Annotated in this window: 42 protein-coding genes and 1 tRNA gene (2 of these 43 only partly in view); 17 read left to right on the top strand and 26 right to left on the bottom strand. The window is 40.8% G+C overall.

What is annotated here, in order from left to right; genetic code table 11:
* Window positions 1-737, top strand: partial view of a copper homeostasis protein CutC gene (locus G6053_RS25845; protein ID WP_165309044.1) — the 3' portion only. Its footprint begins 10 nt before the window's first position; 737 of the gene's 747 nt are visible here — the last part of the coding sequence; the start codon falls outside the window, past its left edge; the stop codon is at window positions 735-737.
* Between the two features lie 34 nt (window positions 738-771).
* Here G6053_RS25845 and G6053_RS25840 read toward each other — a convergent pair whose 3' ends face one another.
* Window positions 772-951 (bottom strand): spore protein, encoded by a 180-nt coding sequence (locus tag G6053_RS25840; RefSeq protein WP_165309043.1) that lies wholly within the window; start codon window positions 949-951, stop codon window positions 772-774.
* 33 nt (window positions 952-984) lie between these two features.
* Window positions 985-1,055: transfer RNA gene (locus tag G6053_RS25835), tRNA-Cys, on the bottom strand.
* 379 nt (window positions 1,056-1,434) lie between these two features.
* Here G6053_RS25835 and G6053_RS25830 point away from each other — a divergent pair.
* Window positions 1,435-2,043 (top strand): porin family protein, encoded by a 609-nt coding sequence (locus G6053_RS25830; RefSeq protein WP_165309042.1) that lies wholly within the window; start codon window positions 1,435-1,437, stop codon window positions 2,041-2,043.
* Between the two features lie 116 nt (window positions 2,044-2,159).
* Window positions 2,160-3,293: an AI-2E family transporter gene (locus G6053_RS25825; RefSeq protein ID WP_165309041.1), complete on the top strand. Its 1,134-nt coding sequence runs from the start codon at window positions 2,160-2,162 to the stop codon at window positions 3,291-3,293.
* A 124-nt stretch (window positions 3,294-3,417) separates the two neighbouring features.
* Here the strand turns inward: G6053_RS25825 and G6053_RS25820 are convergent, their stop codons facing one another.
* Complete coding sequence (locus G6053_RS25820) at window positions 3,418-3,942, bottom strand: hypothetical protein (protein ID WP_165309040.1); 525 nt, start codon at window positions 3,940-3,942, stop codon at window positions 3,418-3,420.
* An 841-nt stretch (window positions 3,943-4,783) separates the two neighbouring features.
* On the opposite strand from G6053_RS25820, the gene G6053_RS25815 reads away from it, so the two are divergent.
* From G6053_RS25815 to G6053_RS25805, 3 genes are read left to right on the top strand one after another with little or no spacing between them, the layout of a single operon-like run.
* Window positions 4,784-7,027, top strand: a complete 2,244-nt coding sequence (locus tag G6053_RS25815) for a TlpA disulfide reductase family protein (protein ID WP_165309039.1) — start codon at window positions 4,784-4,786, stop codon at window positions 7,025-7,027.
* Between the two features lie 2 nt (window positions 7,028-7,029).
* Complete coding sequence (locus G6053_RS25810; protein WP_165309038.1) at window positions 7,030-10,251, top strand: SusC/RagA family TonB-linked outer membrane protein; 3,222 nt, start codon at window positions 7,030-7,032, stop codon at window positions 10,249-10,251.
* A gap of 11 nt (window positions 10,252-10,262) precedes the next feature.
* A complete protein-coding gene (locus G6053_RS25805) occupies window positions 10,263-11,624 on the top strand; it encodes a RagB/SusD family nutrient uptake outer membrane protein (RefSeq protein ID WP_165309037.1) in 1,362 nt (453 codons plus the stop codon).
* Between the two features lie 78 nt (window positions 11,625-11,702).
* Here the strand turns inward: G6053_RS25805 and G6053_RS25800 are convergent, their stop codons facing one another.
* The 4 genes from G6053_RS25800 to G6053_RS25785 form a co-directional block, all read right to left on the bottom strand.
* Window positions 11,703-12,068 carry a hypothetical protein gene (locus G6053_RS25800; RefSeq protein ID WP_165309036.1) on the bottom strand — a complete coding sequence of 122 codons (366 nt, stop codon included), beginning with the start codon at window positions 12,066-12,068 and terminating at the stop codon, window positions 11,703-11,705.
* Window positions 12,069-12,105: 37 nt separating this feature from the next.
* Complete coding sequence (locus G6053_RS25795) at window positions 12,106-12,837, bottom strand: MauE/DoxX family redox-associated membrane protein (protein WP_165309035.1); 732 nt, start codon at window positions 12,835-12,837, stop codon at window positions 12,106-12,108.
* Between the two features lie 576 nt (window positions 12,838-13,413).
* On the bottom strand, window positions 13,414-14,502 hold the full coding sequence (locus tag G6053_RS25790) for a hypothetical protein (RefSeq protein ID WP_165309034.1): 1,089 nt from the start codon (window positions 14,500-14,502) through the stop codon (window positions 13,414-13,416).
* Window positions 14,499-15,191, bottom strand: coding sequence for a hypothetical protein (locus G6053_RS25785; protein ID WP_165309033.1), 693 nt, complete (start codon window positions 15,189-15,191; stop codon window positions 14,499-14,501). Before G6053_RS25785 ends, G6053_RS25790 begins: the two co-directional genes overlap by 4 nt.
* 460 nt (window positions 15,192-15,651) lie before the next feature.
* Between G6053_RS25785 and G6053_RS25780 the strand changes: the two genes are divergently transcribed.
* The 3 genes from G6053_RS25780 (at window position 15,652) to G6053_RS25770 (ending at window position 17,838) form a co-directional block, all read left to right on the top strand.
* A complete protein-coding gene (locus G6053_RS25780; RefSeq protein ID WP_165309032.1) occupies window positions 15,652-16,677 on the top strand; it encodes an MFS transporter in 1,026 nt (341 codons plus the stop codon).
* Between the two features lie 32 nt (window positions 16,678-16,709).
* Window positions 16,710-17,018: a hypothetical protein gene (locus G6053_RS25775; protein ID WP_108636794.1), complete on the top strand. Its 309-nt coding sequence runs from the start codon at window positions 16,710-16,712 to the stop codon at window positions 17,016-17,018.
* A 202-nt stretch (window positions 17,019-17,220) separates the two neighbouring features.
* Window positions 17,221-17,838, top strand: a complete 618-nt coding sequence (locus tag G6053_RS25770) for a porin family protein (protein ID WP_165309031.1) — start codon at window positions 17,221-17,223, stop codon at window positions 17,836-17,838.
* Between the two features lie 72 nt (window positions 17,839-17,910).
* Here the strand turns inward: G6053_RS25770 and rpsJ are convergent, their stop codons facing one another.
* From rpsJ to rpsL, 4 genes are all read right to left on the bottom strand, one after another.
* Window positions 17,911-18,216, bottom strand: a complete 306-nt coding sequence (gene rpsJ, locus G6053_RS25765) for a 30S ribosomal protein S10 (protein WP_028070501.1) — start codon at window positions 18,214-18,216, stop codon at window positions 17,911-17,913.
* A 128-nt stretch (window positions 18,217-18,344) separates the two neighbouring features.
* Complete coding sequence (fusA, locus tag G6053_RS25760) at window positions 18,345-20,468, bottom strand: elongation factor G (RefSeq protein ID WP_108636808.1); 2,124 nt, start codon at window positions 20,466-20,468, stop codon at window positions 18,345-18,347.
* Window positions 20,469-20,601: 133 nt separating this feature from the next.
* Window positions 20,602-21,069, bottom strand: coding sequence for a 30S ribosomal protein S7 (gene rpsG / locus G6053_RS25755; RefSeq protein ID WP_077437603.1), 468 nt, complete (start codon window positions 21,067-21,069; stop codon window positions 20,602-20,604).
* 19 nt (window positions 21,070-21,088) lie between these two features.
* A complete protein-coding gene (rpsL, locus tag G6053_RS25750) occupies window positions 21,089-21,502 on the bottom strand; it encodes a 30S ribosomal protein S12 (protein WP_108636809.1) in 414 nt (137 codons plus the stop codon).
* 822 nt (window positions 21,503-22,324) lie between these two features.
* Here rpsL and G6053_RS25745 point away from each other — a divergent pair.
* Window positions 22,325-22,804, top strand: a complete 480-nt coding sequence (locus G6053_RS25745) for a hypothetical protein (protein WP_165309030.1) — start codon at window positions 22,325-22,327, stop codon at window positions 22,802-22,804.
* 73 nt (window positions 22,805-22,877) lie between these two features.
* Here the strand turns inward: G6053_RS25745 and rnr are convergent, their stop codons facing one another.
* The 3 genes from rnr to fsa form a co-directional block, all read right to left on the bottom strand.
* The gene (gene rnr / locus G6053_RS25740) at window positions 22,878-25,010 is read right to left on the bottom strand and encodes a ribonuclease R (protein ID WP_165309029.1); all 2,133 of its coding nucleotides are present in this window, start codon (window positions 25,008-25,010) and stop codon (window positions 22,878-22,880) included.
* Between the two features lie 181 nt (window positions 25,011-25,191).
* Window positions 25,192-25,620: a transcriptional repressor gene (locus tag G6053_RS25735; protein WP_108636812.1), complete on the bottom strand. Its 429-nt coding sequence runs from the start codon at window positions 25,618-25,620 to the stop codon at window positions 25,192-25,194.
* 130 nt (window positions 25,621-25,750) lie between these two features.
* A complete protein-coding gene (gene fsa / locus G6053_RS25730) occupies window positions 25,751-26,410 on the bottom strand; it encodes a fructose-6-phosphate aldolase (protein ID WP_121126753.1) in 660 nt (219 codons plus the stop codon).
* Window positions 26,411-26,588: 178 nt separating this feature from the next.
* Here fsa and G6053_RS25725 point away from each other — a divergent pair, with 178 nt between their 5' ends.
* Window positions 26,589-27,809: an MFS transporter gene (locus tag G6053_RS25725; RefSeq protein ID WP_108636814.1), complete on the top strand. Its 1,221-nt coding sequence runs from the start codon at window positions 26,589-26,591 to the stop codon at window positions 27,807-27,809.
* A 45-nt stretch (window positions 27,810-27,854) separates the two neighbouring features.
* Here G6053_RS25725 and G6053_RS25720 read toward each other — a convergent pair whose 3' ends face one another.
* The 7 genes from G6053_RS25720 to G6053_RS25690 all read right to left on the bottom strand — a co-directional run bounded on the left by G6053_RS25720 (window position 27,855) and on the right by G6053_RS25690 (window position 41,155).
* Window positions 27,855-28,310, bottom strand: a complete 456-nt coding sequence (locus G6053_RS25720; RefSeq protein WP_241254839.1) for a retropepsin-like aspartic protease — start codon at window positions 28,308-28,310, stop codon at window positions 27,855-27,857.
* Window positions 28,311-28,521: 211 nt separating this feature from the next.
* On the bottom strand, window positions 28,522-29,460 hold the full coding sequence (locus G6053_RS25715) for a malate dehydrogenase (protein ID WP_165309028.1): 939 nt from the start codon (window positions 29,458-29,460) through the stop codon (window positions 28,522-28,524).
* Between the two features lie 179 nt (window positions 29,461-29,639).
* Entirely contained in the window at window positions 29,640-31,970 is a 2,331-nt protein-coding gene (locus G6053_RS25710) for a BamA/TamA family outer membrane protein (protein WP_165309027.1), read from the bottom strand.
* Entirely contained in the window at window positions 31,936-37,227 is a 5,292-nt protein-coding gene (locus G6053_RS25705) for a translocation/assembly module TamB (RefSeq protein WP_165309026.1), read from the bottom strand. Before G6053_RS25705 ends, G6053_RS25710 begins: the two co-directional genes overlap by 35 nt.
* Before the next feature lie 393 nt (window positions 37,228-37,620).
* The gene (locus G6053_RS25700; RefSeq protein WP_165309025.1) at window positions 37,621-37,995 is read right to left on the bottom strand and encodes a MauE/DoxX family redox-associated membrane protein; all 375 of its coding nucleotides are present in this window, start codon (window positions 37,993-37,995) and stop codon (window positions 37,621-37,623) included.
* 23 nt (window positions 37,996-38,018) lie between these two features.
* Complete coding sequence (locus G6053_RS25695) at window positions 38,019-38,360, bottom strand: DUF4342 domain-containing protein (protein WP_241254838.1); 342 nt, start codon at window positions 38,358-38,360, stop codon at window positions 38,019-38,021.
* Window positions 38,361-38,518: 158 nt separating this feature from the next.
* A complete protein-coding gene (locus G6053_RS25690) occupies window positions 38,519-41,155 on the bottom strand; it encodes a valine--tRNA ligase (RefSeq protein WP_165309024.1) in 2,637 nt (878 codons plus the stop codon).
* A 226-nt stretch (window positions 41,156-41,381) separates the two neighbouring features.
* On the opposite strand from G6053_RS25690, the gene G6053_RS25685 reads away from it, so the two are divergent.
* Window positions 41,382-43,265, top strand: coding sequence for an alkaline phosphatase family protein (locus tag G6053_RS25685; protein WP_165309023.1), 1,884 nt, complete (start codon window positions 41,382-41,384; stop codon window positions 43,263-43,265).
* Between the two features lie 4 nt (window positions 43,266-43,269).
* Window positions 43,270-45,195, top strand: coding sequence for an alkaline phosphatase family protein (locus G6053_RS25680; protein ID WP_165309022.1), 1,926 nt, complete (start codon window positions 43,270-43,272; stop codon window positions 45,193-45,195).
* 6 nt (window positions 45,196-45,201) lie between these two features.
* Here G6053_RS25680 and G6053_RS25675 read toward each other — a convergent pair whose 3' ends face one another.
* Window positions 45,202-46,278, bottom strand: a complete 1,077-nt coding sequence (locus G6053_RS25675) for a hypothetical protein (RefSeq protein ID WP_165309021.1) — start codon at window positions 46,276-46,278, stop codon at window positions 45,202-45,204.
* Window positions 46,279-46,612: 334 nt separating this feature from the next.
* Between G6053_RS25675 and G6053_RS25670 the strand changes: the two genes are divergently transcribed.
* Window positions 46,613-48,148, top strand: a complete 1,536-nt coding sequence (locus G6053_RS25670) for an IS1182 family transposase (RefSeq protein ID WP_108634802.1) — start codon at window positions 46,613-46,615, stop codon at window positions 48,146-48,148.
* A gap of 155 nt (window positions 48,149-48,303) precedes the next feature.
* Here the strand turns inward: G6053_RS25670 and odhB are convergent, their stop codons facing one another.
* From odhB to G6053_RS25655, 3 genes are all read right to left on the bottom strand, one after another.
* Entirely contained in the window at window positions 48,304-49,545 is a 1,242-nt protein-coding gene (gene odhB, locus G6053_RS25665) for a 2-oxoglutarate dehydrogenase complex dihydrolipoyllysine-residue succinyltransferase (protein WP_165309020.1), read from the bottom strand.
* Window positions 49,546-49,608: 63 nt separating this feature from the next.
* On the bottom strand, window positions 49,609-52,350 hold the full coding sequence (locus G6053_RS25660; RefSeq protein WP_108636824.1) for a 2-oxoglutarate dehydrogenase E1 component: 2,742 nt from the start codon (window positions 52,348-52,350) through the stop codon (window positions 49,609-49,611).
* A 181-nt stretch (window positions 52,351-52,531) separates the two neighbouring features.
* The gene (locus G6053_RS25655; RefSeq protein WP_241254837.1) at window positions 52,532-53,788 is read right to left on the bottom strand and encodes a deoxyribodipyrimidine photo-lyase; all 1,257 of its coding nucleotides are present in this window, start codon (window positions 53,786-53,788) and stop codon (window positions 52,532-52,534) included.
* 464 nt (window positions 53,789-54,252) lie between these two features.
* On the opposite strand from G6053_RS25655, the gene G6053_RS25650 reads away from it, so the two are divergent.
* The 3 genes from G6053_RS25650 (at window position 54,253) to G6053_RS25640 (ending at window position 57,502) form a co-directional block, all read left to right on the top strand.
* Window positions 54,253-55,122: an NAD(P)-dependent oxidoreductase gene (locus G6053_RS25650; RefSeq protein WP_108636826.1), complete on the top strand. Its 870-nt coding sequence runs from the start codon at window positions 54,253-54,255 to the stop codon at window positions 55,120-55,122.
* A gap of 167 nt (window positions 55,123-55,289) precedes the next feature.
* Complete coding sequence (locus G6053_RS25645; protein WP_165309018.1) at window positions 55,290-57,128, top strand: UbiD family decarboxylase; 1,839 nt, start codon at window positions 55,290-55,292, stop codon at window positions 57,126-57,128.
* Window positions 57,129-57,166: 38 nt separating this feature from the next.
* A complete protein-coding gene (locus G6053_RS25640; RefSeq protein WP_165309017.1) occupies window positions 57,167-57,502 on the top strand; it encodes a HopJ type III effector protein in 336 nt (111 codons plus the stop codon).
* Between the two features lie 135 nt (window positions 57,503-57,637).
* Here the strand turns inward: G6053_RS25640 and G6053_RS25635 are convergent, their stop codons facing one another.
* Window positions 57,638-57,671, bottom strand: partial view of a VOC family protein gene (locus tag G6053_RS25635; protein ID WP_108636829.1) — the end only. Its footprint extends 428 nt past the window's final position; only the last 34 of its 462 coding nucleotides appear in the window; the start codon falls outside the window, past its right edge; the stop codon is at window positions 57,638-57,640.

Below are 57,671 nucleotides of genomic sequence, written 5' to 3'. Positions count from 1 at the left end.
AAACAATCGGAAGTTATCAATTGGAAATATGTTCCAATTCAGTGGCATCAGCAATCGAGGCGGAGAAAGGTGGTGCGACACGTGTTGAATTTTGTCAGAATCTGGAGAATGGTGGAACCACACCGTCTTTTGGTCAATTGAAACTGGTGCGTAAACTCGTTCATATCGGAATTCATGTCCTGATCAGACCACGGGGTGGAGACTTTCTGTATACGGAAGAAGAAATGCTGGAGATGATCGCCGATATTGAGCTCTGTAAGGAATTGGGTATGGATGGTGTTGTCCTCGGGGTATTGAATGCCGATGGTAGCGTGGACAAGGTCAATACGAAACGTTTGGTTGATGCTGCACGGCCTATGCATGTAACATTTCACCGCGCTTTTGATCGTGTTCAAGACCCATTTGGCGCATTGGAAGATGTCATTGCATTAGGTATTGACCGCATCTTGACTTCAGGTTTGCGGAATTCAGCTTTGTCGGGCGCACCGTTGCTGAAACAGTTGATTGAACAGGCTGCCGGACGTATTGTGATTATGCCGGGTGCCGGAGTGGATGCCTCCAATATGAAGACGATCTTGGCGGATACTGGAGCCCTTGCCATCCATAGTTCAGCAAAGGAGAGCCAGCCATCAAAGATGAAATTTTCGCAGGATCAGGTGAAGGGGATGGATGAGGCGCAGTGGATGAGCTCAAAAGAAAAAGTCCACCAAATGGTAGACTTATTAAAAAGCCTTTAAAGTATAACTTTAAAGGCTGCTAATTTCTTTGTGCTTATTTAGCTTCTGCAGCTAATTGATTTAAGATAGCATCGTTTTTAACGATTTGGTTGCTTGCTTTCATTTTTGATCTAGTTCCTAACTCAACGTTAGTTCCTAATTTCAAGAACTGAACTTCAACACGTGAAACAGTTTTATTTCTTCTATCTTTTCTTTTTAAACGTGTAACTCCCATTTTGATAATATTTTTATTGTTTAAAATAAAACGAGGTCGGAAGCGGATTCGAACCGCTGTAGGAGGTTTTGCAGACCTCAGCCTAGCCACTCGGCCATCCGACCCTATTTTTTTCCTTTTGAAGGTCTGCAAAAATAAAACTTATAATTGGAATTAAAAAATCTTTGTGATAAAACTTTTGTGTTTTTGAGCATTATCTTGAAAACCAAGGGGGTAGTTTTTGAGTATGTTGCTAATCTCGGCTTTAGGGGCGGAAATACTTATGTGTACGGTCGATTGAAAAAGTTGGAATTTCCGCAAGCACTGTATCTTTTAGAGGACATTCAAAAAAAATATGGCACGAGTTTTTTCTTTTGTTTTGGAGTGAAAATGAATAGTTTATGCATTTTGGAATAGATATTGCAAAAGTCACTGTAATAAATCTCATACAAGAAATATATGAGAGTAAATGATAGAAGAACAAAGTAAATTAAATTAGGAAACATGAAAAAATTATTATTATCTGCGGCAATTTTATTTGGTTCATTAGGAGCTTTTGCACAAGGTGGATTGGGATACGGACTACGTGCGGGGGTAAATATTCCTAAATATTCAACAAGCTTTGGGGATACCAAATCCAATACAGGGTTCTTTGTAACGGGATATTTGGATGCTCCGGTATCGCCATATTTTTCCGTGCAACCTGGTTTGTCGCTACAGAATAAAGGTGCTAAGTGGCTGGAAACTTCCAATGGAGATGTTAAAGAAAGTGTAATGTCTTTGGATATTCCCGTAAATTTAGTGGCTAAATTGCCAACAGGGGGATCTGGTAACTTTTTTATCGGTGCGGGTCCTTATGTAGGATTTGGATTAAGTGGTAAGCAGAAAGCAACCGGTGGTGACGTTAAATTTGAGGAAGATATTGAATTTGGAAGTGGAGAAGGAAAACATTTGAAACGCACGGACTTTGGTGTAAACTTTTTAGCGGGTTATCAATTAACGAATGGTTTTCAGATCAATGCAGGTTATGGCCTAGGTTTAACCAATTTAGCGCCTAATAGTGGCTCAATCAAAAACCGTGTTTGGTCCGTGGGAATCGGTTTTGGACTATAAGAAATATAAGTACTTAAACTTATTATGAGGAAAGAGTCCCTGCATTAGTAGGGACTTTTTTATTTCCCTAAACTTAAGTCAACCGAAATTGTTATTTTTATTCAAAAGAATATTCAATGAAAAGATTTCTCTCTTTACCATTCTATGTGAAGTTAGCCTGTGTATTAATTAGTATCCTGCTTTTAGGTTATCTGGCCAAAATAGGTGATACGATATTGATCCCAATGATTTTAGGCTTACTGTTCTCCCTACTTTTGATTCCGCTGAGCAATTTTATGGAACGGAAACTACGCTTCCCAAGAACATTGGCCGGAATACTCAGTGTGATTCTCTTTTTTGGCGCGTTAGGTTACGGCTTATTTCTTCTGGCTTCACAGCTTACTTTGCTCAAAGAAGATTTTCCAGCATTTAAAGAGCAGATTATGGACGGCGCAGGGAAATTGCAAAGCTGGGTCAGTCAACAGTTTGGAATACAGCACAAGGAGCAGATGGAATTTATCAATAAAACAGCTTCAAAGTCGGTTGATTCAGGTACGCTATTTTTAGGAACGGCGTTGGTTTCACTTTCCTCCCTGTTTATTTTATTTATTTTTACATTTCTTTACACCTTCTTCCTACTGATTTATAGAGGTCATATTGTGAAGTTTCTTTTGTTTGTTAACCGTGTTGAAGATCGACCTATTGTTGTGGATGTTGTTAGGCAAATTCAATATGTCGTCAAAAAGTATCTGATCGGTTTGTTGATTCAAATGAGTTTGGTTTCGCTTTTGGTTTTTATTTGCCTCTCCTTAATTGGTGTGAAGTACAGTCTACTCTTGGCTTTAATCACAGGCGTATTTAATGTACTGCCATATGTGGGTATTTTCTCATCGATGCTGATTATTTCCATTCTTACCTTTGCTACCTCATCGTTGACACATGTGGTATTAGTGATCTTAGCATTGATTATTGTACACATGATTGACAGTAATTTTATTGTCCCCAAGATTGTCGGATCAAAGGTAAAGGTCAACTCCCTTTTTGCCATGCTGTCCATTATTATCGGTGAGATGGTCTGGGGTATTTCTGGAATGTTTTTAGCAATCCCTATTTTGGCGATAGTCAAGATTGTGATGGATCGCATTAAAGAGCTTAAACCTTGGGGATTTTTATTAGGGGAGGAGGATAGCAAGGATGAGGTCTACAAAGACTTATTTGAGACTTTAAATCCGATTGAGAAGAAAATTATTGAGAATGAAGCGAAGGAGTAGGTTTGCATTTGGTTTTGGGCTTGTGAGCAGTTTTATCTTCTAATCCGCGATCTTTTAATTGTTGAATTTGGTCATCTATCGTGAAAGCTTTCTTTTCATACATAGAATGATTGTCGTAGTTTGCTTACTTCTTAGCTTGATAAATATTTGTTTTCTTTTTCTTATGTGGGTGTAGTCTGTGTTTAATGAAACCGGATTTTTGTAGATCACTTGATAGATTGGTAAGTTTCAGCCCAGGATAATATTTCCATATGATTTGTTTGACAAATTTCAATTCTAACCCATTACTACTAATGAACTCATCATCCTTTGCCAAAATTTCATCTATAATAAAAGGAACAGATGGGGCGTCTGATAGTATTTTATTGTATTCACTGTTTCTAGAATGTTTCTTTTTTAAAAATTCACGAAAATCTTCTGGAACAGTTTGTGGCTCGGTGGTAAATTTTCTAAAATCGGCAATAAAAAAATCACATGCTTTTTGAATTGTATAAGGAGCAAGTTCATAATTCTTTTCTCCAGCTAAAATGTATTCAAGCCATCTTTTTGAAACTTCTAATATGTTTGCAAATACCTCGATAGTTAATCCACTTTTTTCAAAATGATTCTTAATGTTTTCAGTCGTTATTTTAGCATTGTAAGCTTTCATAACTACAAACAAATGATCTAAATCAATTAATAATCCGCAATTAATTTCTTTTTAATAATTAATTTGTGTAGATTTGAATATTGATAATCAAATAAATGTTTGATTATAGGTATTGAATACAAGAGTCTCTCGTGCAAATTCCGAGTTTTGTTCAGGACGAGGCAATAGGTTTTCAATGTCCGTAATGATATTTTGTGTATTTTTGATGCACACTATAGCATTATGGGCCCTATTGTTTATCGGTCCTATGGCCCTCGGAAGCCTGCACGACGATAGCATAGGGCCTTGCTATAGTTCCTTTCTTCAATGAGACTCGTAACTATAACGAGTTATGAAAAAACAAATTATCAAAAACAAAATCAAGCCAGCAGAGTAGCTCTGTCTGTAAAGTCATATAATGACTTTCCCATAATCTTGAAGAGCGTAGCGACCCTATTATATACCTTTGAAAACACCATTCCAACGCTCTTAGATTTAGCTATTAACCATTATTTTTTATTGTGGCCTAAGCTAGGTTTAGGAGCTTTGGATACATTCGTTTATATCGATATCTGAATTCTTTCCTTTAGGCCGCAGCCATTAAAACCTTTTAAAAATGACCAATTTTTACAAGGGTGGGAGAGAACTGTCTAAAGGAAAAGATTCCTCCCGCTTACACCAAATTAAATCAAAAAAAATCAGGGTTCAATTACCTGAGTTACCAGCCAGTTTTCAACTGTATTTTACCCACATATTTCAAGTATGCGTTAAGCACTACTTAAGCACAGATATAGCACTATTTACGCAATCGTTGCGTAGGAAAATTGACAATGGAAAAATGTACTATAAAGGTATTTGTCCAGTGCTACAAAAACGTTTGCAGAGCAGCGATCAAAAAATAACTAAGCAGGAGATTTCTTCGGGCGTCCTTCGGGCTTTGTTCGGCTGGCCTTCGGATCTGCTTTGTACCTGCGTCGGCCCTTCTTCGGGAGTGCTTCGGCTGTTGTTCGGCTGTTCTTCGGGACGTTCCCGAAGCGCAGTCGAAGCGGACTCGAAGCCGAGCCGAAGCGTAGCCGAACATGTCTCGAACAAGCCCCGAAGAGGTCCCGAAGCGTTGCCGAAGAGCACCCGAAGGGGAGCCGAAAGACCACCGTCTTCTGACAATTTTCGAATTAACTTCGCCCTTTCTTCTACCTTTTATGCAGTGGGCTATCCGTCTCCCTCGAATTTTCCTTTGATTTTTCCCGAGGGTGACCCGAAGCCCACCCGAAGAAATTCCGAGCAACGCTGGGAGAAAGGGCGAAGTTGGTCAGGAGTTGGTAGGTACTTAAATGGTCTATTCCTTGGCACGAAAGGTACCATTAGTTCACCGTTAAGCTACCGGGAGTGTACCGAAAGGGTACCAAAAAGGTACTGGGAATGTACTAAAGAGCTACCGGAGATATACCAAAGAGGTATTAAACAGGTACGAGCTGTCAGTAGCTCACTAGTGAATCTTGGGTATAAGTCTGATAGTGCGACAGCACAGTCTGAAAAAGGAGAGGATACCGAATTGGATAATGGAAGAGAGGGAAGTCGTTTTGAATTTGATGCTTTTAAGACGTTTTATGAACGAGTTATCTCTGCTATCGACTCTTTTGTTGTTGATGATATTTCAAAGGCTCATAGGGCTTTAAAATGCTTTGCTTATTTGTCCGATTATAAAAATACTTTTCGCATGTCGCTGACATGTTTGGCTTTAGTTTTTCGATCATCTAATTTTTCTTTTAAGGCATTAAAGAGCATCAGAGCTCTTATGGTATTAGCTCTGATGGTTTCTATGTTTAGTTTATCGGCTCAGACGCCCCGCAAGGACAGCGGGGCCGATGGGCTATCCGATCTTAGGGCGCTTGCAATAGGGGATACCATTCCAGAGAATTTGTGGAACCTCAAAATGCCCGTATTTAACGATAGTAAAGGACGGTCAACAATTTCGCTTAGTGATTATCAGAATCATAAACTGATTATCTTAGATTTTTGGGCTACCTGGTGTACCAATTGTCTCGAGAGCTTTCCCAAATTGGATAAATTGAAGGCCACTTTCAAAAACGATTTCGACGTGCTGCTGGTCAACTGCAAACGGACGCACGATGATCAGACACGAATTGATAAGGTGCTCCAAAAATACAAAGATTCTTATCAGCTAAATGTTCAGTTTCCTTATCTCGTAGGAGATACGATATTCAATGCCGTATTTCCGCATCGCGGGATACCGCACGTTGTATGGATCGGCAATGACCGTGTCGTCAAAGCAATTACCTACACAACCGAACTTCAGGAGGCTAATGTCCGTCAGATTTTGGAGAACAAAAAGGCGAGTTTCTATATGAAGGACGATTTTAAGTATAAAGTCGAAGATAGTGTGACTACGGATACGCTCAAATTATTCTCCTCTTACCTGAGCAAACGAAGGGAAGGGATTCGAGAAATGGGCGTGCAGATAAAAGAAAAGGGAAATGAAAAGGAATTTACATTTCTCAATTCATCGGTAGCCATGCGCATATATGAATATCTGAGCGAATCAGGGCATCGTATAGACCGCAATCTCTGGGTCTTTGATGATAATGTTAGTAAAGAAACCCGTAGGAAACTCAAGACACCCCAGCGTTACACAGATGAATATTGCTATTTTTTGCGTTACCCGAAAGACCAAACTAATTTTGATCCGTACCGGAAAATGATCCATGATATTCAGGATAATTTTGGCGTTAGATGGGAAATCCGGAAAGAAGTGATCGACGTGTGGCGTATTGACTCTACGCCTAAAATCCGACAATTCAAAACCAAGGGCCAAATACCACTTGAAGCAATTGATGCCCTGAATAATACAAAGTTTATTCGAAACTTGCCGCTCCGCAATAGTTTTCATGTGCTCTCCTGGTTGTTGAATAAACCCGTCATGCTTGGCGATATTGAAAATATAAATGTCGACTTCGATCTGCCTGCGGATTTACTGGATTATACCGATGCGCAGCTATTGAGTCTGTTAGAGCAGCTTGGAGCCAAGATATCTATGGTGCCAGTAGAAGTGGAGTATGTTTATTTTTCTGCTGATAAGGGGGTATAAGCATGAAAACATTCATATTAATGGTGTTATTCCTGTTCATTTCAGGGATAGCAAACTTTGCTATTGGACAGAACCTGATGGCTAAGATAGAAGGAAAAGTAATCAGTAGTGAAAATAAGAAGCCTATTCAGGGTGCCTCTATTAGCATATCGCGTGGGAAGAGCACAACAAAGTCAGATCAGGAAGGCCGTTTTGTGATAATAGCAAATCATGGTGACAGTGTATTAGTGAGCCATATTGGCTATCATAGTGAAACCATTTTATATAAAACTGGAACTTCAAGCCCGACAGTTATGCTAGTGCCTGTGGCTAATGTATTGGATGAAGTGATCGTCAGTTCGGGATATCAGCAGCTCCGTCCCAACGAGATGACAGGTTCTTTTCAGGTATTGGATAAAAAGATCCTTGACCAGCAGGTGGGTACTAACATTCTGGACCGCCTGAATAATCTGACACCGGGATTCCGAAAGGGGACTTTCGAATTTAAGCCTAATCGCAATGAAAAGCTTAATATTTCGATTCGGGGCCTTAGCACTATTGAGGCTTCTAAAGACCCCTTAATCGTGTTGGATGGTTTTATTTATGAAGGAGATATCGATAACATCGATCCTAATAGCATCGCATCTGTTACGGTGCTCAAGGATGCTGCCGCTACTTCGATATGGGGAGCAAGAGCGGGCAATGGTGTTATTGTAATGACCAGTATTAATACTGCCAATAAATCGCAAAAGGCAATTGTCAATATTTCCCATACCACCACGACCAAACGCATAACAGATTATAATAGGTTGTATCAGCCAGCTAATTTGGATTATATCTTGGCCGAACAGGAGCTTTTTAATGCGGGCTACTATGATGGGAAACTTGAGCAGAGTCCATACCTTGCCTTGACGCCTACAGTCGAAGTTTTCCTGGCTCGGCGCAGGGGATTGATTTCGGCGCAGGACTCAACAGATAGGATTGCCAAATTACTGGCAATGGATGGAAAAGCGGCTTATAAAGATGCTTTTTTAAAGGCCCCATTCTTACAGCAGTCTTTTGCCAATATCTCGGGCGCTTCAACCGTGATAAGATATAACTTTGGGGTTGGTAATACGATGGATCTCTCCGAAAATAAAGCTAAAGACAATAAGATAAATCTTTACCTGAACAATTCATTTCATTGGAAAGACAAATTTGAGTTGAATCTCAATGTGAATTTTCTCACGCAGAAACAACGCAGTGGTACATCAGCATTTGATCAGTTTAAATATGGTGGCAAATATGTGCCTTTCTTCGAATTTATGAATGCGGAGGGGGAAGCATTGCCTTTTAATAAGGGCTACCGAGGCAATTATCTCAATGAACTGTATGGCGATAAACTGTTAGATTGGAATTATTATCCATTGCATGATTATGAGGTAGATCGCGCGACAACACGTAAAAATGAAATGTATGCCATTGTACAGGCCAAATATAATATCAAACCTTACTTAACAGCAACTGTATCTTATCAATATCAGATACAGCGAAAAGTAACGGAAAGGATCGCACAAACGGAAAGTTATTATGCCCGGAATTTGATCAATATTTTTTCCAATATTGACCCGCAGTCTGGTTTGGTAGCACGTCCGATTCCCATTGGAGGAATTTATGATCTTAACAATGGGGATATTAGTTCGAATACATGGAGAGGGCAACTGAATTTTAACCGATCTTTTGGAGTTCACCATATCAATGGGATTTTAGGTGCAGAAATAAGAGAAGTATTATCAAAGGGTTCCACAAGCACTTCCTATGGTTATAGCGCTGATCCGATACGCACGAAAGTAGTGGATTACGCTAACTTTTATCCGACGCTGCCTGCAGGCGGGTTTTCCTCCATTCAGGGAAATGTTTCGCTAATGAAATCCCTGAATCGTTTTGTGTCTCACTATGCAAATGTAGCGTATTTATTCAAGCAACGTTATGGTCTTTCGGCCAGTATACGTAAAGATGGGGCTAACGTGTTCGGCGTAAATACCAATGATAAATTTAATCCATTTTGGTCGGTAGGCGCTAGCTGGCAGATCAGAAAGGAAAAGTTTGCAGACTGGAAGGCGGTAGATGCGCTGCAGCTGAGAGCCACGTATGGCTATAGTGGTAATATAGACCCATCGCGAACGCCTCTTCCGGTTGCTGAAACGACCAGCGGACGATATACAAATTATCCTGCTTTTGTGATCAGTACCCTGAATGATCCATCTTTAAGGTGGGAAAAGGTGCGAACGTTAAATTTGGGACTACAGTTTGGACTGTTCAAAAGTAGAATCACAGGAAGCTTTGATTATTATGTGAAAAAGAGCACAGATCTGTATGGCAATTCATTGATAGATTATACGGTATTTGGAAAGGCCAATACCACGGTAAAAAATAATGCTTCGATAAGAAGTCAGGGGGCTGAGTTGAACTTGACTCTCGAAGCTGTAAGGACTCCGAGCTTTAGCTGGCGGCCTGCCGTGCTTTTAAGCTTGAACAAAAATAAGGTTCTGGAATATTACAATAGGCAGTTTGGGCTGATCAATTTAGTTGGAAATGGCGCGAGTACCATACCAATAGTTGGTAGGCCGCTCAATTCCATCGCTGCCTTTAATTGGGGCGGCCTGGACGAACACGGTGATCCGCAAGGATTCTTAAATGATGAGCTGTCTACCGATTATCAAAAAATCAGAAATTCAACAGTGGGGGAAATCAACGATAATCAGACAATTGTATTTGTAGGGTCTTCTGTACCGCAATTATTTGGAAATTTGATCAATACGTTTTCCTATAAGAATTTTGAGCTATCACTTAATCTTTCCTTTAAAGCGGATTACTATTTCAGTAAGCAAGCAACTACTAGTGGTAATTTTTATTTATATGGTAAAGCTTATTCAGATTTTGATAGGAGATGGCAGTCACCAGGAGACGAAAACTATACGCAAGTACCTCGGGTAAAATATCCTATTGATGCAAATCGCGATGCTTTTTATCAGGAAAGTTCGGTTAATGTGTTGAAAGGGGATCATGTCCGTGTGGAATATATCAATCTCTCTTGGCGGAACCTATGGCAGTTGGGCAGCAAAAAGTTAAATACCCGTTTGTTTTTCAATGCCAGTAATTTAGGGCTGATCTGGGAAAAAAATAAAGAAGGCGTAGATCCTGATTTTCCTGGGCGGTTAACACCTAATCCTACTTATGCCATAGGGCTTAATGTCAATTTTTAAATAAATAAATTATGAATACAAATTATAATGTAATTAGGCTGTTGGTGACTTTACTGTTCTTGTTTACTTTGCTGTCGTGCAGTAAGTTTCTAGAAGAAAAATCAAATTTCTCGCTTCAAAGTCCAAATACACTTGAAAGTCTACAAGGAATATTGGATAATTCGATTGATATGAACATGAATGTTCCTGTGTTTGGAGATATCCATTCGGATGACTATTTCTTTACTGAAAAGGAATTTAAAGCTGTGGATGATCAGTCCCGAGGGTTTTATACTTGGACAGGTTTTCCGTATAATTATCCCGATGATTGGGCGTTGATGTACGTTCCAGTATATCAGGTTAATGTGGTGCTGGATGCATTGCCAAAGATCGAAGGGGTAAAAAGTGAAAAAGATAGGATAAAAGGAGCTGCTCTATTTTATCGTGCTTATCAGTATTTGCAGGGAATGTGGATATTTGCCAAGTCCTGGGATCCGCAAACCTCAGATACAGATCTGGGAATCGTGTTGCGGCAGACTTCGGACCAGTCGGTAGCTTCGAAACGTAGTACGGTATCAGCCTGTTACCGGCAGATCATCGGAGATTTAGTGACAGCGGAGGGAATACTGCCTGAACTCGCGGAATCTCCTATGCGTCCCTCAAAAATAGCCTGCTATGGGGCATTGAGTAGGGCCTACCTCTCTATTGGAAAGCACGATAGTGCATTTTTTTACTCGGATAAGGCCTTGAAGGTTAAGAAAGACTTGATAGACTATAACGACTTTTCTTCTACAGATCTGTTGAAACCTTATCCTTTATCTCGTTTGAACAAGGAGACCATTTTTTATGCCCAGCTGACCACATCTTATCCCAACCTCCATCCAAGCTACGGACTGGTGGATACTACGCTGTATGCAAGCTATGAGGATAATGATATTCGGAAAGCTTTATTTTTCAAAGCTAGGAATGGATACCACAGTTTTAAGGGCAATTATACGTCCGCTTTCAACCTATTCGGCGGGATGGCCGTCGATGAGCTTTTATTAATACGGGCGGAGACTAATATCCGAATGGGAAACGTCGAAAGTGGTTTGGATGATCTGAATACGTTACTTATGAAACGAATAAAAAAGGGAGAATTCATCCCATATGTCGGACTTAGCCAAGAGAATGCTCTCAAGTTGATAAAAAATGAAAGGCGGAAAGAGTTACTGATGCGCGGGCTTCGATGGATGGATATCAAACGCTATAATAAATATGATGGCGAAAACCTTAAGTTGCTGCGATATATAAATGGAACGAAGTATGAGTTGGAACCAAATTCAAATAGGTATGCTTTACCTTTGCCGACAGATATTATCCTCGCAACTGGGATGGAACAAAATCCCTTATAAGATTTAATCGAATGCCCCGGAAAAAATCAATCCCGGGGCATTCTTGCAGTACAAACATTTTTATACTGCATTCCTAACCTATAACTTATTGATTGGCGATATAGGTTGGCTGCTAGGGTCACTTGCCGCCGTATTTTTCGACGGAATGAATTGCGAACCAACCGCGTTCGCATTCAAGGTAATCCTGCTTGGATTTAAAGAACGAGATCCAGGGGTACCCGTAAGATCGGAAGCGTCGGCCTCCATGGCACAGGCTGCATTATTTCCAGACCCGCAGTCCTCATCATTTGTTTCTTCAGTCCAAAGTGATTGATTTTGCACATCTGACGAAGAACTGGTGCTTCCGTGAAAATAAAGTGTTACAGGATCATCCGCTTTTCCTGCATAAGCCTCAGCACCTTTAAATGCTGAGAATCCGATAATCATGGCTCCTCCTAATATCATGTAGCCATAATTGTTTAAAAATTTGGTTAGCATGTAGCTACCCTCCTTTCTGTACAGCAAGCCATCTATTGGTTAGTAAAGATGTTGGCTTGCAACTTTTTTTTGTAAATAATTGTCGGCACGGACCTGTGTACCGATCGTATCTGTATGCCAGGCTGCCTACTATAGGCCTACTGACGTCGTTGTGTTCTGGATAATAATATAGACTGTCCGGTGCATACCATACATCCTTTGACTTTGTATAATGGATATTCCTGTAGCTGATGGCTCCCATTGCTATAAAGCAAATCAGAAATAATGCGATGTTTGTTTTGCCCGTGATTACTCGCTCGCCATATTTGGCGACCTTGCGATGCAACACCCATCCCGTTATAGAAAGGCCAAGAATCACAATATTTATCAATAGATGCGCAGTCCAGGAAATACGGCTCAGAAAGCTTGTGCACATACAGGGTTTCTGTGCATAGACATTTAATACGCCTAATCCAATATAGATCGTAAAAACGATGATCAATAGGGTGGAGGCTCTCCATCCCCATGCACGCAGTCCGACTGATGGTATGGCTAGTAATATCCCAACACCGATTTCCATGAGCGGAAGTAACCAAAAGAGTATTGGAGCCAGATAACTGATTATGGGCTGCTGCTCGAGAGCAATCCGAAACGTGCTCAGCTGCCAGACCTTGTCCATACCTACATAGATCCAAAAAAGGATCATTACCGACCGAAGGATCTTATATATGATGCTACTTGTTTTATTCGCTTCCATAGCTTTAATTATTTGTACTGTGGTATTTATTATTTCTTTCTGTTGTTTTATTATTTCCGGATGCGGTTTTATTATTTTCGTTTTCCAGCCTTAACTATCTAGTTTAGCACCTTTATTATTTATGCTTAGCTTATGCTAACTATTTGTATTTCTCTCCTAACTATTTATATCCCGGTCTTAATTATTTGTATTGCCGTGTTAATTATTTTTGAATGGGCTTTTATTATTTCTATGCTTTTTTAAAAACAGGGCGCCGTACCTGCCCCTCCATTAGGTACAGCGGCCTGCCTGAGCGTCAGCTTCTACTTTTCGTACGCCTTAAATCAAAGGTACCACGGAAAATAGGCGAGCGTAGGTGTAACGAAATGACTAATTCGGAGAGTTCACCCGCCTCTATTCGGTTTAAACAAAGGGTGGGATGTAGTGAAGGGGTAATATGGTGGCAAAAAGGTTAGGTGCGGCTTCTTGGTAAAACCATTGGTTTTAGGATTGTAATGGCTGTTTTTGATAGATATAACGAATGTGCTGAGGGGGTGTAACGCTAACATACCCCTAGTTTTTTTAATTCTGTGTATTTTATTTATTTAATTCGGGAAATTGTTCATTCAGCTCGGCAAGCATGGTGTTTAATACTCTACGGATACGTACAGCTGCATGAAATTCAGCACTTTTGTCCATCCTTGTCAGGCTATGGGCAGAAAGTAAGGTGCCCTCCCTCGTTTTGATGAGTTTGGAAAACTCCTCGGCAACTTCTTTTTTCTCAGATGAGCGCATGATATTAGCCTTGACAGCGATGTGCATCCAGATCTTGAGCTCCTTGCCATTGAAATTGCTATGGATAAATCGTTGTGAATGATCATGCAATGTTGAATGCGGTTGCGTATTTTCGGCCTGAATGTACTCGCACATCAACTCAAGCAAACTCCTTCGATTGCTGTCATACGCAAAGTTGGGAATGCAGGAGAAATGTTTTGGAAAGCGTAATAGCGCATCCATAAATGAGGGATCTGAAATGTACAGTTCTTTCCAGCGGTTAAAGAATCCCATGTGGTTAAAATTGAAATTGACCATCACTACTAAAAACCGGTAATGCCAGTTCTTACCTTGGCGCTTGTCTTGCGCCAACTGCCGTAGCGATTCGACCAATTGGATCAGATAATCTTGATGTCGGTATTGAATATAAGGGATCTTGCCATTTTCAAATAGACTGTCCATGGCTGAAAGAATTTCACCAAGATAAACTTGTGGTATGTCTTTTTGAGCAAGACTATCGAGGATATAGGGCATATTGATGTAGACATATGCATACATCCTTTTGCGGTAATGGCTTGGTAAGGATGTAGCAGGATCGATGTCTCTTTTAAATAAAAATTCAATACGTTCGAGCAAGTCTTCCAGCGCTACTAACGCCGTACGGTCTCCGATATTGTTATCCCTACAGAAGCTATCGAGTTTTTGGTGTAGACGAAGTAATTGGGTATGGTATAGACGCACAGCCTGGCTGGCGGAGTCGACATTACTGATCTGCCGGAAGGCCTGTAATGACAGCGCAAAATTATCGGAGCAGGCCACTGAAATCTCGTGTAAACGTGCCTGCGCTCCCTTGCTTTCCAAGTGATCCAAAGCTTCGATAAGCAAAGTCAGTGGGTATAGACTTACAATCATTTGTACCTCCTTTTGATATCTTTGTGGTACCACGGCCAGCCATAGACCCCGGGATGCATCTGCAGCAGGAGTGTGTCACCCACATTGGTCTGTTCATGTAACTGTGGGTTGACGTTTATGGACACCGTTTGCTCTTGCCCATCATGCTTGAACGAAAACCACAATTCATGGATGTCACAACAAGGAGGGCATTTTTGGATGACAATGGCAGGTATGCGTACAGCTTTCGCATTTGGGATATGCTGACAATTGGCCATAATCAGCAGCATGCGTATATACCAGATACAGGCAAGGATCATAATCGGAAATTGGATCCCATAAAGTTTGAAAAGGTTTATCTTTCTCCAAGAAAAAAGATGTGCTAGCACACAGACAATGAAGGCTATCGGTATGCCTTTTCTTACAGCTGTCCAAAATGGCTGGGAACTGATCAATAGCTGATAGGGGAGGCGATCAAATAATGCTATGCTGCTAACTTGGATACAGGCAAAAAAGATAAAGAAAAGCTGCATCACGCGCTCTTGGTTGCGGATCTCTAAAAAGGGGATAAGCACGACCAGTACACCAATGCTATATACACGTTGGTCATGTGTCCGCGCCCAAAAAAGCCCATATAAGGTAATCAATACAGCAATCGTAATAAATATATAATTGCGGCTAAATGGGAGGACTGTTTTTGTTGTTCTCATGATCTATGGGTTTATAATCAGTGAACTATTACTTTTCAAAAATACCGATAACGACAGGAAATTTTTGCTGAATACCGCCTTAATTTCAACGAAGACCTGTTTTTTACAACGAAGGCTGATTTCTTTACAATGAAAGGTGCATTTTAAACAATAAAGGTTGAAAATTTTCATCCAACAAGGTAATTATTTAGGTTAGAGGGCGGAATGAAAAAGCCGATTTTTGAACTAGAAATATTGTTTAAAAAATAAATGGCTAAATTTATATAATAAACATTTCTTCGTATAGGGAAATTTTTAACAAGAGTCCTTAAGCAATATCTAGCCATATATGCTTGAAGGAACCTTGGTATGTTGAAAAGTAATTTATAATAAAGTAAACTCTACCCGAATGAGAAAGAGCAAGCAAACTTGATGCGCATGTATGTTTGGATAGAGCTTTGATAAAATAGTATTGGAGTATATGAAAAGTATCGGTCAGGACAAATATCAAGATAATAAAGATTTGACTGTAAATTACCCGGATGTAATCTGGCTATTGATCGCGTCTTTCGTCTTTGGCGGTGTTTGCTGGTATTTGGGTTATCAGGGGGCTTTAGCTGATCGGCTTGCAAACTGGTCAATCATCTCTAGCTATCTATTTTTTGTGCTGATGGTGGCTATCACTTTTCTCTATATACGTTTGGTTATCGTGCTACTGGACAAAAGGCAAAATTGGTTGACCGGTCCGGAGAAACGCATCGGTACACAACTGTTTTTTTGTTGTGTATTGCCCACACTATTTTTGTTCTGGATTATCGGTCCAGATGCAATGGCTAAGGATGAATGGCTTTTATTTCCTCTAATGGTCATATTTAGTGGGGTTCTGGTCTTGAATATGTGCTATACAGTGTATTTTTATCTCGCCAATTATCAAAGCCAAAAAAAGCTACTTGTTGAATTGACCGAAGTAAACCATCAGCAGCAATTAAAGATAACAGATCTTGAGGAGCGGATTGATCTGTTATCTCCGGATCTGGAAGAGGTGAGGGAAATCCTGGAAGCTGAGACGGGAGATAGAGATCCTGATTCCATGGATGAAATAGATTTAATTCTGGTCAAATCCATGGATCCAGAGCAGGAAGTATTCTTGCTCAATAACAAAATCTTGTCCCAGAAGATACTGTATAAAGATTTGGGAATTTTTACTTTTAAAAATAATATCGTCAGCCTTTATTTAAAAACTGCGATGCACGAAAATCTTACTTGTGGTGAACAGCGTAGCCTAAAGGAAGTCGTAAATAGTACAAAAGGATTCGTACAAAAGATAGATCGGGATAAGGCGATACCGTTTGGTATGATCCAGTCTTGTCATCAACTGAAGCGTGGCAGGTTGCGTATTGTGCTCAAGCTTCCGTTTGAAGGGCGTTATAATTTTGAAGTGTCTGATAAGATTGCTAAGCATATCAAAGAATGGATCATGTTGCAGGTACCAATAGAAAAGGAATAATACAATAAGAGATAAACTTTAAAAGATAGATTATGGAAAAAGCAAAGGATAATACCTGGAAATGCCGTGCTACTGGTAAAGTTGGATTTCCTTCTTTAATTGAAGCCCAATGGGCAATGCTTCATTTTAAGTTCAAATCACGGGTGAGAAACAAATTAGACGGCAGACGTATCAAACACCGGATGGGAAAAGATGCTTGCAAAAGGGCTTATTATTGTAAGTTTTGTAAAGGATACCATATTACCAAATGGGATAAAGGACACTTTAGCAACTACAAAACTAAGGCGGAGTCTTGGAAGATACCGGATGTATTAGGAAACTGGAATTATTTGATTGAGTAGAATCAGTAGATGGTTTTGGTTAACACTTGCAGCTTCTGCTATGTGAAAATTTTTGATTAAGTCTTTAAATACTGTTGAGTCTAAATTACAGGCGGATAGAATAATCTATAGCGAATCATTTACGAAAATTATTTTGCTTAATTTTCTTGTTGTGTTTCAGAAAATTATATCTTATTTTGGCTCTATATTTAATTTATTTTTTATGAAAAGAAAATTACTCTCAATTGCAGCAGCATTATGTTTTATTGCTGGAGCAAAAGCACAAACTTCTTACGGTTTTAAAGCTGGTGTGAACTTTCCAAAGGTATCTGTGACAATGAAAGAAACTTCTGGTTCGATTAGTTCGGGAGCTTCAACAAGTTTCTACGTAACAGGCTATGTTGATGCCCCTATTGCATCGAACTTGTCCATCCAACCAGGACTTTCTTTACAGGGTAAGGGAGGTAAAAGCAATGATGAAGTTAACGAAGAAAAAGTGAATCTCATGTATTTGGAATTACCTGTTAATTTTGTTTATTACGTTCCTGCTGGTTCTGGTAATATTTTTTTAGGTGCTGGTCCATATGCTGCATACGCTTTAAGTGCAAAAAATAAGATTAATGGTGTCTCTACCGATGTGAAATTTGGTGATGGACCGGATGAAGATGGAGTGAAACGTTTTGATGCAGGCTTAAATTTTTTAGCGGGATATAAGCTTCCCAATGGCTTTCTGATCAATGGGGGGTATGGGTTAGGACTTACAAATATAGCATACGATAATGCGCTAGGGATTAAGCAGAAAAACCGCGTATTTTCAGTAGGAGTTGGTTACCAATTCTAAGTAAAAAAATATAAAAATAAAAAAGGGCTTTTCTTACGAAAGGCCCTTTCTTTTTTCAGTGACTGAAATCTATCACACTTTGATTTCTACTTCAACACCTGAAGGCAATTCAAGTTTCATCAATGCGTCAACAGTTTTAGCGTTTGATGAATAGATATCCAACAATCTTTTGTAAGCACACAATTGGAATTGCTCACGTGCTTTTTTGTTAACGTGTGGTGAACGTAATACCGTGTAGATTTTTTTCTCAGTAGGCAATGGAATAGGACCACTAACAACTGCACCTGTAGGTTTTACTGTTTTTACGATTTTTTCAGCTGACTTGTCAACCAAATTGTAATCGTATGATTTCAATTTAATTCTGATTCTTTGGCTCATTTTTATTTATTTAAAATGATTGCTAATTAGAGCTATTCACAACTAGCAATCGGTGTGTATTTTTTGATTAAAGAACAAAGAGAAAAGACTAGCGTCCTTTATCTTTGTTCCATTATCCTTGTGTTATATTATTCAACAGAACCTTTGATTCTGCCTTTTGATTTTGCGATTACTTCTTCAGCAACGTTACGTGGAGCTTCAGCATAGTGATCAAATTCCATTGTAGATGTTGCACGACCTGAAGTGATTGTACGTAATTGTGTTACGTAACCGAACATTTCAGAAAGTGGAACCAATGCTTTGATTACCTGTGCACCGTTACGTGAATCCAAACCTTGCATTTGACCACGACGACGGTTCAAGTCACCCATTACATCACCCATGTTTTCTTCTGGAGTCAATACTTCAACTTTCATGATTGGCTCCATTAATACTGGAGAACATTTAGGTAATGCCTCACGGTACGCCATTTTAGCTGCCAATTCGAATGACAATGAATCTGAATCGACTGCGTGGAATGAACCATCAATCAAACGAACTTTCATGCCAGAAAGTGGGTAACCAGCTAATACACCATTATTTAATGACGCTTCAAATCCTTTTTGAACGGATGGGATGTATTCTTTTGGAATCGCACCACCCACAATTTCGTTTACGAATTGAAGTGCTGATTTTGTTGTATCGTAATCTGCATCGATAGGAGAGATAACAACTTTGATATCCGCGAATTTACCACGACCACCTGATTGTTTTTTGTATACCTCACGGTGCTCAGTAGTACCATTGATGGACTCTTTGTACGCTACCTGAGGAGCACCTTGGTTAACCTCAACTTTGAATTCACGTTTCAAACGGTCGATCAAGATCTCTAAGTGAAGCTCACCCATACCTGAGATAACTGTTTGACCAGTCTCTTCGTCAGATTTAACAACGAATGTAGGATCTTCTTCAGCCAATTTACCAAGACCAATACCTAATCTATCAACGTCAGCTTGCGTTTTAGGCTCAATCGCTAAACCAATTACTGGCTCAGGGAAAGTCATGGACTCTAATACGATAGGCGCTTTTTCGTCACATAGTGTATCACCAGTTTTGATGTCTTTGAAACCTACAACAGCACCGATATCACCTGCCTCGATAAAAGGAATAGGGTTTTGTTTGTTCGCGTGCATTTGGAAGATACGTGAGATACGCTCTTTGTTTCCTGAACGTGTGTTCAATACATAAGAACCTGCATCTAACTTACCAGAGTAAGCACGGATGAAACATAGACGACCTACGAATGGGTCAGTCGCAATTTTGAAACCTAAAGCTGCGAAAGGCTCACTAACAGATGGTTTACGCTCAATTTCTTCACCAGTATCAGGATTAGTACCTTTTACAGCCTCTACATCAAGAGGTGAAGGCAATAATTCCATTACTAGATCCAACATGGTTTGAACACCTTTGTTTTTGAAAGATGAACCACAAACCATAGGAACGATAGAGTTATCCAATACTGCAGCACGTAATGCATTTAAGATTTCACGCTCAGTCAATGAATCTGGATCTTCGAAGAATTTCTCCATCAAAGACTCATCATAACCAGCTACTGCTTCCAATAATTTCTCACGGTATTCAGCAACCTCGTCCAACATATCCTCAGGAATTGGAACTTCAGTGAAAGTCATTCCTTTATCATGCTCGTTCCAAACGATACCACGGTTGTTGATCAAGTCAACCACACCTGTGAACGTATCTTCAGCACCGATAGGCAATTGTAAAGCTACAGCATCAGAACCCAACATATCTTTTACTTGTTTTACAACTTTCAAGAAGTCAGCTCCTGAACGGTCCATTTTGTTAACGAAACCGATACGAGGTACTTTGTAACCATCAGCCAAACGCCAGTTTGTCTCAGATTGAGGCTCAACACCATCAACTGCTGAGAACAAGAATACCAATCCATCCAATACACGTAACGAACGGTTTACCTCAACCGTGAAATCCACGTGTCCAGGTGTATCGATAACGTTTACTTGGTATTTGTTGTTACGGTAGTTCCAGAATACAGTTGTTGCAGCAGAAGTGATCGTGATACCACGCTCAGCCTCTTGCTCCATCCAGTCCATTGTTGAAGCACCTTCGTGAACCTCACCAATTTTATGGTTTACACCTGAGTAATAAAGGATACGCTCAGTTGTTGTAGTTTTACCAGCATCGATGTGTGCAGCGATACCGATATTTCTAGTGAATTTTAAATCTCTTGCCATAATATTTTTAAGCAGCTGGCCTTACGGGCCTTATGTGTTTAAATGTAATGTTAAATAAGTACACCGACCTTGATAAAAGAGTGTTCGTTTATCGGAGGTCGGTGTAATCATATTTTTTTGAATGTCTTCAAAATTAGAATCTGAAGTGTGAGAACGCTTTGTTAGCTTCCGCCATTTTGTGCGTATCTTCTTTCTTCTTAACAGCAGCACCTTCACCTTTAGAAGCTGAAATGATTTCTCCTGCTAATTTTTCGAACATTGTTTTTTCACCACGTTTACGAGCGTATGAAATTAACCATTTCATACCCAAAGCAATTTTACGCTCTGGACGAACTTCCATAGGAACTTGGAAGTTGGCACCACCCACACGGCGTGATTTAACTTCAACAGCAGGCATAACGTTGTTCAAAGCTTTTTTCCAAGCTTCTAAACCGCTTTCTTGTGTTTTTTGTTCTACTAATTCTACTGCATCGTAAAAAATATCGTAAGCAATGGATTTTTTACCATCTACCATCATATTGTTTACGAAACGTGTTACCTGAACGTCGTTAAACTTTGGATCAGGTAAAATGATTCTCTTTTTCGGTTTTGATTTTCTCATTTTTCTTTCCTCCGTTTAATTATTTCTTTTTACCTTTTGCTGGAGCTGCCGCTGGTTGTCCTGGTTTAGGACGCTTAGTTCCATATTTAGAACGACGTTGGTTACGACCTGCTACACCTGAAGTATCTAATGCACCACGGATGATGTGGTAACGCACACCTGGTAAATCCTTAACACGACCACCACGGATCAATACGATCGAGTGCTCTTGTAAGTTGTGACCTTCTCCAGGGATGTAAGCGTTGACCTCTTTACCGTTTGTTAAACGTACACGAGCTACTTTACGCATTGCTGAGTTTGGTTTTTTAGGGGTAGTAGTATATACACGTGTACATACACCTCTTCGCTGTGGACATGAGTCCAACGCTGGTGACTTACTCTTATCAACCAGAGCTACTCTACCTTTTCTAACTAATTGTTGAATAGTAGGCATTTACCTGTTTTTGTTTATAAATTTGATACCTAAATTATTTTAAGTTCGCAAAGATACTGATTCCGTTTTGAATATTAAATAGTTAGTGTATAAAATTTAGATTATTTTTTCGCACTGACAGCTCTCTTTTCCCCGAGGCGGAGCCATTTCCCCTCGTGGTTTGACAAGTTCGCGCTCCTTCTTCTGGATATTCTCCATCGTCTAGATGATTTCGTCGGATGGAATTTTCATTTACTCACCTGTCGAAATCATTTCGACACACGACTAAGTCATTTTCCCTTGTGACGATATGGTTTTGTCAGGCGTCGGAATGATTTAGTCGCCTGTCTGTTCCGTTTTTTTCTTGGTCTGGATGATTTAGTCAGGTGGAATTTTCATTTCCCCACATGGAAAAATAGCTTCGACACTGGTTTGGCTCATTCCGACACGACGCAGAATTCATGTTTTACTTGGCGAAATGGAGTAAACACAGTGCGGAATGTTTTCTTTTTCGCGATAGCGCAATAATATGTAAGATTTGCTGTGATAATATTGCGCTCGCAAGTTTAGCAGCTGTTACTGGGTTAATATGATGTTGTCAAATAAGGACAATTCGGGCAATCTTGTTGAGCTGATCGTGAAAATAGACAGGCTCCGTGTATGAATCATAAACTATTCTTACCTTATTGATTACTAGTTATTCCGTATTTTTTCCGAAAAAATATTCTTCTACTGGTTTTCCAGTATATTGATCTTTTTGCGTGTTTTTGCAGCTATTTGGCAAGAGGTTTGTAAAACACGGACTGATAATTAACAGTAAAAACAAATTAAAATATTCAAGTTATGAAAATGAAATTAATGTATACAACGGTATTGGCGCTTGTGACCTTCGCTTTTGTGGGATGTTCAAAGGATGATGATCCAAAACCGGTGAGCTTCAAAGATCATGATATCACGGCAACAATCACTGTTTCGAAAGAGTTTAAAAAGGCTGAAAATGATAGATTTGACGTATCTATCAGTGGAATGAAAACGAATAGCGTTTTTGTGGATTGGAATGTAAATGGTGTGAAAGTGACTGATGATATTATAAACTTAGGAGCCGATGATTTTAATGGTGGAAAAACGGTCATTTTCAAATCATTGGAAAAGTTTCAGGTTGGTGATTTAACTATGAGTGGGATTAAATTTGGGGCTACACCATTTACCGTCACCTGGAAAATTGAAGATAATGGGAAAGTAGTGGAAGAAGGTAGCAAAGTGATCGTTAAGGGTGCTGATCCTAACTTTTTGAAAGTATTCAGATTTAGCGAGGTTGAATAAAAACAGCGTAATATTTCAAAAGTAATTACAAAATAAAAAAGGAGAATGAGTTCTCCTTTTTTATTTTGTGACGCTACGACAACAACGTAAAATCTATCTGCCTTTTATCCAGATCCACTTTCTTTACGAGGATCTGCACCTCATCACCCAGCTGGAATTTCTTTTTCTTCCGCTGGCCAATAATCGCATAGTTCTTCTCATCCAGTACATAGAAATCATCCGTGATATCGCGCAAGCGTACCATACCCTCACACTTGTTCTCCTGAATCTCCACATACATACCCCATTCGGTCACACCTGATACGATACCAGTATATTCTGTGCCAATCTGATCTTGTAGGAATTCTGCCTGTTTATATTTAATGGATGCACGTTCAGCTTCTGCTGCCTTTTTCTCCATCTGCGAAGAGTGCTCTGCCATCTTTTCATAGTGCTCGGCATTGACCTTGGTGCCACCATCCAGGTAGAACTGCAAAAGACGGTGCACCATCACATCGGGATAACGACGGATAGGGGAGGTGAAATGGGTGTAATAGTCAAATGCCAATCCATAATGGCTTGTTTTCTTCGTTGTATAGATGGCCTTGGCCATGGAGCGCACGGCCAATGAAGTCAGCATATTCTGTTCCTTGCTGCCTTCGATCTTGGTCATGATGGCATTGAGGGATTTCGCTGTTTCCTTGTCTGTTTTAATGGTCAGCTTGTGACCAAATCGTGCGGCAAATTGGGAAAATGTCGTTAAGGTCTCTGGGTTTGGTACATCGTGATAACGGTACACAAACGTTAATTTGTTTTTACCGCGACCTTGCTTTCCGATATATTCGGCCACCTTACGGTTGGCCAGCAACATAAAGTCTTCAATCAGCTTGTGGGCATCTTTACGTACTTTGGTATATACACCCGTAGGTTTGCCATTCTCATCCAGGGTGAATTTGACTTCCTCACTTTCAAATGCGATCGCTCCATTCTTAAACTTACGCTCACGAAGGATATAAGCAAGTTCATTTAATTTTAAAATTTCATGATTGAAATCACCGGATTTCGTCTCGATGACCTCCTGTGCTTCTTCATAGCTAAACCGTCTGTCCGAATGGATAATTGTACGGCCAAACCATTGATCATGTATCGTGGCCTTCTCATCGAGCTCAAATACTGCCGAAAAACAAAGTTTGTCTTCATGTGGCCGTAATGAACAGACGCCATTGGACAAACGTTCCGGAAGCATTGGAATAACACGGTCTACCAAATAAACGGATGTCGCACGGTTAAAAGCTTCTTTGTCCAGTTCGGTATCCGGAATCACAAAATGGGATACATCGGCAATATGCACACCGATCTCGTAATTGCCATTCTCCAGCTTTTGGAACGATATGGCATCGTCAAAATCTTTGGCATCGGCGGGGTCGATCGTAAAGGTTGGGACGCCTCTGAAATCACGTCTTTTGGCAATCTCTTCCTTGCTGATTTTCTCCGTGATCTTATTAGCTTCTTCTTCTACCTTCTTCGGGAATTCTAATGGGAAACCGTAGTCCGCTAGGATCGCATTCATCTCGGTGTTGTTTTCTCCTTTGACCCCAAGGACATGTTTGACCGTTCCTACGGGGTTTTTACTGCCACTCGGCCAGTCAATGATCGAAACCACGACTTTCTCCTTGTCCTTGGCACCATTCAGGTTATCCAAGGGGATAAAGATGTCGTGGAGCATCTTGCGGTCGTCGGCGATAAAAAAAGCGAAATTATTTGAGATGCTGATCGTTCCGGTAAAGTCGGTTTTGGCCCGTTGTAAGATTTCGACAACTTCGCCTTCTTTTTTACGGCCACCTTTTCTTTTCTCAAAAGTATGGACTTTGACAATATCCCCATGCAGGGCCTGTCTTAATTTACGGGGTGCAATATAGATATCGTTCTCAAACTCATCGTCTGGGATGATATAGGCGGAGCCGTCAGCGGTCATATCCACTTTTCCGGTCACATATACCTTAAGCTGCTTTAGGTTGAATTTTCCGCGCTCAACCTCGACAAATAGTCCGCTCCGGACATTGTCCTGCAAAATATCGGCAATAGCTACTTTGGAATCGTTGTCCGTCAGGTTCAGTTTGGAAGAAACTTGCTTGTAATTAAGCGGTTTGTTGTCTGATTTTTCGAAAATATCAATAATCAGCTGTGTTAGTACTTCTTTATAGGGATTTTCTTTTCTAGTCTTCATTCGTGTTATTTTTACGCATTTGTTTTGGCCTCCAAGGGCATTTGCATGGCCACCTCATACCCCTACAAGGTACAAAAAAATCAGCATTTGCCAGTATAATAGCCAAGCTAATCGGAGTGATTCCGATTCCCAAATTATAGACAGATCAAGCGGGAAATTGTTTTGTCGTTGTTCAGTGGATTTATTTTTTACAGTGATTACATACGCCCAGTGCGTTTACAGCAATCGCCTCCAGACTGAACCCATTGGGGATAGAAACTTTTGGTAACGTAATTTCATCCAAGCAATAAACGGAGTTGCATATCCGGCAGATGAAATGCACGTGCTGGTCATGGTGGTCGTGTTCGGAACAGTTGGTGGAACACATGGCATAGGTGGCGGTACCGTGTAGGTCAAAGATCTTATGGATAATACCTTTTTCCTCAAAACTGGCCAGCACACGATACAAGGTCACACGGTCGATATCCTTACCCAGTAATTTCTCCAATTCAGGCTGGGAGATGGCCGAATCTTTTGTTGAAATAATTTCAAGCACCTTCAACCGGGGCTGGGTGACTTTTAAGCTATTCCGTTTCAGAATTTCTGGATATACGGTATTGGATTGTTCCATGGACTTCTTCGTTAAACCTTAGATCAACGACAAAAATACGGAATTTATCCACATAAGAAAACCGATAAGGTTAAGAATATTGTCATCTTCCCCTTATCGGTTTAAAAACTATACTGAAATACAGCTTATTTTATTTACCTGCAGCTTTTGCGTGGTCAGCTAAGAATGTGGCTAAACCGCTATCTGTCAAAGGATGTTTCAATAAAGATAAAATTGCCGACAATGGGCCTGTCATTACATCTGCTCCGATTTTAGCACAACCTAAGATGTGTGCGCTATGGCGTACAGAAGCGGCCAAGATCTGCGTTGGATATTGGTAGTTATCATAGATCAAACGGATATCTTCGATCAATGCCAACCCGTCAGTTGAGATATCATCCAAACGGCCAATAAAAGGAGAAACATAAGTTGCGCCTGCTTTTGCGGCCAATAAAGCTTGTCCGGCAGTGAATACTAATGTACAGTTTGTTTTAATACCTTTTTTGCTGAAATATTTAATTGCTTTCACACCATCTTTGATCATAGGAACTTTGACCACGATCTTGCTGTCAAGAGCTGCCAAGGCTTCGCCTTCTTTGATCATTTCTTCATAAGTAGTCGAAATAACTTCAGCACTCACGTCGCCGTCAACAATAGCACAGATTGCTTTGTAGTGGTTGATTACGTTCTCATCACCGCTGATACCTTCTTTAGCCATTAAACTTGGATTGGTCGTTACACCATCTAATACGCCTAAATCTTGGGCTTCCTTGATTTGCTCTAGGTTCGCTGTGTCAATAAAAAATTTCATTGTGTATGTTATTGAATGATAATTATTTGATTATTTTAACGTTCGAAATAATAGGTGCAAAGTTATTGATTATATTCCAGTATTACACATTGATTTCAATGAATTGCATCATTATTTTTGCAAATTAGAATCTCTTCTCTTTCTTTTTTGTTATACTTTTATAGTATTATCTTTCAATATGCAGGTTTTTAGGTCTCTCCATTATAGAAACTTCCGTTTACATGTTATAGGACAAGCAATTTCCCTGATGGGAACTTGGATGCAACGGATAGCGATCAGCTGGCTGGTGTATGAACTGACAAGTTCTGTGTTTTGGTTGGGTTTCGTTCAGTTTATTTCCCTATTGCCCTCGTTGGTGTTGTCGCCATTTATCGGAAGCTTCGTCGATAAGCACAAAAAATACAAATTGGTATTATTGACGCAGATCGGCCTGATGATACAGGCCGGTATACTCACTTTGGTGGTTTACCTCAAGTGGGAGAGTGTCCTGTGGCTCTCGGTCCTTGGTCTGATACAAGGGGTCATCAACTCCTTTGATGTGCTCGGCAGGCAGTCGTTGATGATGTATCTGGTCGGTGACCGTAAGGACTTGCCAAATGCGATTGCACTCAATTCCACCATCTTTAACGCTGCACGGATGCTGGGACCTGCGATTGGGGGCATTTTGCTCAGTACTTATGGCGAATTGGTCTGTTTCGCATTGAATTTTATCAGTTTTGTACCGGTTATCATTACCTTGTTAATGATGCAGGTGGATGAAACTAAAGGGCAACTCAGTAAAGGGAGCAACTGGGAAGGCTTGGTTGAGGGGTTCCGCTACCTCAAGCGTTCGCCACATATCTCCTCCTTGATTATTATCATGACGTTCTCCAGTTTGATTGTGATCCCTTATACCTCGCTCTTACCGGCCATAGCAAAAGAAATGTTCCATGGGGATGAACGCACATTCTCCTGGTTTGAAAGTGCAGCTGGATTGGGAGCCATGATCGGTGCATTTAATATGGCTCGCTTGAAGTCAGGATCAAACCTACGGTATCAGGTGATGGGGGCTGCTGCATTGATGGGATTGGCCTTGCTCTTCCTTGCTCATTCGAGCATGTTGCAGATGGCGCTCGTCTATGTCATGCTGGTTTCCTTTGCAATGATGATGCAGAACTCGAGTATCAATACGTATATTCAGACCCATGCCATACCGATATACCGGGCCCGGGCTATTTCATATTATGTCATGGCCTTCCAGGGAATTTTTCCGATAGGAACATTGATGATCGGCTCCCTGGCCAGTTATTGTGGTTTAAGGGCGACTTTATATACCATGGGGGGATTGGGGATATTGATCGCTATCCTCTATTATACTTACCTTCGTCTACATATTCACAAAAGGCTTTTTAAATTCTAGTATTGCGTAGTTAGTCGTGCGATTTTGCTAGAGCAAGCGGGCGGCTTACTTACTCTTGATTTTTCGGTCGCGTAAGCGTAATGTCTGCTTGGCGTAATCAATGACGGCACCGTAGTTGGCAAAAATATCACCCCCCAACACCCCAATGACGGGATCAAGTTCCATTTGCCCGTAGGCATAATTGATGGAACTTAAGTCCAATACTGCGGTTTTTAATTTGTTGATTCGCCAGGTGCCGATCGCCAGGCTAGGGATTTCCATTGTAAAGCTCTCCATGGAATTGGTACCGAGACCTGTTGAAAGGGTTTCTGAGGGCTCCAGCAGCAACTGATCTTCAAGAAGATGTGCCATTTGGGTTTTGTCAAATACAGTTTTGGATGCCCCCGTGTCGATCACCATTTTAAAATTGCGTTCGTATAGCGTTACATCAACTAGAATATGCGTTCCTTGCCCCTGAAGATCCAAGATTTGAAATGGTACTTTCGTCATATTCCCAAACATAGCCAAAAATTAAATAAAAAAAAATTTTGACGCCGGCTTATTATCTTCACCTCGAAGGTAAATTTAGGTTGTCATCTGTCAGATAGATGGTAACGGATAAATAATCTATTCCTTTAATGGCGAACTATAGCGTGGGGGCGTCCGGTCGGGATATGACAAAAAAGGCTGTCATTTTAAAATTAACAGCCTTTTTTTCGTTTGCCTATACCAATTATAATGCGTTGATTTCTTTCAATACGTTATTCATGGCGCGTACCGCATCGGCACTCTTACTGAATTTTTCTTTATCCTCCTCATCCAACTGCAATGGAATAATACGGTCCCATCCTTTTTTGTTAATGATAACCGGAACACCCAGGTTAATGTCTTCTTGTCCAAATTCCCCTTCGAGGTAAACGGAAGCAGTGAATAATTTACCTTGGTCGCGCACGATGCTTTCCACGACCGCAGCAGTAGCGGCACCAGGGGCGTACCAAGCTGAAGTGCCAATCAGACTGGTTAATGTGGCCCCACCGACCATCGTCTTATGGACGATCTCTGCCTGCTCCTCGGCTGTAAGGAAGTTGCTGACCGGAATGCTGTTCCACGTGGAGTGCTTGATCAACGGAATCATGGTGGTATCACCATGGCCACCAATGACAATGGCGTTGAGATCCGCCGCCGAAGCATTTAATTTTTCACTCAATTGATATTTGAAGCGTGCAGAGTCCAATGTTCCTCCCATTCCGATAATCCTATTTTTAGGCAAGCCACTCGATTTGAGCGCAAGATAAGTCATCGTATCCATTGGGTTCGATACAATAACAATAATGATATCGGGAGAGTGTTTTACTAAATTCTCTACCACTGATTTGACGATATTTGCATTTGTTCCGATCAATTCCTCACGGGTCATTCCCGGTTTACGGGGAATACCAGAAGTAATGACAGCAACAGTGGAGCCCGCAGTCGACAGATAATCATTGGTTACACCTTTGATTTTGGATTCAAATCCCAATAGAGCCGCCGTTTGCGCCATATCTTGCGCTTTCCCTTCCGCAAATCCTTCCTTGATATCCAATAATACAATTTCTTCGGCGACATTTCGACGGATTAAATTGTCTGCTGTAGTTGCGCCTACAGCTCCAGCACCAACAATAGTTACTTTCATATGTAAATTATTTGTTTATTATGGGCATATGGAATATCCAGTCCATTTTCACGAATGCTTGTACCGTTCTTTTGCGTGGATATTTCATGAGCATTAATGTGGATTAGTAAATAATGCTTGAATTTAATGAATTATTATCAGTAAATCAATCAATTTCACGGGAATAACTTGATTTTGGTTTAGAAAGGATATCCAATAGCTAAATTGAACATCAGGTTATCTTTTCGCCACTTCGAACTGCCAAAATCTATATCTTTAAATACCCAACGTTCTCCTTTTGGTAAGTAAGGGATACGGAAGGGAATCGAAAAATCCGTCCGGACAATTAGGAAAGTAAAGTCAAAACGTAAGCCGGCGCCACCACCTACGGCAAGTTCATTTAGAAAGTTTTTACTGAACTTGGCTCCGGGTTTGTTGACATCTTCACGTTGTAACCAGACGTTACCGGCATCAATAAATGCTGCCCAATGTACAAAACCAGCCAGCTTAGCCCGGTATTCGGTATTCAATTCCAATTTGATGTCACCGGTTTGATCAGCATAAAACAAACCATTACTCAGTTTTTCCGGAGCAAGGGTTCCCGGACCAATAGCGCGGGCGCCGAAAGCACGGATACTGTTTGGACCGCCGACATAATATTGTTTCAAATAGGGAAGGGAACGCGAGTTTCCATAGGAATAACTCAGACCGAGGCTCACCCTTGAGGCCAGTTGTGAATTCTCCGATAACTTAAGATAATGTCTTCCGTCACCGCTTATTTTGATATATTGAGAGAAGTATGCGTCGAATAACTTGAAGGTTTTGCCTTTATTAAAATCCGCTCCCTTGATCAGGCCGAGGATATTTCCCGACAGGTCTAGATTTCCTTTGAAATAGAACGTATTCTTCAAATGCTGCTTCATCGTATTCTGGAACGTGAAGTTGTAATTTGGTCCGATCGTAAACTGGGGATCGATCGCATGCCGCAAAGCAGGGATCGTATCCATTTGCTTTTGGTAAGTCTCCGAAATGCCTTTCGGCTGTACATAGGTAATTTCCAGTAAAGCCAAATCATGCTGCTTTTCTTCCGATTCCTGCCAGATGTAGCCATAATCCAATGCAATGGAATTGAGGGTATATGCCTTGCGGCGGTTCAAGAATTCGTATCGGCCTTTCACATAGGTTTTGGGAATAAAACGACGCGAGGGATTGATATGCCCGAAAGGAGAGAGTATCCTCGGAAAAGTTATTGTAGCTTCCATTCCGTAGCGGTAATAACTGGAATTTAGATCCGCATTTCCTCCAGTCTGGGTTTCATATCCGCCAAAGACGTTAAAGCTCAATTGCTCAGCGCCTTTAAATGCATTGCGCAACGTCCAGTTGACGTTGACCTCTGTACCGTTGTAGACTGATGCCATTTTTCCTAAAAGCTCTACCCGCAACGATTTTTTCGGCAACGGTGTCAGATAGTAGTAGACATCCAGTGCATTGGGGACTTCCTTGCTATCGACAAAATTGTTCTTTACAAATTTCCAGCTATTCAGGTTTACCAAATGACTGATTGTCTGATTGTGTGCCGTACGGTTATAGACATCCCCCGGCTTAAAGAAAATATGGTTGGCAATGACCGGCTTGCGAAAGGTACGCCTTCGATCAATAAAATAATAACTGCTGTCAAAGAGTTCGGCATTGCGCGTTGACCGCTGGTAGCCCGAACTGGTTTCTGTGTAGTTGGGGAAAATATAGATCTTATTGATTTTAGACGGAACCTTTGCTTGCGCAGGGGTCTCTTTTTTCACCGTCACATACATGTCTACCCGATTATTTCGATGTGAGCTATCGACTTCCACCAAAATATAATCCGGACTAAAATAGTAGTAGCCTTTGTTCTTAAGGTCATTGTCAATACGGTCGCGCTCATTCAGAATAACATCAAGACTGTAATTTTTCCCGATCTGGAGTAAGCTTTTGTCTGAAGATGAAAGAATATCCCGCCCCAATTGGCTAGTGCTATCTATGTCAAACTTGACCGATTGTATCCTATAGATCAGATTCGGTTTAGCCGTATAATTGATAGTTGCCTTTTTTTCTTCGACCAGGGTGTCTGATCTAACCTCGGCATTGAAAAAGCCAATGTTCTCCATGCGGTTACGTAGCAGATTTTCATTGTACTCACGGTTGACGTCGCTCAGCAGTACGGGTTCTTCTCCAATTTTCTTGAAGAATCTTTTGATCATGTTTTTGTTAGCGGAATCTCCGGCCATATTGTTAAAATATAGCTTAAATGGGACACCCGCCAGGCGCTTATTGGGTTTTGGCATCAAGGACGACTGGAGATAGGTCGAAAGTTTTTTCTTGTTCTCTTTTGAAATGGTGTCTGAATCTATAATGACATTGCCTTTGACATACAGGCTTTCCCCTTCTTTCAAATTCTTGGTAGAAGAGCAGGATGCCATGATCGTAGTCAGTGTCAATATTCCAATAGCAAATTTCAGCTTAGCTCGCATGATAACTCCTTTCCTCATCTTCATTTTTAATCGCAGTCGTTCTGATCGTATCTAAATTTGTTTTTGGACCCTGATTTTTTGGTGCATTCTTGCTTGAGTCCAATTCTTGTTTACGTTTTTCTTTTTCGCGTTCTTCAATACGTTTTCGATATGCTGGGCTATGGAGCATCAAACTGTCTCTAATGACTGTACGTACGCTGTCCCGATAGACCGAGTCGGTCTCCATCCGCTCCACATTAAAGCGTTTTCTAAACCCTTTGCTGTCGGTATCATAGTACTCTTTGAGTTTTTTTGAACTCATCCATATCTCTTTAAACTTATTATAATCCATATTAATAATGAATCCGATACCGGTCTCCACATATTGCCCTTGAAGGGTCACCTGATATTGGTTTTTACGATACATACGGGCAAAATAGCGGCCATCTTGTGAAAGTTGGTAATCCAATTGAATATCGCCGGCGATATTATTGGATGCTTCGCCAGGACGGGTATTGCCTTCAACTTCAAAATTGGAACCTATCGTAATTTTTAACCGGTCATTGAGGAGCATTTTTGAGACACCGATATTCAGATCTGTCCTTGTCTGCCCAGCCCCGGTAGTATAGTCCTCTTCAGAAGTCAAGTTGAAATCCAATTCTACACCCGTAATTAATTCTGAAGCCAAACGATTTAACTGTCCACTCAAAAACGAACTGATGCTATTTCTGACAATGGCTTCTGTGCCGCCGCCCCCGGATAAACTTTCAAATGGATTAGTTGACATAAATCTTCCCAATACAATGAGTGAGAATACCTGCTTATTAAGTTCTGACGGGTTTTCGCGGAGGGTAGTCAATGCATTATTTACTTTACTGACCACATCTTGAGACACAATAGAGTTGTTCTCATCCAAATCAATGTCAAAACCCAATTGCGGCTGGAACAGTTTATCCGTAATTTTTAGCAACACGTTGAATGGCACACGTTGTTTATACAGATTTGAGTTTTCCGAACCCAATTGCGTCGCGACTAATTCCAAGGTAGGTGCTTTGGTCGTATATGCTGCTGTGATATTCAGTCGTGCATCCAGGGGATCTCCATTCCAGGTGATGGTACTTCCTTTTTGAAAAGTAAAATCTTTTTTCACTGGACCAAAGCTAAATGAGTAACTTCCTTTGTCTACAGTAAATGTTCCGGACAAAGTAATTTTACTGCTGGCATCTATGCCGGCATTTAATTCCGCCTGACCTTGGATATTAAGGGCATCCTGCGAGCCTGCATCCAGAAGGATTTTAAATTTAGCCTCTTTGTCCGTCTGCAGGTTCAGATCCACATCCATTCCTGTCAATTTGGTAACGGTCATCGAATCCAGCTTGGCAAATATATTCGCACGGGTTGTATCACTCTTATCAACAAATTCGACCACCCCTTTGCGGTCAGCCATCCCCGGGTTTTCATTAGGCATGACAAAGGTGAAGTCAGTTTCGTCAAGTACTTTAATTGTTCCATCGACAACAGGCTTATCTAGGTTTCCTCTGATCCGCAGATTGGAGGTTAGGTACATCTTGCCATAGAACATGTCGTTGTCTGTCTGGGTAGAGTTTAACACCTCAAAATTGTCGGTATTGACGTTGAGATTAAAATCAAAATCAGTATAGGTTTTTGTATCGATCGAACCCGTCACCTTAGCGATATTTCCTTTTTTATCTTCCAATGCAAATTTTGGAAAGCTGATCCCGCTATTATCAAAATGCACTGTCTCATCTTTTGCTTTGAAAAGGGCGTTGAGCATTGCAATGTTAAATTGAGCATCTTTAAACTTGACATCGCCAGCTATAAGCGGTTTGGAAGGGGAGCCTGTTATTTTTAATTGACCTTCGAGGTTTCCTTTTGATTCCTTCAGATAGCCCAAACTAAATGCTTGCACAGTCTGCATGGTCAATGGCTGAATATCCAAGGTGAAATCCAGACTCGATTCTCCTTTGGGTGGACTGATAAAATCCCCGCTTAACACCACATTGTTGCCATTTTCGCTGATACTGATGTTTGCATTATAGGTATTTTCCTTTTCATTATTGACTTTGATGTTCACGTTTCCAACGGTATCTTTTCCGACATAGAATTTATCGATGACCAGATCCGAAACAAATACAGGATTACTTTCCAGTCGTGATATCGTAGCCTGCCCATTGATGCCACCGCCCAAATCCATAATATCGCTTTCGAGCATTTTACTTATAGTCTCAATACGGAAATTATTGAAGGAAATATTGACAGGCGAATTCAAAACGCTGTCCTGCGAAGAGATACTCAATTCTTGTCCCTTGTTGCTCAGGACAAAGTCTTTTGCCTGAATCCCCGTACTTCCAAATTTGAGCACGTTGGACGGATTTACGGTCCATTTGTCGTAGTTCAGCATGAGTCCGTCCTGGAGTAGACTAAAGACAAAAGCCCCATTGTCCACGCGCATATTGGCACCTAAATGATATTGTTCCTTCTCTTTCTTATCCTTGATCCATAACCCGAAATCCAGGTTATTCTGGATGACCTTACCACTAAACACGGTATTGACTAGTTCAATATTACTGACCTTGATCTTATTGATCAGAGCAGAATAATAAAGGGTGCTATCCAAGGTATTGATATCCAGGGTAACGTTATTTATTTCTGTTCCGTTATAGATTATTTTAGGGGCATCCAGTTTGGCCAATATGGTTTTCGTCGCACTATTGAACATTCCATCTAAGGTGATATCTTTCATTTCTGTCAATTCCGGAACAAAATCCTGTACAAATTTGGTCCGGGTCAATTGTGCTGAAAACTCAATGTTCTGTGGTTCATAAGGTGGTACCTTTACTGGTTTCCCAGGTTGATAATAAACTTGTAAAATATCCTGAATGGCATTTTGTAGCTCTAGAATCTTATATTTCCCGACCAAGTGGGCATTGAAAAAAGCAGATTTAAGAAGCAACAAATTTCTGGATGTATCCGATTTTGCAATCAGGGAAATACTGTCCAAAGAATAATAGGCATCGTTGTAGGCAATTGATGAGTTGGTGATATGTGCCTCCCCATTGAGAAAGTTTGGATCAGCTGACGTAAAATGCCCGACCATCTTACCGTGGTATTTAAAATCATCCGCCATTAACTTCAGATTTTTGAGGTTGATGGTATCCACCATCAATTCAAAATCCACCTGGGGATACTTGGATTTCATATTGGCCGTGGCATCCAGTTTCAGCTTAATATTGGGGTCAGGGCTCACGACCGATGCTTTGATATCACCTTTGTCTGCGGTGAGATTCATATCGATATTCTGATACCGATAGCCCATGGCATCCATGCGGTTTACTTTACCATCGAAATTGGCGACAAGTTTCTTGGGATCCGTGCCATGTCCTTTTATTTTTCCTTCAAAGGAAAGTATCCCTAAGGTACTGTCCATTTTCATAATCTTCCCAATATCAAAATCGCGTATGCTAACAAGAGCATCATAGCTGGTATCTCTGTTTGCCATGCTGACTTTACCGTCAAATTTTGCTGTTCCTTTTTCGGTCACTAGTGAGAGATTGGTGTCAAAAGCAGTCATACCGCCTTTAAAGGTACCTGTTAGTCCGATCGTATTTGGCAGTTCGATATTAGCTGGAAGCATGGATTTCGCAACGAGTTTTTCAATATCCGAACGTCCTGTGGTTAATTTTTTCAGATTCAGGTCCATGGACATTTTATCCACATTTGGCAATCCTTTCAGTCGCATACTGGCGATTACCCGTGTATTGGATAGGGTCTGGAAATCAATATTAGGAATATTGAGGTCGTTTAACTTGCCGATCACACGTCCATCAATATTGAACTTTTTGTCCATCAAGGGTTTCATGACCTGCATCGTATCAAGGAAAGGAGCAAAGTAATAAATGTCGCGCATATCGACATGGCTCTTTTTAAGCGTCGCATTCACATAGATCAATTCCGGTTTTTTGGTAATGATATCCAGGGATGGGTAGGTTACTTTGAAGTAGTCCCGAATCAGTGTACGCGGTGTTTCCGCGTAGAGGTTTTTAATTTCTGCCCCGGTATTTGTATACTTGAATTCACCTTTGAGCTGTTTGATAACCAAGCCTGAGTGATCGGATGCGGTCAGCTCGTTCAGTGACCCACTAATGGAGTCCGCACTATAATATAAGTCGGTTAGATTGGTTTTTATCCCCGGAATTTTAATATTGAAATAATCAAAGCCTTTCATGCGGGCCTGATTGTCATCCCGATAAGCCAGAGCAGTATTATTGATCGTGATGTCTTTGGCAGAGACGATCCACTTGATTTTTGTGGTATCCGTTGGGGTATTGCCCGTAGGCGTAGGCTGTGTTTTCTTCGCTATTTTTCCAAAGAGCACCTCATTGTCGGAGCCATCGAGCTGGATGGTTTGAATATCAACTAGCTCCTTGTTTAAATCAATCTTGTTGATATCTGCTCTTAGATTTTTGATGTTAAACTTTGTTTTAAGCGAGCTGGATTGATCCTCATAGCGGACAAGGATATTGGCAAGGTCGGCAATTTGTATTCCCACATCCGGAAGAAGGGTAGTGGTTTGTGCGGTTTTGTCCGTAATGCCAAAATCTTCGACCGATGGAGCAGTACCATCCACGACAGGTTTCCATTGTTTTACGGTCGCATTCAAACCGTCTATTTTTACCTTCGGTAGGTTGAAGGCCATATTTTTGGTCAGGTCAAATTTTTTAATATTGGTATTTAGCGTGCCCAGATATACATCAGCGCTTGTTCCAATAACATCGTCAGCATAAACGATATGAGCTTTATCAAGCTTTACCTTATCCAGATTAAAAATGAGGGCAGAAGTGGTATCTGCCGTAGGTTTACTTTCCTTTTCGGAGGCAAATGCTTTGACGATATAATCAAAATTAAAGGAACTGTCAGGCAATGTTCTTCGAATTTTTGTAGTGATCCCCTCCGCTTCGATACTTTGGATTTCTACGGTGTTTTTCAGAAGCTTGAGCATGTTGATGTCCACAGCAATACTTTTTCCGGCAACGAGCGTGTCCTTGCTCTGATCCTCCATATAGATATCTTGCAACACTAACTTTTTCGGAAAATCAATATTGATGTAACCGATTTTAACCGGAGTGCCTATTTTACCTTCGACATAATGCGTTACTTTTCCGGCAATATAGTTTTGAACGGCGGGTATCCGGATTAAAAATACAACTAGAATAATCAGCGCAATTATTACTCCAATAATCCACAATATTGTTTTGAATGCAATTCGGGTAAATCTGTTCAACGTATAATTTGATTTAAGTATCTATTAATAAAAACTAAAACGGAAAAAAGTTTGCAAAGTTTTTCAGATATTAAGTTATATCCCCGCCATTTCAGCAAACTAAGATAAATTTGCTTGTATATGCAAGTTTAATTTCTGCTACATAACGTTTAATTTGCGCTACATATATGCATATGTAAACCTTGAACCGTCCTCCATCTCCCGCTAAATTCCCTGCTATCGAGGAGGTATTCTATAAACCCATCAAATAATTGACCAAACCATTTTTGGAGTATAAAGTTTTTTATTTTTTAATTTTATACTAACAAAAACATACAATCCCTATCAATTTCTTAACAATAGGAATTTCTCCCTGACAGGATCCTGTCGTTTTTGTTTGGACGAACAGGACAATTACGCCATCAGTTTTTTGTATTTCCCCCAATTTTCAAATACGACCCATAGCCAAATGACGAAAAGTACGGCCCAGATAATTAATCCCTGTTGGCTATAAAAAACCATATTATGCGTAAAAATACCAATTAGTATTGGCAGGATAACTAGTGCACCAACAGTTCTTGTTTTAGGGAACAGAAATAACAATCCACCGATGATTTCGATGACACCGACAAGGGGCAACAACCATTTTATTGTGCCGAAAGCTTCAAATACCTTTTGCATGTCCATGTCCATTGGTGGGATAGGCATATAATGAAGGATTTTATCTAAGCCTGCATTTATAAAAAGCAGACCAAACAAAACGCAAACAATATTCTTTAGGATTTTCATGATCATAAATTTTTAAGGTCAAATTAGTTGACAGTGATCGTTGTCGGTGGTTCTGAGGGACCATCCTTTTTATCCTCTTCCTTCTTTTCGCTATTGCGTTCTACCGTAATTGTGCATTCGGTGAGCAAGGCTGCCACGGCGCCAATTGCGGCAAATACCGGCGCCAGGATCAGTCCGATCGCGCCAACTGTAATCGGAAAACTCATGATTTCTTTACCATGCTTGTCCGAGATACTGATTTTATTTACATTACCCTCTGCAATGATTTCTTTGATCTTTTGTAAGAGGTTTTCTCCGTTGATTTGAAATGTTTCCTTGAATCCCATAATGATATAATTTAAGTTCGTTCTTATAAAGTTATTCATTTTTTTACAGGAATCCGTATAAAGTTAAAAATCAACAATGAAGCTGGCATATAAAAGGAGTACGATTCTACCAAGCCATAAACGGACAGGAAAGTGCACCTCAAAAAAAAAGTCCCGCGTGCTTCGCGGGACTTTGAAAAATCAGGATATTATGGGTTTTAACCTAAAGCTGTTAAGCTTTCTTGAAGGATCTTAATTTTAGTTTCTGCGTCTGCCTTCTTGCTTTTTTCGTTTTCAACGATTTCAGGTTTTGCATTTTGTACAAAGCGCTCGTTTGAAAGCTTTTTGTCTACAGACACTAGAAATCCTTTCAGGTAATCCAGCTCTTTTTCGATACGCTCACGCTCAGCATCGACGTCGACATTATTTTCCAATAATACATAGCATTCATCTTTTCCTGCCAGGAAGCTTGTTGCGCCGGCTACTTTTTCAGTCACAAAAGTGACCGACTCCAGGTTGGCAATTTTTGTGATGATGGCAATATATTGCCCAAGATCAATATCAGATTGTTGATTAATCGCCAGCGGTAATGCTACTTTTGGAGAAATGCCTTTTGAGTTGCGAATATTACGCACTTCGGAAATGATTTGTTGCGCTACCGCAAAATCTTTGATAACCTGCTCCTCAAAAGCGCTGACTTTTGGGAATTCAGCAACAATTATACAGTCTTTCTCTTCTTTTGTACCGAACAGTTCATCATGCCACAGTTCCTCCGTTAAGAAAGGCATAAACGGATGTACCAACTTCAACACACGTTGAAAGAAAGATGTTACTGTGTCTAGGGTTTCCGAAGCGATAGGTGAACCATAAGCCGGTTTGACCAATTCAAGATACCAGGCACAGAAATCGTCCCAAACCAATTTATAGGTTGTCATCAGGGCATCTGATAAACGATAGTGTTTGAAGTTTTCTTCAATTTCAGCCAATGCCTGGTTGAATCTTGCCTCAAACCATGACGCGGAAATTTTATCGGATTCCGAAGCCGGAGCATCGGTAATCTCCCAGCCTTTTACCAGACGGAAAGCATTCCAGATCTTATTGGCGAAGTTACGGCCTTGGACACAAAGCTCAACATCAAAAGGCAGGTCATTCCCTGCAGGAGCTGTCAATAACATGCCCATCCGTGTTGCATCGGCACCATATTCATTCATTAGATCAATCGGATCAGGTGAATTACCTAAAGATTTTGACATCTTGCGGCCTAGCTTGTCGCGGACAATACCAGTGAAATAAACATTTTCAAAAGGCAATTGTCCACGGAATTCGTAACCCGATACGATCATACGTGCTACCCAGAAGAAAATAATATCCGGTGCAGTGACTAGATCTTGCGTTGGGTAGTAATAGTTGATCTCTTCATTTTCAGGTTCATTAATACCATTGAATACCGAAATTGGCCATAACCAAGCTGAAAACCAGGTATCAAGCACATCTTCGTCCTGACGTAGATCTGCAAGTGTTAGACCCGCATTGCCCGATTTTTGCTGTGCCAGTGAAAGCGCTTCTTCGGCGGTCTGTGCAACGACAAAATCATCGTTACCATCACCATAGAAATAAGCAGGTATTTGATGTCCCCACCACAATTGTCTTGAAATGTTCCAATCTGTTACATTTTCCATCCAGTTGCGGTAGCTATTTTTGAATTTCGTTGGATGGAATTTAATGGTATCGTCCATGACATTATCCAGGGCAGGTTTTGCCAGGTCTTCCATTTTCAGGAACCATTGGTTGGAGATTTTTGGTTCAATAACCGCACCGGTTCTTTCCGATGTGCCGACATTATTGGTATAGTTCTCTACTTTCTCCAGCAATCCCTTTTCTTCAAGTTCCTTTTCAATCTCTTTACGGACTTTGAAACGATCCATACCGGCATAATGTAAGCCGTTGTCATTTAACTTCGCTTCGTCTGTAAAGATATCCACAAATTCCAGATCATGCTTTTTACCGAGTTCGTAGTCATTGACATCGTGCGCCGGAGTTACTTTAAGGCAACCCGTACCAAATTCAAGATCCACATATTCATCTTCGATGATATTCACTTTACGGCCTACAATCGGTACGATTACCTGTTTTCCTTTTAACCAGGTATAACGTTCGTCGTTTGGATTGATACATACAGCTGTATCACCAAAGATTGTTTCTGGACGGGTTGTGGCAACGACAATATATTTGTCCGTTCCTTCAACCTGATATTTTAGATGGTATAATTTACCGTTCTTTTCCTTGTAAATAACTTCTTCGTCGGAAATATTGGTTTTTGCTTCTGGATCCCAGTTAACCATGCGGTAACCACGATAGATTAATCCTTTATTGTAAAGGTCAACAAATACACGGATTACTGATTGATACAATTCAGGATCCATGGTAAAACGGGTACGGTCCCAATCACAGGAGGCACCTAGTTTTTCCAGTTGCTTTAAGATAATGCCACCGTACTTTTCTTTCCATTCCCAAGCATGCTTTAAAAAATCCTCACGCGATAGGGATTTTTTATCAATGCCTTGCTCCTTTAACATAGCGACGACCTTAGCTTCAGTGGCAATGGAGGCGTGATCAGTCCCCGGTACCCAACAAGCGTTTTTACCCTGCATACGTGCGCGGCGAATCAAAACGTCTTGAATGGTATTGTTCAGCATATGACCCATGTGCAATACGCCAGTGACATTCGGTGGCGGCATTACAATCGTATAAGGTTCACGTTCGTCAGGAGTAGACCGGAAAAATCCGTTCGCTTTCCAATAGCTGTACCATTTTTCTTCAGCTTCTTTTGGATTGTAAGTTTTCGCTATGCTCATTTTAAATTTTATATTCAAATTTTTAAGGAATACAAAAGTAAGGAATTCTATGTTATTTTCCTTGTTATCATTGATCTTGTTGTTGATTGTAGATCAAAGACCAAGGATAGGGGTGCAATACTCAAACCTTAATACTTTTTTAATCTTTTCTTCATATTACTAGTCAATTAGCCTAGTTTTAATGTAAATTAATGTAAATTTGCCTGTTTTATTTTTACACGAAAGGATGCAACGATTTGCGAACGAACTTAGAGCGTTAACACAATATTTCTTGTTTTGGCTAATTATCTGTTTTCTAGATAGATTTATTTTTATTTTTGCTTTTTTTGAGAAGATCGGAGCGGGGCATTTCACCGAAATTTTTAGAATTTATTTTCATGGATTAAGCCTTGATTTTTCAGCAGTATCCTATATTTGCGCCCTTCCATTTCTTATTTATTGTATTCTGGGATTCTTTCCAAAGGTTCAACCAAAACGTACTATCCTTGATATTTATACCGTTATTGTACTCGTTTTATTTTTCGTAACCAGCTTTATCAATGTCAATATCTATCGCGAATGGGGCGACAAAATATCAAAACGTGCGATAGATGCTTTCTTGGCTTCGCCTTCAGGAGCTGTAGCTTCAGCGGAATCTACACCGGTTTTTCTTCCGATATTGGGTATGTTAGCGGGCATATTCTGTGGCTATTTTCTCTATCGCTGGATGTTTAAAAAGGTACATTTTTATAATGTTAAATCACCGATTGGCAATTTTTTCAAATTGGTGGTAGGCGCCTTTGTTCTTTTTACCTTTATCCGCGGGGGCTATGGCCGCGCGACACTAAACCCCAGTAAAGCTTATTATTCCGAAGTGACCTTTTATAATCATGCGGCGGTGAATACACAGTGGTCGCTTTTGCGTGACTTTTTTACGAAAAGCACCAAGTTAAAAAGCCCATATGATTTCTATGGATCGGACGATAGGGCTATTCAGGAACAGCTAAAGCCAGTTTTTCAGAGCCAGCCCGATTCTGCAGTTGAGGTATTATCCACCACACGTCCGAATGTTGTGATCATCATGCTGGAAAGTTTTGTCGGTGATCTTGTTCAATCTTTGGGCGGTGAGAAGGGAATTGCACCGCATATGGAAGAACTGATCAAAGGGGGGATTTTATTTGATCATATCTATTCGGCGGCTGACCGTTCGGATAAGGGGATGGTTGCTATTTTAAGCGGCTTTCCGGCCCAGGGACCGGAAAGTATCATTAAATATATTGACAAACATGAAAACATGCCTGCTATTGGGCAGGAATTTGATCACGCAGGCTATGAAACCTCATTTTATCATGGCGGACAAAGTGAATTTTATAATTTCAAGTCCTATATGCTGACACACGGTATCTCCAAAGTAGTTGATAATGGCAGTTTTGGACTGGATGCCGAAAGAGCTTCCTGGGGCGTATACGATCATGTCGTGTTTAATCAGATGATCAAAGATTTTAACAAAGAAAAACAACCGTTTTTTTCAACAATCTTTACCTTAATCAATCACGAACCATTCGAATTAAAGCATGGTTACAAATTTGGCAGTACCAATAATGCGGATAAGTTTAGAAGCACGGCCAACTATACGGATTCGGCTGTTTTCGATTTCATTGGCAAAGCCAAAAAGGAAGCATGGTATAAAAATACGCTTTTTGTCATTGTTGCGGATCATGGACATCGGTTGCCCTCGGAAAAATGGGAGCTTTATCACCCGAATAGATTTCATATTCCATTGATCTTTTTTGGCGATGTGATTAAGCCTGAATATCGGGGCAAAATCTTCGATCGCATCGGAAATCAAACAGATTTAGCAGCCACGTTATTGACGCAACTCAAGCTCCCGACCAATAGATATCATTGGAGCCGTGATTTATTTAACCCAACGACATCGCAAATTGCGTTCTATAACTCCAAAGACGCCTTTGGTGCAATCACAGCCGAGCAGGCGGTATCTTTTGATAATGTGGGCCGAATTATCAATTATCGAGCTAACAAAGATTATCCTGCAGCTAAAACAGACAGTATTTTAAATATTGCCAAAGCATATTATCAACAGGTCTATCGTGAATTTCTAAAATATTAACCGGATGAAATTAAGAGGAATACTAGCACCCTATATTGCAGTCGCCATTCGTTTTGCCTTTCTTTTAATCATTTATGCCCTGCTGAGATGGGGGTTTTACCTATTGAATTCCTCCTTATTTCCCAACGTAAATGCGGGAAAACTGTTTGTGATGTTTGGCGGGGGCATCCGTTTTGATACCGTTGCTTTGCTCTATCTGAATATTCTCTACATTGTTATGCAAACGGTACCCGGACCATTCATCTATAATCCGACCTATCAGCGGGTTTCCAAATGGATCTTTGTCGTAGTCAATTCACTGGGGATCGCGTTGAATCTAATCGACTATGCCTATTATCCTTTTACACTAAAACGGACGACAGGTACGGTGCTAAGTCAATTCTCAAATGAATCCAATCTTTTTAAATTGGCATTTGACTTTTGTCTTGATTATTGGTATCTCCTGCTGGTATTTGCACTGCTCGTTTATGGCCTGTCCAAATCGTATCGGTTGATCCAACTGGAACAACCAAAACGTTATTCCTGGAAGCCTTTCCTGATTCAGCTTCCTTTCTTTCTACTGACCGCTTTTCTTTTTATAGGTGGTGTCCGGGGTGGATGGGCACATAGCACCCGTCCGATCACTTTGAGCAATGCCGGTGATTATGTAGATACCCCCGAGGAAATGAATATTGTGCTGAATACGCCATTTAGCATTTTGAAAACTTTAAAAGCCGTGAGCCTTAAACCAGTGAATTATTATCCGGAACAGGAGCTGGTAAAGCTTTATGATCCAATTCATCTGCCGCAAACGGACAAGCCCTTCAATAAAAAGAATGTCGTTGTCTTGATTTTGGAGAGTTTCGCGAAAGAACATTTTGGTGAATTGAACAAAGACATTCAAGGTGGTCAATACAAAGGCTATACACCTTTTCTAGATTCGTTGATTCGCAATGGCTATACCTTTACAGATACTTATGCCAATGGTCGTAAATCCATTGATGCATTGCCTTCGGTCATTACGGGTATCCCTTCCATCGGTGAGCCCTTTGTACTCTCGGTGTATTCTGGTAATGAGACGACCAGTCTAGCTAAACTGCTGGGGAAAAAGGGCTATGAGACTGCATTTTTTCATGGTGCTCCAAACGGAAGTATGGGCTTCTCGGCCTATATGAAACTAGCGGGAATCCAACACTATTTTGGCAAAACCGAATACAATAACGATCAGGATTTTGACGGTATCTGGGGAATCTGGGATGAACCCTTTTTACAGTTCACCGCCAATAAGATCAATACGTTAAAACAGCCATTTTTTGCAAGTTTCTTTTCGCTGTCATCACACCATCCTTTTAAGGTGCCTGAAAAGTATCAGGGGAAATTTCCCAAAGGACCACTGCCGGTACAGGAGCCGATCGGCTATACCGACAATGCCCTGCGTGAATTTTTTGCGACGGCCTCTAAAATGCCCTGGTTCAACAATACCTTATTTGTAATCTGTGCCGATCATGCCACTGTAAGTTACCTGCCGGAGTATCAGACTACAGCGGGTGGTTTTCAAATTCCGATCATATTTTATGCCCCCGGAGATGGATTGGTCGGCAAAGCGGATAAATTGGTCCAACAAATTGATATTATGCCGACAGTCTTAAATTACCTCCATTACGACGAACCTTATTTTGCATTTGGCGCTGATGCATTTAAGCCGGGGCGGGATAATTTTGTGCTGAACAATAATGCAGGAAGCTATAATTTTTATTATAAAGATTACATGATGTCTTATGATGGTCTTAAACCGGTATCTCTTTATAATATGAAGCAAGATCGTTTGATGAAACAAGATTTACTCAAACAGCATCCCGCGATCCTAGATACAATGGAAACCAAGATGAAAGCTTTTATTCAGCAATATAACAATCGAATGATTGAAAATAAGCTGACCTATAAAAAATAGGCCAGCTTACTCCGGTTGTCTTTGCTGAAATTTAGCCCTGATACTCCTGTCAACAACAAATAAGGCGAGGCCATAGATAATATAAATCAGAGGTAGCGTAAATAGGACCAGGAGGATATAACCCCTGGCGTTATGCGCAAAAATGCCATTGACCAAGTAATTTGCCAGACTGGTCCAAAACCAGCAAAAGCCGTAAAATGATGCCGGTACAATAAGATTTCCCAGCAGTAGCGCATAGCGATAAGCACCGGTTTTGTATTTCTTGTAGATATACCTGATGTGTAAATAAAGCAGGAGAATGGATCCGATCAGGGCAAGGACTTCGGGATGGATCCAAAGGAGTGCCTTTGCGGGGAGCGCTATTTTTTCACCTACCTCGATTTTAAAACTGCTTTGTTTTCCGGGGGATTCAATGATCCAGTGAACGAGCGTGTCTGTTTGCTGTTTAGGAGCGCCCAAATTCTGCGCATAAGCCTTCATCTTATTTCCCGTATGCAGGTGTAGGTCAATAGGACCAAAAGACGACCAGTACTTGGAGGGGAATAGGAGGTATTCAATTTGGTATTTCGTCAGAATATCCCTTCGATCAAAGCCCATAAAAGCACGGTACTGAATTTTAATACTGTTTTCACCCTTGTGAAGTTTGGCTGTAAAATAAAAGGCGTCATTTAGGTTAATTTGCTCCCATTCCGCATTTCCATAGCTGATCTCATAGTAGCCATCTTTGAACCGTAAAAACGGTAATTTAGGATTTTTTTGATCTAATGGAATAGATTTAATCTCTTTTTGGTTAACAGTCACGTTTTCTAATCCATCTAAATTGAGCGCAAGAAACACCAAGGGAAAGTCCATGTTTTCCTCGGTATGGATGATATATTCTATATTGAATTGGCTCTGATAATCATAATCTACCGTGTCGCGCACAAGGTGTATATCAATTCGTTCGCGAAGTACTTTTGCTTTACTCGAGGGAACCAATTGGGCCGTAATGCTATGGGGACCAAATGGATTGGCCATGTTGGCTGAGAGTGCCAACACCGAAAGCAAAAGAATAATCGTTAGACCTATTATCTTACTGTTCATAATTGTTTATTTAATGCATCTTCCATTCCGCTGGCTATAAATGAACCTCGTAGGCTTATTTAATTCGCTGATAGCTTCTTAGCAAACAAATATCTACAGGTGAAAGTATAAATTAAAAAGAAGAAATGAAAACCTTGATATAGATTCGCAGCGGCAAGTTCGGCAAAAGGTACGTTGGACGGTCTAATGTGGTGCGGGATAGGGAGCAATGATTAATATCCGCAAAAAGAAAGAGGTTGTCTCAAAAAGACAGCCTCTTTTTTATATTATTTCATTATGTTTAATTTGGTTCAATTAACTGATTTTCATATATTTAAAGTGTAAAAAAAGATATATGTCATCTCAAAGACCTACTTTTAAGCCTTACTATCAGGACCAGATTATGGCAATTCCTCCAACTTTGGACGAATTGGTCTCCAAAGGACATCCGGTACGTATTGTTAACGATGTGATCAACCGTATCAACATACAGGGTCTTTTGGATGCCTACAAGATAAAAGGCTGTTCCAGTTATCATCCGCAAATGCTGTTGAAGGTTCTGGTGTTTGGCTATGTAAGCAATGTCTACAGCAGTCGGAAACTGGAAACAGCCTGCCGGGAGAACATCAACTTCATGTGGCTGAGCGGCATGAGCTACCCCGATCATAATACTATCAACAGATTTCGTGGTGTCCGCTTAAAGGAAGCACTTCGCAGTGTATTTGAAGAAGTTGTTAAGCTCCTGGCCGAAGAAGGGTTGTTAAGCATAGAAGATGTCTACACCGATGGCACCAAGATAGAGGCTAATGCAAACAGATACACTTTCGTTTGGAAAAAAGCTATCCATACCAATAAGGAAAAGATGAAAGCTGCTTTAAAAGATATATGGGACTACGCCCAAAGTATCGCCAAGTCGGAGGACAACCTTCCGGATCCTCCCGATCTGACGACAATTGACAGCGAAAAAGTCCGGGCTACGGTCGATAAGCTGAACAGGGTCTTATCCGACAAAGCTTCGGTAAATAAGAAGATGAAAGCAAAGTTGCGTTATGTAACCAAAAACTATCCGGAGAAGATCGCACAATATGAAGAGCAGGAAGCTACCCTGGGAGACAGAAACAGTTATAGCAAAACAGATCCCGATGCCACCTTTATGCGGATGAAAGAGGATCATATGAAAAATGGCCAGCTCAGACCAGGATATAATATCCAGATATCCACGTCCAATCAATACATTGTCAATTATACCATACATTCCAATCCCACAGATACCAGAACATTATCCGGTCATTTGCAACAACATGAGGACAGCTTTGGAAAAACACCGGGAACCCTTACCGCGGATGCCGGTTATGGCAGTGAAGAAAACTATGCATTACTGGCAGCAAAAAATATTGAGGGCTATGTGAAATATGGTATGTTTGACAAAGGGCAGAAAAAGAGCTGTCGGGATAAGAAACCATTTTCTGCAGATAAATTACATTATAATCCTTCACAGGATTGCTATATCTGTCCAATGGGACAGGAAATGCATTGTATAGGTACATTTAACCAAAAGACCTCCGCAGGCTTCCGGCAGGAAATCAAAAAGTATCAGGCAAAAAACTGCACAAACTGCCCGTTGAATGGCGCCTGTCACAAATCACAGGGAAATAGGATCATCGGGGTGAATAAGCAACTTGAGATGTACAGGGACAGGGCATACGAATTGCTCAACAGCGATGTAGGTGTAGCCAAACGAAAACAGAGGTGCCATGATGTCGAACCTGTCTTTGCAAACATTAAACAGAACCATGGGTTCCGAAGATTTATGCTCCGGGGTAAAGAAAAAGTGTCCATAGAATGGGGATTATTGGCAATAGCGCAAAATCTAAGAAAAAAAGCGGCCTAAAAAGCTACTTTTTGTTCATTTTTCTCTTTCATATGAGTCTTTTTCCAAAATAACCAACAAACAACACACAGATCTATCTCATAGACTTTTTAAACAAAAAAACTGTCCCAAATAAATTTGAGACAGCCTCTTTTGTTATCATATTTTGGCAACAATTATACACCCAACAATAAACGAGCTGGATCTTCTAATAATTGTTTTACACGAACCAAGAAGCTTACTGACTCACGACCGTCAATAATACGGTGATCGTAAGAAAGTGCAATGTACATCATCGGACGGATAACAACCTGACCATTCTCAGCGATCGGACGTTGGATAATGTTGTGCATACCCAAGATTGCTGATTGTGGTGCGTTGATGATAGGCGTTGACATCATGGATCCAAATACACCACCATTAGTGATTGTAAATGTACCACCAGTCATCTCGTCGATCGTTAACTTGTTGTCACGTGCTTTACCCGCCAATGTAGCAATCGCTTTTTCGATTTGCTCCAATGACATCGCATCTGCGTTACGGATAATAGGAACAACTAGCCCTTTAGGAGCGGAAACTGCAATTGAAATATCTGCAAAATCAGAATACACGATTTCATTTTCTTCGATACGAGCATTCACTGCTGGCCATTCTGCCAATGCTGTTGTTACTGCTTTAGTAAAGAAAGACATGAAACCAAGACCGATACCAAATTTCTCCTTGAACGTATCTTTATATTTGGCGCGAAGATCCATGATCGGTTGCATATTGACTTCATTGAATGTTGTCAACATGGCCGTTTCGTTTTTAACAGCTACCAAACGTTTTGCGATTGTTTTACGTAAAGACGATAATTTCTCACGACGTTCATTTCTTGAACCAGCAACTGGAGCCGCTGCAGGAGTAGCAGCCGGAGCCGCAGGTTTTGCCGCTGGAGCAGCAGTTTTAGCAACAGGTTGTGCTTTTTCAGCATCTTCTTTCGTGATGCGACCATCTTTACCTGTTCCTTTTATTGTTGAAGGATCAATTCCTTTTTCTCTCAAAATTTTTGCGGCAGCAGGAGAAGCCGTACCAGCAGCGTAGCTATCTGGATCTTCGTCTTTTGCAGCAGCAGCTGGAGCTGCAGTTGATGATGCCTCAGCAGCAGGTGCAGCAGCCGGAGCTGAACCGCCAGCAGGAGCTTCACCTTCTTCAATTGTACAAACGACAGCACCGATTTCTAAAGTATCACCTTCTTGTGCAATGATTCTTAAGATACCTGCTTTTTCAGCTGGTAATTCAAACGTTGCTTTGTCTGACTCCAGTTCGGCGATGTTTTCATCCATCTCCACATAATCGCCATCTTGTTTCAACCATTGTGATAAGGTTACCTCCGTGATAGATTCACCTACGGTTGGTACTTTAATTTCTAAGCTCATATATAATGTTCTTTATTGACAATTGCGTCCTGTAGATAAGACGCAATTGATTTTAAATTGTTTTTATTCGAATGATTTATTTAAGATTGCTGCTTGTTGGGCAACGTGTTGTTTCATATAACCTGTCGCTGTACTTCCGCTTTCTTTACGTGCTACGAAACCTGTAAACGCAATGTCGGTACCCATCAGTTTGCGGCAGTAGTAAGACCATGCGCCCATGTTCTCATTTTCCTCTTGTACCCATACAAACTCTTTAGCCTTGTTGTATTTTTTACGGATCGCTTTCAACTGCTCAGCCGGAATTGGGAATAACTGCTCGATGCGAACAATTGCAATATCTTTACGTTTGTCAGCTTCTTGTTTTTCCAATAAATCATAGTAAACTTTACCAGAACAGAACAATACACGTTTTACATCTTTTGCAGCAACATTTGCATCGTCAATCACTTCCTGGAATACGCCTTCCGTGAAGTCTTTCAATGGAGAAACCACTTTCGGGTGACGCAACAAGGATTTTGGCGTAAAGACCACCAACGGCTTACGGAATTCACGTACCAGTTGACGGCGCAACAAATGGAAGTAGTTTGCCGGTGATGTACAGTTTGCCATGATCATGTTCTCATCCGCACATAATTCCAGGAATCTCTCGATACGTGCCGAAGAGTGTTCAGGGCCCTGTCCTTCCATACCATGTGGCAACATCATGACTAAACCGTTTGAACGTTTCCATTTTGTTTCCGCACTTGACAGATATTGATCTACGATAATTTGAGCTCCATTGTAGAAATCACCGAACTGTGCTTCCCAGATTGTCAATGAATTTGGATTAGAAGATGCATAACCATATTCAAAACCCAAAACAGCATATTCTGAAAGTAAAGAGTTGTAGATCGAGAACTTGTCACCACCTTTGATATTTGCCAATGGAACATATTTCTCTTCGGAATCTTCCAGCGTCAATACCGCATGACGGTGTGAAAAGGTACCCCGTTGTACATCCTGACCGGAGATACGAACACGATTGCCCTGATCCAATAAGGTCGCATAAGCCATTAATTCACCCATTGCCCAATCGTATGCATCATTGCTGATCATTTTGGCACGGTCTTCAAATAAACGGGTGATCTTACGGAAGAATTTTTTGTCCGCAGGTAATGTGGTAATCTCTTTCGCTAATTTCAGGAACGTATCTTTCGCAACTTGTGTTTTATCGGTTGTTGTTAATACTTCTCCTTTTTTCGCTGGACGTAATCCTTCCCATGCACCTTTAAACATCGGAATTTCTTCAGTCAATACTTCAACTGTTTTTGCTTCCTCAAATTTAGTCTGCAATTCCGCTTTAAATTCTTTCTCTATATTTTTCGAATACGCTTCATCAACGCTTCCTTCAGCAATCAATTTTTTTGCGTATACTTCTTTCGGATTTGGATGTTTTTCAATGATTTTGTACAACAAAGGTTGTGTAAACTTAGGCTCATCCGCCTCGTTATGACCAAATCTTCTGTAACATAACAAATCAATAAATACGTCTGTTTTGTATTTTTGACGGTATTCAACAGCTAAGTTGATCGCATAAACGACAGCCTCAGCATCATCTCCATTGACATGGAATACGGGCGAAGACGTAATTTTTGCTACATCTGTACAATAGGTGCCAGAACGTGCATCTTTATAGTTTGTTGTAAAGCCAATCTGGTTGTTAATAACGATATGGACGGTACCTCCTGTTTTGTAACCATCTAGTTTGGACATTTGAGTGACCTCATAGACAACGCCCTGACCGGCGATTGCAGCGTCACCATGGATAATGATAGGTGCAATTTTCGATGAATCGCCATCGTATTTGAAGTCGATTTTAGAACGTACCATACCTTCGACAATTGGATCTACTGTCTCCAGATGGGAAGGGTTTGGCGCTAAACTAAGATGCACAGATTTGCCATCGTTGGTTTTTACTTCTGAGGAGAAACCCAAATGGTATTTTACGTCACCACCGAAGTTGACTTCAGGATCGTCCGCATAGGTTTTGCCTTCAAATTCAGAGAATACGGATTTGTAGGATTTACCCATAATGTTGGTCAAAACATTCAAACGACCACGGTGCGCCATACCGATCACAAACTCTTGGATACCGATGTCAGCACCTTTCTCGATGACAGAGTCCAATGCAGGGATTAAACTTTCCGCACCTTCTAATGAAAAACGTTTTTGACCCAAAAATTTGGTTCCCAAAAAGTTCTCAAAAGCAACAGCATCGTTAAGTTTGTTTAAGATTCTCTTTTTGGTATCCAAAGAAAATTTTGGCATATTACGATCCGCTTCCATGCGGTCTTGCAACCATTTTATCTTTTCTGGATTACGGATATATTTGAATTCTGCACCAATAGAACGGCAATAAGTGTCTTCAACCAGTTGGCGGATGTCTTTTAATGTTGCTGGACCTAAGCCCACTTCGACACCTGCATTAAAAACCGTATTCATGTCTGCTTCAGCAAGACCAAAGGTTTCCAATTCCTTCCCAGGGTAATACTTACGTCTTTCGCGAACAGGGTTGGTGTGTGTGAAGAGGTGGCCGCGGTCACGGTAACCGTTGATCATGTTCAGCACATTGATTTCTTTCAATACGTGCTCAGGAGTAGCTTCGCCTACTGAACTTGTCGTTCCACCAGCATTTTGACCGAAATCAAAACCTTCAAAGAATTTTTGCCATCCGAAATCTACCGATTGGGGATCTTGCTTGTACGATTGATATAAGCCATCGACATAAGCCGAATCAGCATTACTCAAATATGTCAGATTGTCCATTTACAATTAAAACTATGAAATTTGTCAAAGTTATGAATAAAAAAAGAGTTTCTAATACTGAAATTGAATAATTTAATCAATAAATCTATCCAATTCTTAACATTTTTAGCATGATTTAAAAAGGGCTTACAGTGCCTTACAAATTTCTTTTGTTTTGAAATTATTTATTTCTGCCGAAGATTTATTTAGCCAATATTTCATCCAATTTTGGAAGTCCATTTGGGAAATTTGTTTTGATCAGTTTTTGCCAGTCCAAGGCCTTATTGTCCTTGTCACTCGTCCCGACACCGGCGACATGTGACCATTGGCCATATAACGTAGCCGGAGAATAATCCAATAGCTGTTCTTCAAACCAGGAAGCGCCCTTTAACCAATTCACATGATATTCATGCACAAGGTAACTTGCTGCAATTAATCCAGCCTGGTAGGGGATGTAACCTGTTTTTTTGAGTTGTATCATGGTACTATTGATAAAGTCATGATCTGTCTGTCCGGATTTCCACTTCTCAAATAGATCCTCGTTTACCGTTAATGATGGAATATCGACTGCATTGCTATTTTTCGTGCCCAAAGGCTTGAAAAATATATTGGGATATTTTTTGAGCATAAAACGGAAATAGTCCCGCCAAAGTAAAATGTCTATTATTTTCTCAAATCGTTTATCTTTTTTTCCTTCTCCTAATTTCTTAATGTTGTTGTAAAGAAGAATTGGCGATAAGGCTCCGGCAGCGATAAAGGGACCCAATATGACCGGATCCTGCTCTGTTTCCGGATAAGTGGACAAAACCGAATGCATAATACTCAATGCCGTGTCTTCGCCGCCCAATATATAGATGTCATCAACAGACTTAATCTGCTGGTCCGAATAGCCTAGGTCCTTTAGCGTCGGAATCTTGGTGTCTTCCAGATGTGGTGGCGTCAAGAAATTTGACGGGAAAGGAATCGGTTGGCGCACCGAACTTTCACGTTCTACTTTTTTCTTAAAAATGGAAAATCCATTAGGAATATCCTTAATTGGAAAAGGGAGATCTTCTTTGTGGTAAAGTGTATGGCCTATAAAGTGACGGAGATTGATTTTGCTGCTCCATAATTCACTTTCTACTTTCTCGGAAATAGAAGTCTCGCGAAGGGCAACTTCCCGGTGGTGGTAGACTTCGTTGACCTGGTATTTTTGAGCAATTCGCGGGATAATATCTTCCGGCTTGCCAATATAAGTCAGCAGGTCACTACCATGGCTTTTTAATTTCTCTTTTAGGGCCGTGACCGCTTCGATCACGAAAGCTGCACGCAGCACACCTGTATTTCGAGTACCAAATCGATTGCGCTCAAAATAACGGGGATCAAAACAATAGACCGGAATGATGAAAGAACTCTTCTCAGAGGCTTGATAAAATACTTCATTGTCATGAAGTCTTAAATCATTTCTAAACCAGATCATTGTAGCCCTTTTGTCCATAGAGGTGAAGATAAATACTTTTTAGTGCAGCCTATTTTCAGAAGATTTACAAATATATAAGGATATTGTGTTTATGAAAATATTTGGGCATGAATTGACATAAAAAGGACAAAGAAGAGGTTTGGGACAAAATTGCGTTGGGGAATAAATACGGAACAGTGTCTTTGCCGGTTTTTAATTCAGTGATAGAAAATGGCTTAACTGACCGATGATCATCCCTTTGGTAGGAAAAACAAGGTCTCCGAATAGAAAAATAAAAATAGTGTTAAACTTATTTGATGTTTCTCTGTTCTAAAATCAGGGAATTATGATATTAGTTAGTCAGCATTTTGGAAAACAAAACCATCTGGAGCTTACACAAACTATTGGACAGCTCGAATGGGATAGACCGATAAAATCAACTCATTTATGCCATTGAAAGCGAGTGCTCAGAAATAATTATAAGGATGAAAAAGGTTTTAATCAGTGGGCTAAATACCTATTTAGGACGGCGGGCGTCATGCTATTTACAAACGAAAGATTTTCATGTTACGGGTTTGGTGCGAAACCTATCTATTTTTAATAAAATTGTGAAAGAGAAGGTGACGGCAAAACTTTTTGAGCTGGATCTTTTACGAAAGGGACCTGCGTATGATAATTTTCAGATCAGCGACTTGAATTTCGGTATTTATTTTACACAGGTTCCTTCGCTCGATAATGATATTCAGCTTCAACTGGAGCTGCTGGGGCTCCGTAATTTTGTTGAAATCTGTAAGCGGTCGGGCAATGATCGCGTGATTTATGTGGCCCGATTAATGGATGAACATTTTTTAGATCCTGTTCGCAACCTCCTGGAGGCTTTGCGCGTACAGTATACCATTGTAGTCAAAAGCAGCGTTATCGGAAAGGAAAGTGTCTTAAATCGAATCTTTGGCAAACTGGCCAAAAAGCAGACTATATTCTATTGGAACTGGGTGGCCTCCCTGAAATTTCATCCTTTACCTTTGCTGGATGTTTATCGCTGGCTTCGGGAAATGCCCTGGGAAAACAATTTTATTTCTGAGGTGATTTACCTCGGCGGACATGAAGAGGTGACATTTAGAAGCTTATTTTATCAATTTCTTAGCTCCACTTCCAGTTCACAAAAACGCGAGATCGGAGTGAATAAATTCTTTGCTAAATTACTCTTGAGCCGGTTTAACGATATCAATAAAGAAGATATTGATGAATTTAGACGGGTGCTTTATTACGAAAAAAATGTAGACAACTCGACTTGGCAGAAAGTCCAGACCTTTGAATTCACCCCTTTGAAAGCCTATGTCAGTATGGATACCTGATTGTCTGATACCTGTTTATCCAGTGCCAGTCAGGTGTAATCCCTTCCTTTGATTTTACGGTCTTTGATGCATTGTGCACGAGTTGGTTTTTTCTGGTGTGAATAATTATTTACTTCTGATTTATTCTGTTAAATTTGTGGATTAACGCGTTGATACAGATTTAATATATGGGATACAATAGTCTCGCAGCATGTGTTGCGGATCTTGAGAAACATGGTCATTTAATCCGGATTAAAGAGGAAGTCGATCCTTACCTTGAAATGGCTGCAATTCATATGCGGGTGTTTGATGTGGCCGGACCGGCACTGTATTTTGAAAATATCAAAGGGTCGGAATTCCCTGCCGTATCAAATCTATTTGGAACGTTGGACCGTTCTAAGTTTATGTTCCGTGATTCATTGGACCATCTAAAAAAATTGGTAGATGTCAAAATGAACCCGGGGGCTGTTTTAAAAAAGCCATTCCAATATATCGGTTCATCCATGACCGCCCTGGGCGCCTTGCCCTGGAAGAAGAAATCAGGGGCTCCGATCCTACATGGTAAAACAAGCATTGGTAAACTTCCTCAAATTGTCAATTGGCCAATGGATGGTGGGGCCTTTGTTACCATGCCACAGGTGTATACCGAAGATGTAACTAAGCCGGGAATCATGCATGCCAACCTGGGCATGTATAGGATTCAGCTTTCAGGCAACGATTACATTCCGGATCGGGAAATTGGACTGCATTATCAGTTGCATCGCGGAATAGGTATTCATCAAACGAAAGCCAATGAGCTCGGTATACCACTTAAGGTCAGTATCTTTGTGGGCGGTCCGCCGGCGCATCCTTTGTCTGCGGTCATGCCGCTACCCGAGGGGCTTTCCGAAATGATCTTTGCCGGCGCATTGGGGAATAGAAGGTTTCGCTATTTCTACGATAATGAAGGTTTTTGCGTTTCGGCAGATGCAGATTTTGTTATTACAGGTACAGTATACCCCAATGAGAACAAACCGGAGGGGCCTTTTGGCGATCATATTGGCTACTACAGTCTTACCCATCCTTTTCCCCTGATGAAAGTGCATAATGTGTACCATAAGAAGGATCCGATCTGGTCCTTTACCGTGGTAGGGCGCCCGCCACAGGAGGATACAAGCTTCGGGGCACTTATTCATGAAATCACAGGGGCTGCGATTCCACAGGAGATCTCCGGACTGCATGCTGTCAACGCAGTAGATGCGGCAGGAGTGCATCCCTTGTTGTTTGCGATCGGATCGGAGCGCTATACACCTTATCAGACCGTGGACCGTCCGCAGGAAATTTTAACCATTGCCAATCAGATTCTCGGAAAAAATCAGCTGAGTTTAGCCAAATATCTTTTTATCTCGGCGCATGAGGATAATCCCAAATTGGATATCCACGATATTCCGGGATTCTTCGGTCATATCCTGGAGCGCATTGATCCGACTAGAGATCTGCATTTTCAGACCAATACGACGATAGATACCTTGGATTATTCGGGTGATGGATTAAACGCGGGGTCAAAAGTGGTGTTTGCCGCTGCAGGGACCAAGAAAAGAGTGCTTGCGCGTGAACTGCCGGCAAATTTTGATCTGCCAAGACCTTTCAACCGGGCGAAGTTTGTTATTCCGGGTGTATTGGCGGTTGAAGGTGCGGCCTTTACGAACTATGCGGATGAAGCTACGCTGATCAGGGAATGGTGCCGTGCCGCCGAAGGGCTGGCTTGGGAAGGCTTTCCGCTGTTGGTATTGTGCGATGATGCTGGTTTTACCGCTGAGACAGTCAATAACTTTGTCTGGATAACCTTTACACGCAGTAACCCCGCATTTGATATTCATGGCATTAAGAGTTTTACTGCTTTCAAACATTGGGGCTGTGAAGGGCCGATTATTATTGATGCACGGAGCAAACCACATCATGCCCCGGCACTGATCAAGGATGCGGCCGTTGAGAAGCGAGTTGACCAATTGGGAGTTAAAGGGGGCTCGCTGCACGGAATTATTTAAGGACAACTAAACAAAATAAGTATAGACAATTTAATCTGATGAAAACAGAAGAATTATTAGCCAGATCAAAAGAGAATCAGCTGCAGTTTCAGGAGGTTCTGGATCATATTGCAGAAAACTATCATTATAGTCCAGCGGCATTTCAAAATGGAAGCCTGAAAAATATGGCAACGGAAAATCAGGGAAGTGCAAAAGTATTGTATTTTGCCAAACGCCACGATCTTTCGGCAGCAGACACCTTGTTTTTGTTTGCCGAGCATTATCAAAATGTGTTGGATAACCCAACAGGCGAAGGGCATCAAAATATCCGACAGTTTATGGCGAATGGCTGGAACGGTGTTGTTTTTGATGCGGATGTCCTAAGCGCTAAGTAAAATCAGGTAGGTAGCTTTGCCGTTTAGTCGAATGCAAACCAATGTCGCACAGAATGGTGTTGTTACCATAAAATAGAAAGGGGCTTCAATTGGAAGCCCCTTTTCCATATGCTGATCTATCGCATCACAATTTTTTTAGTCTTTACTTTCACAATCTTCATCTTTGCTG

It is taken from the genome of Sphingobacterium sp. DR205 (genome assembly GCF_011064245.1).
GTDB lineage: Bacteria > Bacteroidota > Bacteroidia > Sphingobacteriales > Sphingobacteriaceae > Sphingobacterium > Sphingobacterium athyrii.
The sequence above is the reverse complement of the archived record's forward strand: the minus strand, read 5'-3'. Positions and strand labels throughout refer to the sequence as shown.

Coding starts and splice junctions, on each gene's coding strand:
- G6053_RS25780 (WP_165309032.1), top strand. CDS start 15,652: ATGAAAAGTATCGGTCAGGACAAATATCAAGATAATAAAGATTTGACT.
- rpsJ (WP_028070501.1), bottom strand. CDS start 18,216: ATGAGCCAAAGAATCAGAATTAAATTGAAATCATACGATTACAATTTG.
- G6053_RS25660 (WP_108636824.1), bottom strand. CDS start 52,350: ATGGACAATCTGACATATTTGAGTAATGCTGATTCGGCTTATGTCGAT.
- odhB (WP_165309020.1), bottom strand. CDS start 49,545: ATGAGCTTAGAAATTAAAGTACCAACCGTAGGTGAATCTATCACGGAG.
- G6053_RS25700 (WP_165309025.1), bottom strand. CDS start 37,995: ATGAAAATCCTAAAGAATATTGTTTGCGTTTTGTTTGGTCTGCTTTTT.
- G6053_RS25720 (WP_241254839.1), bottom strand. CDS start 28,310: ATGTTTGGGAATATGACGAAAGTACCATTTCAAATCTTGGATCTTCAG.
- G6053_RS25785 (WP_165309033.1), bottom strand. CDS start 15,191: ATGAGAACAACAAAAACAGTCCTCCCATTTAGCCGCAATTATATATTT.
- G6053_RS25770 (WP_165309031.1), top strand. CDS start 17,221: ATGAAAAGAAAATTACTCTCAATTGCAGCAGCATTATGTTTTATTGCT.
- G6053_RS25695 (WP_241254838.1), bottom strand. CDS start 38,360: ATGAATAACTTTATAAGAACGAACTTAAATTATATCATTATGGGATTC.
- rnr (WP_165309029.1), bottom strand. CDS start 25,010: ATGAAGACTAGAAAAGAAAATCCCTATAAAGAAGTACTAACACAGCTG.
- G6053_RS25650 (WP_108636826.1), top strand. CDS start 54,253: ATGAAAAAGGTTTTAATCAGTGGGCTAAATACCTATTTAGGACGGCGG.
- G6053_RS25690 (WP_165309024.1), bottom strand. CDS start 41,155: ATGAGCATAGCGAAAACTTACAATCCAAAAGAAGCTGAAGAAAAATGG.
- G6053_RS25825 (WP_165309041.1), top strand. CDS start 2,160: ATGAAAAGATTTCTCTCTTTACCATTCTATGTGAAGTTAGCCTGTGTA.
- rpsG (WP_077437603.1), bottom strand. CDS start 21,069: ATGAGAAAATCAAAACCGAAAAAGAGAATCATTTTACCTGATCCAAAG.
- G6053_RS25810 (WP_165309038.1), top strand. CDS start 7,030: ATGAAAACATTCATATTAATGGTGTTATTCCTGTTCATTTCAGGGATA.
- G6053_RS25735 (WP_108636812.1), bottom strand. CDS start 25,620: ATGGAACAATCCAATACCGTATATCCAGAAATTCTGAAACGGAATAGC.
- G6053_RS25640 (WP_165309017.1), top strand. CDS start 57,167: ATGAAAACAGAAGAATTATTAGCCAGATCAAAAGAGAATCAGCTGCAG.
- G6053_RS25820 (WP_165309040.1), bottom strand. CDS start 3,942: ATGAAAGCTTACAATGCTAAAATAACGACTGAAAACATTAAGAATCAT.
- G6053_RS25840 (WP_165309043.1), bottom strand. CDS start 951: ATGGGAGTTACACGTTTAAAAAGAAAAGATAGAAGAAATAAAACTGTT.
- G6053_RS25670 (WP_108634802.1), top strand. CDS start 46,613: ATGTCATCTCAAAGACCTACTTTTAAGCCTTACTATCAGGACCAGATT.
- G6053_RS25680 (WP_165309022.1), top strand. CDS start 43,270: ATGAAATTAAGAGGAATACTAGCACCCTATATTGCAGTCGCCATTCGT.
- G6053_RS25710 (WP_165309027.1), bottom strand. CDS start 31,970: ATGAAGATGAGGAAAGGAGTTATCATGCGAGCTAAGCTGAAATTTGCT.
- G6053_RS25790 (WP_165309034.1), bottom strand. CDS start 14,502: ATGATTGTAAGTCTATACCCACTGACTTTGCTTATCGAAGCTTTGGAT.
- G6053_RS25715 (WP_165309028.1), bottom strand. CDS start 29,460: ATGAAAGTAACTATTGTTGGTGCTGGAGCTGTAGGCGCAACTACAGCA.
- G6053_RS25675 (WP_165309021.1), bottom strand. CDS start 46,278: ATGAACAGTAAGATAATAGGTCTAACGATTATTCTTTTGCTTTCGGTG.
- G6053_RS25725 (WP_108636814.1), top strand. CDS start 26,589: ATGCAGGTTTTTAGGTCTCTCCATTATAGAAACTTCCGTTTACATGTT.
- G6053_RS25830 (WP_165309042.1), top strand. CDS start 1,435: ATGAAAAAATTATTATTATCTGCGGCAATTTTATTTGGTTCATTAGGA.
- rpsL (WP_108636809.1), bottom strand. CDS start 21,502: ATGCCTACTATTCAACAATTAGTTAGAAAAGGTAGAGTAGCTCTGGTT.
- fusA (WP_108636808.1), bottom strand. CDS start 20,468: ATGGCAAGAGATTTAAAATTCACTAGAAATATCGGTATCGCTGCACAC.
- G6053_RS25805 (WP_165309037.1), top strand. CDS start 10,263: ATGAATACAAATTATAATGTAATTAGGCTGTTGGTGACTTTACTGTTC.
- G6053_RS25645 (WP_165309018.1), top strand. CDS start 55,290: ATGGGATACAATAGTCTCGCAGCATGTGTTGCGGATCTTGAGAAACAT.
- G6053_RS25745 (WP_165309030.1), top strand. CDS start 22,325: ATGAAAATGAAATTAATGTATACAACGGTATTGGCGCTTGTGACCTTC.
- G6053_RS25775 (WP_108636794.1), top strand. CDS start 16,710: ATGGAAAAAGCAAAGGATAATACCTGGAAATGCCGTGCTACTGGTAAA.
- G6053_RS25795 (WP_165309035.1), bottom strand. CDS start 12,837: ATGGAAGCGAATAAAACAAGTAGCATCATATATAAGATCCTTCGGTCG.
- G6053_RS25685 (WP_165309023.1), top strand. CDS start 41,382: ATGCAACGATTTGCGAACGAACTTAGAGCGTTAACACAATATTTCTTG.
- G6053_RS25800 (WP_165309036.1), bottom strand. CDS start 12,068: ATGATATTAGGAGGAGCCATGATTATCGGATTCTCAGCATTTAAAGGT.
- G6053_RS25655 (WP_241254837.1), bottom strand. CDS start 53,788: ATGATCTGGTTTAGAAATGATTTAAGACTTCATGACAATGAAGTATTT.
- fsa (WP_121126753.1), bottom strand. CDS start 26,410: ATGAAATTTTTTATTGACACAGCGAACCTAGAGCAAATCAAGGAAGCC.